Origin of the sequence: Streptomyces malaysiense, assembly GCF_000980885.2 — a bacterium.
GTDB lineage: Bacteria > Actinomycetota > Actinomycetes > Streptomycetales > Streptomycetaceae > Streptomyces > Streptomyces malaysiense.
Window position 1 is genome coordinate 1 of the sequence record NZ_LBDA02000087.1, and the last position, 48863, is coordinate 48863.

Annotated in this window: 45 protein-coding genes and 1 tRNA gene; 27 read left to right on the top strand and 19 right to left on the bottom strand. The window is 70.4% G+C overall.

Features of this window, described 5'->3' with window-relative positions; all coding sequences use genetic code 11:
• Positions 1-318 precede the first annotated feature (318 nt).
• The 3 genes from VT52_RS30270 to VT52_RS30280 all read left to right on the top strand — a co-directional run bounded on the left by VT52_RS30270 (position 319) and on the right by VT52_RS30280 (position 5957).
• The gene (locus tag VT52_RS30270) at positions 319-4392 is read left to right on the top strand and encodes a WD40 repeat domain-containing protein (RefSeq protein ID WP_046418883.1); all 4074 of its coding nucleotides are present in this window, start codon (positions 319-321) and stop codon (positions 4390-4392) included.
• 213 nt (positions 4393-4605) lie between these two features.
• A complete protein-coding gene (locus tag VT52_RS30275; protein ID WP_046418882.1) occupies positions 4606-5145 on the top strand; it encodes a SigE family RNA polymerase sigma factor in 540 nt (179 codons plus the stop codon).
• Positions 5142-5957, top strand: coding sequence for a hypothetical protein (locus VT52_RS30280; RefSeq protein WP_046418879.1), 816 nt, complete (start codon positions 5142-5144; stop codon positions 5955-5957). The genes VT52_RS30275 and VT52_RS30280 overlap by 4 nt, the downstream gene beginning before the upstream one ends.
• Positions 5958-5961: 4 nt before the next feature.
• On the opposite strand, the gene VT52_RS30285 is transcribed toward VT52_RS30280, so the two are convergent.
• Positions 5962-6813: an acyl-CoA thioester hydrolase/BAAT C-terminal domain-containing protein gene (locus VT52_RS30285; protein WP_046418877.1), complete on the bottom strand. Its 852-nt coding sequence runs from the start codon at positions 6811-6813 to the stop codon at positions 5962-5964.
• 344 nt (positions 6814-7157) lie between these two features.
• Positions 7158-7451, bottom strand: coding sequence for a hypothetical protein (locus VT52_RS30290; protein WP_046418876.1), 294 nt, complete (start codon positions 7449-7451; stop codon positions 7158-7160).
• 590 nt (positions 7452-8041) lie between these two features.
• Between VT52_RS30290 and VT52_RS30295 the strand changes: the two genes are divergently transcribed.
• Positions 8042-8611 carry a nuclease-related domain-containing protein gene (locus tag VT52_RS30295; protein WP_240509938.1) on the top strand — a complete coding sequence of 190 codons (570 nt, stop codon included), beginning with the start codon at positions 8042-8044 and terminating at the stop codon, positions 8609-8611.
• Here VT52_RS30295 and VT52_RS30300 read toward each other — a convergent pair whose 3' ends face one another.
• The gene (locus tag VT52_RS30300) at positions 8612-9370 is read right to left on the bottom strand and encodes a GntR family transcriptional regulator (RefSeq protein ID WP_037661634.1); all 759 of its coding nucleotides are present in this window, start codon (positions 9368-9370) and stop codon (positions 8612-8614) included.
• Positions 9371-9560: 190 nt separating this feature from the next.
• Between VT52_RS30300 and VT52_RS30305 the strand changes: the two genes are divergently transcribed.
• From VT52_RS30305 to VT52_RS30360, 13 genes are all read left to right on the top strand, one after another.
• A complete protein-coding gene (locus tag VT52_RS30305; RefSeq protein ID WP_046418872.1) occupies positions 9561-9890 on the top strand; it encodes an SCO3933 family regulatory protein in 330 nt (109 codons plus the stop codon).
• A 2-nt stretch (positions 9891-9892) separates the two neighbouring features.
• Positions 9893-11233 carry an FtsK/SpoIIIE domain-containing protein gene (locus tag VT52_RS30310; RefSeq protein WP_046418870.1) on the top strand — a complete coding sequence of 447 codons (1341 nt, stop codon included), beginning with the start codon at positions 9893-9895 and terminating at the stop codon, positions 11231-11233.
• A 16-nt stretch (positions 11234-11249) separates the two neighbouring features.
• Positions 11250-11429 (top strand): hypothetical protein, encoded by a 180-nt coding sequence (locus VT52_RS30315; RefSeq protein ID WP_046418868.1) that lies wholly within the window; start codon positions 11250-11252, stop codon positions 11427-11429.
• 5 nt (positions 11430-11434) lie between these two features.
• Positions 11435-12103, top strand: a complete 669-nt coding sequence (locus VT52_RS30320) for a DUF2637 domain-containing protein (RefSeq protein WP_046418898.1) — start codon at positions 11435-11437, stop codon at positions 12101-12103.
• A gap of 21 nt (positions 12104-12124) precedes the next feature.
• Positions 12125-12310, top strand: coding sequence for a mobile element transfer protein (locus tag VT52_RS30325; RefSeq protein WP_046418866.1), 186 nt, complete (start codon positions 12125-12127; stop codon positions 12308-12310).
• 17 nt (positions 12311-12327) lie between these two features.
• Positions 12328-12633 carry a hypothetical protein gene (locus VT52_RS30330; RefSeq protein WP_046418863.1) on the top strand — a complete coding sequence of 102 codons (306 nt, stop codon included), beginning with the start codon at positions 12328-12330 and terminating at the stop codon, positions 12631-12633.
• A 1-nt stretch (position 12634) separates the two neighbouring features.
• Entirely contained in the window at positions 12635-12868 is a 234-nt protein-coding gene (locus VT52_RS30335; RefSeq protein WP_046418861.1) for a hypothetical protein, read from the top strand.
• Positions 12869-12963: 95 nt separating this feature from the next.
• Entirely contained in the window at positions 12964-13146 is a 183-nt protein-coding gene (locus VT52_RS30340) for a hypothetical protein (protein ID WP_046418858.1), read from the top strand.
• A 5-nt stretch (positions 13147-13151) separates the two neighbouring features.
• A complete protein-coding gene (locus VT52_RS38245; protein ID WP_167377756.1) occupies positions 13152-13322 on the top strand; it encodes a hypothetical protein in 171 nt (56 codons plus the stop codon).
• Between the two features lie 56 nt (positions 13323-13378).
• Positions 13379-13987 carry a DNA methylase gene (locus VT52_RS30345; RefSeq protein ID WP_206306645.1) on the top strand — a complete coding sequence of 203 codons (609 nt, stop codon included), beginning with the start codon at positions 13379-13381 and terminating at the stop codon, positions 13985-13987.
• Complete coding sequence (gene repSA / locus VT52_RS30350) at positions 13984-15375, top strand: replication initiator protein RepSA (RefSeq protein WP_046418854.1); 1392 nt, start codon at positions 13984-13986, stop codon at positions 15373-15375. Before VT52_RS30345 ends, repSA begins: the two co-directional genes overlap by 4 nt.
• Positions 15372-15560 carry a helix-turn-helix domain-containing protein gene (locus VT52_RS30355; RefSeq protein ID WP_046418851.1) on the top strand — a complete coding sequence of 63 codons (189 nt, stop codon included), beginning with the start codon at positions 15372-15374 and terminating at the stop codon, positions 15558-15560. The genes repSA and VT52_RS30355 overlap by 4 nt, the downstream gene beginning before the upstream one ends.
• Entirely contained in the window at positions 15560-16717 is a 1158-nt protein-coding gene (locus tag VT52_RS30360) for a tyrosine-type recombinase/integrase (protein ID WP_046418849.1), read from the top strand. The genes VT52_RS30355 and VT52_RS30360 overlap by 1 nt, the downstream gene beginning before the upstream one ends.
• A 55-nt stretch (positions 16718-16772) precedes the next feature.
• Here VT52_RS30360 and VT52_RS30365 read toward each other — a convergent pair.
• The 9 genes from VT52_RS30365 to dnaA all read right to left on the bottom strand — a co-directional run bounded on the left by VT52_RS30365 (position 16773) and on the right by dnaA (position 29832).
• Positions 16773-16849 (bottom strand) — tRNA-Ile (locus VT52_RS30365).
• 88 nt (positions 16850-16937) lie between these two features.
• On the bottom strand, positions 16938-17663 hold the full coding sequence (locus tag VT52_RS30370) for a DUF3566 domain-containing protein (RefSeq protein ID WP_046418847.1): 726 nt from the start codon (positions 17661-17663) through the stop codon (positions 16938-16940).
• Positions 17664-17682: 19 nt separating this feature from the next.
• Positions 17683-20277, bottom strand: a complete 2595-nt coding sequence (gene gyrA / locus VT52_RS30375) for a DNA gyrase subunit A (RefSeq protein WP_046418845.1) — start codon at positions 20275-20277, stop codon at positions 17683-17685.
• A gap of 42 nt (positions 20278-20319) precedes the next feature.
• Entirely contained in the window at positions 20320-22368 is a 2049-nt protein-coding gene (gene gyrB / locus VT52_RS30380; protein WP_046418896.1) for a DNA topoisomerase (ATP-hydrolyzing) subunit B, read from the bottom strand.
• Positions 22369-22788: 420 nt separating this feature from the next.
• Positions 22789-23328: a DciA family protein gene (locus tag VT52_RS30385; RefSeq protein ID WP_046418842.1), complete on the bottom strand. Its 540-nt coding sequence runs from the start codon at positions 23326-23328 to the stop codon at positions 22789-22791.
• The gene (gene recF / locus VT52_RS30390) at positions 23325-24446 is read right to left on the bottom strand and encodes a DNA replication/repair protein RecF (RefSeq protein ID WP_046418839.1); all 1122 of its coding nucleotides are present in this window, start codon (positions 24444-24446) and stop codon (positions 23325-23327) included. Before recF ends, VT52_RS30385 begins: the two co-directional genes overlap by 4 nt.
• A 64-nt stretch (positions 24447-24510) precedes the next feature.
• The gene (gnd, locus tag VT52_RS30395) at positions 24511-25386 is read right to left on the bottom strand and encodes a phosphogluconate dehydrogenase (NAD(+)-dependent, decarboxylating) (RefSeq protein ID WP_046418837.1); all 876 of its coding nucleotides are present in this window, start codon (positions 25384-25386) and stop codon (positions 24511-24513) included.
• Between the two features lie 183 nt (positions 25387-25569).
• Positions 25570-26700: a DNA polymerase III subunit beta gene (gene dnaN, locus VT52_RS30400; RefSeq protein ID WP_046418836.1), complete on the bottom strand. Its 1131-nt coding sequence runs from the start codon at positions 26698-26700 to the stop codon at positions 25570-25572.
• A gap of 1134 nt (positions 26701-27834) precedes the next feature.
• Positions 27835-29832 carry a chromosomal replication initiator protein DnaA gene (dnaA, locus tag VT52_RS30405; RefSeq protein WP_079175375.1) on the bottom strand — a complete coding sequence of 666 codons (1998 nt, stop codon included), beginning with the start codon at positions 29830-29832 and terminating at the stop codon, positions 27835-27837.
• 362 nt (positions 29833-30194) lie between these two features.
• On the opposite strand from dnaA, the gene rpmH reads away from it, so the two are divergent.
• From rpmH to VT52_RS30440, 9 genes are all read left to right on the top strand, one after another.
• Positions 30195-30332: a 50S ribosomal protein L34 gene (gene rpmH, locus VT52_RS36275; RefSeq protein WP_003956500.1), complete on the top strand. Its 138-nt coding sequence runs from the start codon at positions 30195-30197 to the stop codon at positions 30330-30332.
• A 21-nt stretch (positions 30333-30353) separates the two neighbouring features.
• A complete protein-coding gene (gene rnpA, locus VT52_RS36280) occupies positions 30354-30725 on the top strand; it encodes a ribonuclease P protein component (protein WP_079175376.1) in 372 nt (123 codons plus the stop codon).
• Positions 30722-31096 carry a membrane protein insertion efficiency factor YidD gene (gene yidD / locus VT52_RS36285; RefSeq protein WP_079175377.1) on the top strand — a complete coding sequence of 125 codons (375 nt, stop codon included), beginning with the start codon at positions 30722-30724 and terminating at the stop codon, positions 31094-31096. Before rnpA ends, yidD begins: the two co-directional genes overlap by 4 nt.
• A gap of 3 nt (positions 31097-31099) precedes the next feature.
• On the top strand, positions 31100-32425 hold the full coding sequence (gene yidC, locus VT52_RS30415) for a membrane protein insertase YidC (protein ID WP_046418830.1): 1326 nt from the start codon (positions 31100-31102) through the stop codon (positions 32423-32425).
• A gap of 15 nt (positions 32426-32440) precedes the next feature.
• On the top strand, positions 32441-32953 hold the full coding sequence (locus VT52_RS30420; protein ID WP_046418827.1) for a Jag family protein: 513 nt from the start codon (positions 32441-32443) through the stop codon (positions 32951-32953).
• A gap of 118 nt (positions 32954-33071) precedes the next feature.
• Complete coding sequence (gene rsmG / locus VT52_RS30425) at positions 33072-33788, top strand: 16S rRNA (guanine(527)-N(7))-methyltransferase RsmG (protein ID WP_046418825.1); 717 nt, start codon at positions 33072-33074, stop codon at positions 33786-33788.
• A gap of 295 nt (positions 33789-34083) precedes the next feature.
• The gene (locus VT52_RS30430) at positions 34084-35157 is read left to right on the top strand and encodes a ParA family protein (RefSeq protein ID WP_079175379.1); all 1074 of its coding nucleotides are present in this window, start codon (positions 34084-34086) and stop codon (positions 35155-35157) included.
• The gene (locus VT52_RS30435) at positions 35154-36254 is read left to right on the top strand and encodes a ParB/RepB/Spo0J family partition protein (protein ID WP_046418820.1); all 1101 of its coding nucleotides are present in this window, start codon (positions 35154-35156) and stop codon (positions 36252-36254) included. The genes VT52_RS30430 and VT52_RS30435 overlap by 4 nt, the downstream gene beginning before the upstream one ends.
• Positions 36255-36451: 197 nt before the next feature.
• Positions 36452-37069, top strand: coding sequence for a GNAT family N-acetyltransferase (locus tag VT52_RS30440; RefSeq protein ID WP_046418818.1), 618 nt, complete (start codon positions 36452-36454; stop codon positions 37067-37069).
• A gap of 114 nt (positions 37070-37183) precedes the next feature.
• Here VT52_RS30440 and trxA read toward each other — a convergent pair whose 3' ends face one another.
• From trxA to VT52_RS30475, 7 genes are all read right to left on the bottom strand, one after another.
• Positions 37184-37513, bottom strand: a complete 330-nt coding sequence (gene trxA, locus VT52_RS30445; RefSeq protein ID WP_037650402.1) for a thioredoxin — start codon at positions 37511-37513, stop codon at positions 37184-37186.
• Positions 37514-37569: 56 nt separating this feature from the next.
• Positions 37570-38541 (bottom strand): thioredoxin-disulfide reductase, encoded by a 972-nt coding sequence (gene trxB / locus VT52_RS30450; RefSeq protein WP_046418817.1) that lies wholly within the window; start codon positions 38539-38541, stop codon positions 37570-37572.
• Between the two features lie 147 nt (positions 38542-38688).
• Positions 38689-39609, bottom strand: a complete 921-nt coding sequence (locus VT52_RS30455; protein ID WP_046418816.1) for a hypothetical protein — start codon at positions 39607-39609, stop codon at positions 38689-38691.
• Positions 39606-40376: an RNA polymerase sigma factor SigM gene (gene sigM / locus VT52_RS30460; RefSeq protein ID WP_046418813.1), complete on the bottom strand. Its 771-nt coding sequence runs from the start codon at positions 40374-40376 to the stop codon at positions 39606-39608. The genes VT52_RS30455 and sigM overlap by 4 nt, the downstream gene beginning before the upstream one ends.
• 87 nt (positions 40377-40463) lie before the next feature.
• Positions 40464-42158 (bottom strand): protein kinase family protein, encoded by a 1695-nt coding sequence (locus VT52_RS30465; protein ID WP_046418811.1) that lies wholly within the window; start codon positions 42156-42158, stop codon positions 40464-40466.
• 118 nt (positions 42159-42276) lie between these two features.
• The gene (gene murJ, locus VT52_RS30470) at positions 42277-44664 is read right to left on the bottom strand and encodes a murein biosynthesis integral membrane protein MurJ (RefSeq protein WP_046418809.1); all 2388 of its coding nucleotides are present in this window, start codon (positions 44662-44664) and stop codon (positions 42277-42279) included.
• Between the two features lie 46 nt (positions 44665-44710).
• Positions 44711-47083 carry a DUF6049 family protein gene (locus VT52_RS30475; RefSeq protein WP_046418806.1) on the bottom strand — a complete coding sequence of 791 codons (2373 nt, stop codon included), beginning with the start codon at positions 47081-47083 and terminating at the stop codon, positions 44711-44713.
• A 276-nt stretch (positions 47084-47359) separates the two neighbouring features.
• Between VT52_RS30475 and VT52_RS30480 the strand changes: the two genes are divergently transcribed.
• On the top strand, positions 47360-48826 hold the full coding sequence (locus VT52_RS30480) for a CCA tRNA nucleotidyltransferase (protein WP_046418804.1): 1467 nt from the start codon (positions 47360-47362) through the stop codon (positions 48824-48826).
• Positions 48827-48863: the final 37 nt, after the last annotated feature.

Here is a 48863-nt window from a genome sequence, read left to right on the forward strand (position 1 = left end):
GTGTGGAGGTGGGGGGGCTGGGGGGTGGGGGGCGCCGGGCGCGGGGCGGATCAGATGCCGGATCTCCGGCCGCTCGCGGCTTTCGATGGAAGTCGACCGAAAATGTGCAACGCCATGGGGGTGTCTCTCCGAGCGCCGGGCCGTTGGCCTGTCCGGACGATGTGTGACGGTTCCGCTACCGGGGTTGCGATCCTGCCATTTGTCGCCACCACGGAGGAGATCCTGGTCTCCGGAGCGGGGCTTATCCGCAGGTCAGCCGTATAGGGTGAGTTTTCCGGTCCGGACGTCCACAGGCGGGGGGAAGTGAGGGGTGGGGCCTTGGGTTCCGACTCAGGGGCACGCACGGCTTTCGCCGAGCGCCTCGCGCTGCTCTACAAGGAGGCCGGAAACCCTCCCCTGAAAAGCGTCGCCGAGGCGGTCGGACGGCTCCAGCGGGTCGACGAACGCGGCCGTCCGGTGCGCGTGTCCGCACAGCGGATCAGCGACTGGCGGCGCGCGAAGAACGTGCCGGCCCAGTTCGCCGTCCTCGCGGCGGTTCTCCAGATCCTGATCCCCGAGGCGCGCCGTGCCCGCCCGCATCCGGTCTCCACGGGCCTGTACGACCTCGCCCACTGGCAGCGTCAGTGGGAGCGGGCGCTGGCCGACCCGGTGGGCGACCGCGCCACGCCGCCCGCCTCGCCCGCGGAGGAGAACGGCCGTCCGCCCGCCCAGGCCCCGCCCGTCACCGGCGGCGTGTGCCCCTACCGGGGTCTCGCGCCGTACCGGCAGGAGGACGCCCGCTGGTTCTTCGGCCGGGAGCGCAGCACCGACGCGATCATCTCCCAGTTGCGCACGGCGGGCCCCGCCGGCGGCCTGGTGATGCTCGTCGGCGCCTCGGGCGCGGGCAAGTCCTCGCTGCTGAACGCCGGGCTGGTGCCGGCGATCGCGGGCGGCGCCCTGGCCGGCCCGGGGCTCGCCCCGCAGCCGGACGGCGAACCCGGGCGGCGCACCCCCGTCGTCCAGCTGGTGCCCGGCGCCGATCCGCTCGCCGAGCTGGTCCGCCGTATCCCCGATCTCGCCCCCGTGGCCGCCGAGGCGCGCGCGGCCGAGCGGGCGGCCGCGGCCCGGCAGGAGGCCGCCGTGACCGCGGGTGCCGAGGCGCCCCGGACCGTGCGGAGCGCACGGGCCGCGGTCACGGCGTGGGCGCGCCGGGAGGCGCCGCCGGGGGTCCGGCCGGTGATCATCGTGGACCAGTTCGAGGAGACGTTCACCCTCTGCCCCGACGAGGCGGAGCGCCGTACCTTCATCCAGTTGCTGCACGCCTCCTGCACCCCGCCCTTCGGCGCGTCCGGACCCGCCCCCGTCCTGGTCGTGCTCGGCATACGAGCCGACTTCTACGAGCAGTGCCTCGGCTACCCGGAACTCGCCGACGCGCTCCAGCACCGGCACATGGTGCTCTCCCCGCTGACCAGCGGGGAGCTGCGCGACGCGGTGACCGGACCGGCCAAGGCGGTGGGCCTGGAGCTGGAGCCGGGCCTCGCCGAGCTGATCGTGCGCGAGGTGAGCGCCGACGGCCCGCGCGGGGCGCACGACGCGGGCGTGCTCCCGCTGCTCTCGCACGCTCTGCTGGCCACCTGGCAGCGCCGCAAGGCCGGGAAGCTGACGCTGGCCGGCTACCGCGCGGCGGGCGGCATCCAGGGCGCCGTCGCCGCGACCGCCGAACGCGCCTGGTCCGGGCTCGATCCCGCCGCCCGCACGGCCGCCCGGCTGCTCCTGCTGCGCCTGGTGCGGCTCGGCGAGGACACCGTGGCCACCCGGCGGCGCGGCACCCGGCGGCAGCTGGCCCAGGAGTCCTCGGACCCCGGCAAGACCGAGGAGTCCCTGGAGGCGCTGGTCCGGGCCCGGCTGGTGACGCTGGACGCGGAGACCGTGGAGATCACCCACGAGGCGCTGCTGCACGCCTGGCCCCGGCTGCGGCACTGGATCGACGACAACCGCAACGACCATCTGCTGCGCCAGCGCCTGGAGGAGGACGGCCGGTCCTGGGAGGACTCGGAACGGGACAGCTCGCTGCTGTACCGGGGCTCGCGGCTCGAACAGGCCCGCGCCTGGGCGCGCTCGGCGGGGGACACCTATCTGACCCGCAGCGCGGTGGAGTTCCTGGCCGCCTCGGTACGGCTGCGCAAGCGCACCGTGTGGCTGAGCCGGGCGGCGGTGGCGGCCCTGGTGGTGCTCGCGCTGGTCGCGGGCGGCTCCGCGGTGATCGCCTGGCAGCAGCGCGACGACGCCGTGTTCGAACAGGTGCTCGCCGAGGCGGACCGGGTCCAGCGCACCGACCCCTCGCTCGCCGCCCAGCTGGACCTGGTCGCCCACCATCTGCGCCCCGGCGACAAGGGCACGTACAGCAGGCTGATCTCCATCGTGAACGCGCCGCTGGCCACCCCCCTGTCCGGCCACACCGGCGCCGTCTACCTGACCTCCTTCAGCCCCGACGGCCACACCCTGGCCACGGCCAGCTACGACCGGACCGTACGGCTGTGGAACGTGTCGGACCCGACCCGGCCCCGCCCCCTCGGCGGGCCCCTGACCGGGCACACCAGCTGGGTGAGCAGCGCGGTGTTCCGACCCGACGGAAAGGTGCTGGCCAGCGCGGGCGACGACGGCACGATCCGGCTGTGGGACGTCGCCGACCCCGCCCGCCCCACCGCCCTCGGCGCACCCCTGGCCGGCCACTCGGGCACCCTCTATCTGATCGCGTTCAGCCCCGACGGGCACACCCTCGCCTCGGCGGGCGAGGACGGCACGGTACGGCTGTGGAACGTCGCCGACCCGGCGCACCCCACCGCCCTCGCCGTGCTGCGCGGGCACACCGCGGCCGTGCGCAGCGTCGCCTTCAGCCCCGACGGGCACACCCTCGCGGCGGGCGGCGACGACCACACGATCCGGCTGTGGAAGGTGACGGACCCGCGCCGGCCCGCCCCGCTGGGCGTGCTGCGCGGCCACACGGACATCGTGCACTCGGTCGCGTTCAGCCCCGACGGACGCACCCTGGCCAGCGGCAGCGCGGACGACACCGTACGGCTGTGGGACGTCACCGACCCCGCCTCGGCGAAGCCGCTCGGCGCGCCCCTGACCGGGCACACCGGGCCCGTCTGGTCGGTGGCGTTCAGCCCCGACGGCGGGCGGCTCGCCGCCGCGAGCGCGGACAGCACGGCCAGCCTGTGGAACGTCGGTGACCGGGCCGCCCCCTCGCAGATCGGCGAGCCCCTCGCGGGCAGCAGCGGCGAGATGTACGCGCTGGGCTTCAGCCCCGACGGGCGCACCCTCGCCACCGGCAGCGGGGACGCCAAGGTGCGCCTGTGGTCGATCCCGACCTCGGACATGATCGGCCGCAGCGGGGCGTTCAGCCCCGACGGGCGCGTCCTGGCCACGACCGCCCGCGACGGGCGGCTGCGGCTGTGGAACGTGGCGCACCCGGGCCGGCCGGTGCGGCTGGGCCTGCCGTTCGTGAGCGGCGACGGCGCCGACACCCTCGTCTTCTCCCCGGACGGCGACACCCTGGCCGTGCTCACGAGCGAGCAGAAGGTGTACCTGTGGAACGTCGCCGACCCTGCCCACCCCTTCCGGCCCGGCCCGCCGCTGCCACTGCGGACCCGCTTCATGGGCCCCAACGCCCTCGCCTTCAGCCCCGACGGGCACACCCTGGCGACGGCCAACGACGACCGGACCATCAGGCTGTGGGACGTGTCCGACCCGGCCGCGGCCAAGCCGCTGGGCGCGCCGCTCACCGGCCACCACGGCTACATCAACGCGCTCGTCTTCAGTCCCGACGGGCACACCCTGGCCAGCGGCAGCGCGGACAGCACCGTACGGCTGTGGGACGTCACCGACCCGGCCGCGGCCAGGCCGCTGGGCGCACCGCTCACCCGGCACACCGGCCCGGTCAACGCGCTGGCCTTCACCCCGGACGGCCGGGCACTGGCCAGCGGCAGCGACGACGACACGGTCCGGCTGTGGGACGTCACCGATCCGGCCGCGGCCGAGCCGCTGGGCGCACCGCTCACCGGCCACACCGAGGCGGTCACCTCGCTGACCTTCGACGCCGACGGCAACACACTGGCCAGCGGCGGGGACGACAACACGGTCCGGCTGTGGAACGTCACCGACCCCACCGCGGCGCGCCCGATCGGCCAGTCCATGACGCCCAACGCCAAGACCGGCACCTTCCTGTCCTTCAGCCCCGGCAGCCGCGTCCTCGGCGTCTCCAGCGGCCAGGACACGGTCCGCCTGTGGGACCTGGACGCCGGCACGGCCATCGACCACATCTGCTCGGTCACCCGGGACGTCCTCACCCCCGCCAAGTGGCAGGAGTACCTCCCACGCCTGTCCTACGACCCTCCGTGTGGCCACTGATCGGCCAACTTCCTTTTTTTCCCTCCGACTTGGCTCCACACAACCGACAACCTTGTTACCCTTGGCCATAGCCCGATCGCTGGTGCATCCCCCGTCGCCAGCGATCGGGTCTTTTCATGCCCCCGTACCCTCGGCGTCCGAGCCCTTCCCTGCGCGACCCGAGGCAACGATCCGCCCGGTCCATGGACTCTCTCAGGTGTTCAGGAGGTGTCCATGAGGGACGGAAAGCAGGACCGGGACGAAGAGTTCGGCAGATTCATGACCGCCCGCTGGCCACGGCTGCTGCGGACGGCCTTCCTCCTCACCGGGGAACGGCACTCCGCCGAGGATCTCGCCCAGTCCACGTTGGAGCGGGCCTACACGGCCTGGCGCAGAGTCGGTACGGCCGACGACCCGGACGCCTATGTCCGGCGCGTGATGATCAACCTGCACGCCCGCCGGCACCGGCGCAGGCTCAAGGAGTTCCTGGCGCCGAAGGACGATTCCGGCCTGGTGCGCGAGGAGGCCGACCACAGCGACCGGATCACCCGGGCCGTCGACCGCGAGGTGCTGCTCCGGGCGCTCGCCCAGTTGCCCGCGCGGCAGCGCCAGGCGGTGGTCCTGCGCTACTGGGAGGACCTGACGGAGACCCAGACCGCACAGGCGATGGGCTGCTCCGTCGGCACGGTCAAGAGCAACACGGCCAAGGGCATAGCGAAGCTGCGCCTCATCCCGGCGCTGGCCGACGCGGTCCCGCAGGGAGGTCGGGCATGACGAACACGGACGGGAACGGGCACGGCATGGCACAGGACAGGATCGCGCTCCTCCTCGCGGACGCGGCGCGGGAGATCGAGACCGGTGCGGCGCCCGTCACGGCGGTCGTGAGGGGCGGACGGCGGCGCCGGGCACGGCGGTTGACGGCGGCGGTGGCCGCGGCCGCCGCGGTGCTGACGTGCGGCACGGTGACAGCGGTGAACGAGCTGCCCGACCGCGGCTCGGCATCGCCCGCGGGCACGGGAGCCGACCGGCCCCTGGTGTACGAGCCGGTGATGTCGACGGTGGGCGAGGGCACCCGGGACGGCGGGACGTGGAGCGTGAACGTCCAGGTGTGGCCGGCGCCCCGCGACCGCGGCGAGGCCGTCCGGCAGATGAAGGCCATGGCGGACTGGGGCTTCACCCCGGTGACGTCGGGCAGCCCCTCCGACCTGATCGGCAAGACGACCTACTTCTTCATCCGCGCCTTCGAGAAGGGCGGCGAAAGCGCCCGGTTCCGGCTGGTGACCTCGGACACTGTCGCCGGCCTGCCCAGCCCGAAAGGCACCGGGATCAACGTCTTCACCAAGCCCCTCACCCCTGACTCCGACGCCCAGAGCCTGGTCGTCGGCATGGTGGCCACGACGGCACGCCAGGTCACCTGCCACTGGAAGGACGGCAGCGCGACCACGGCCGAGCTCGCGCCCGCCAACACCCCGATCCGCCCCTCGGACGCCGTCATCCGGTCCGTCCGCGGCTTCCCCACCGCCAACTGGTTCGTCTGCGCGGCTCCGGGGTCGACCTCCTACAAGTCCGCGGAGGTGACCAAGTAGCCCCTCAGCCCCGCAGCGCGTCCAGGATGTGCGGCCAGGCGGCCGCGCCGAGCAGCCCGTCGGCCTCCGGAGTGCCGCCGTACCGGAAGGCCGAGGACGGCGGCGAGGGAGGTTCGCCGGGGAAGCGGGGCCGGTGGCCGGCGTCGGCGCGGGAGATCAGACGGACGCCGGCCCCGGCCGCGCGGCGACGCCCGGCCAGCCGTTCGGCGTAGGGCCCCGAGGGCCACATCGCGTCGTCGCCGCCCGCGACCAGGATCAGCTCGGCCCGCGCCTCCTCGACCGGGATCTCCGCCGCCGGCAGCAGACCGGCGAAGGTCCGCTCGCTGCGCTCGTACCAGCCCCGGATGGCGACGGGCTCGCCCTGCGGCTCGGCCGGCGTCCAGGAGTCGTCCATCGGCACGAAGGGCAGCGGCCGCCCCCGCCAGGTCCAGCACGAACGGTACGGGCGGTCGGCCCCGTCCCGGCCGGGCCCGACGTTGCACCAGACCAGCGGGCTGGGCGACAGGGCGACCACCAGGTCCACCCGGTCGTCGCGCACGGCCGTGAGCAGGGCCGCCTCCGCCCCCTTGGACACCCCGAGCACACCGACGCGGCGTGCCCCCGCGCCGCGCAGCAGGCCGACGGCGGCGGTGAAGGTCTCCAGCGGGACCTCGCAGATCCCCGGTGGCTGCCCGGTCCCGCCGAACCAGCGGATCGCCAGCGCGGTGATCCCCTGCCGGGCGAGCAGGCGTGCCCGCTCCCGCATGACCCGCCCGCTGGACCCGGCCAGCACCAGCGCCCCGGCCGTGCCGCCGCCCACGGGGGAGGCCAGCAGCCCCTCCCAGGGCTCGGTCAGCTCCCGCTCCACGATCTCCACGAGCCCCCCGAGTGTTCCCGCCGCCGTCGGTACTTCCGGCGGCCCGATGTCCTTGTCCGGGACAGCAGTTGCGGTGTTCGCCTCGACCCGAGGAACCGCGCCGGAACGCCGAAGACCCCCAGCCGTTGATGACTGGAGGTCTTCGTGCTGGTGGGGCTAACAGGATTTGAACCTGTGGCCTCATCCTTATCAGGTCGATCACGGGTCACTGACGGCATCTATCAACTCGCTTGCGGCCTCGAATGATCGTCCGCCTGGAGGCGGGACTGACCGTTGCTGTCCGCGCTTGTTGGTGTCAGCCGTTGGTGTCAGGTGTCAGGGCACCTCTTGACAGATCAGCCCATTCAGCGTTCACCGTGGCCGAGTGCCGTGAGATCCACCCATATCCAAGGCTCGCGGTGCCACGTACGCACTTCGCCTACGACGAGGTCAATGGTCGTCCCCACAGGGGGCAGTTCCTGGGCGAGTCGCTTCACTCCAGGCTCGCTCTTGCGGCGAATCAGGTCCAGTGAGGCACCCACGGGTTCGTAGTCGTTGAGTTCCGCCATGAGGCCCCATGGTTCGTGGCTGGTGATCGTTGCCCGGACGATCTCGCCCTGACGAAGCTCGCTGAGGGAACGCCTCGGCTCATCTGACATGACGGCATCATCCCTCCTCAGCCCACCACTCTCCCCAGCTCCCATCCCGTCCGCCGTCGACCCACACACCGTGGAGCAGGCGTGGTTCAGGGCGTCAAGGTGGAGCGCGCCACTGTACGAACGACCTTGACGCCCTGGGCCGCGTCTGCTCGGCTCTGCCTGGGTCGATGGCGGACGGGATGGGAGCTCCCCGCGCACGCCCCAACGTGCCCGCAGTCGGCGACGGCGCCCCCTCCATCCCGGTGCCGGCCGATCCCCCGCCGGAGGCATCGTCTTTGACCGCGCGCCGCTCTATGCGGTGATCGACTCATGGCTACCGGCCCTATCCACATGTGGGCGCGCGTCGGCGCAGCGTGGGCGGAGCGGGCCGGAGGCAGGAGCGGCGCCCGGAGCGGCGCCGGGAAGCGCGCCCGGCGGAGCGGAGCGCAGCCGGGGCTTGATGAGGTAGAGAAACCTGTAACAGCTCATGGCCGATACGGTTCTTGGCGCTGCTCACTCCTCCGTGGTGGTCTGGGATCAGAGGGCACGCGCGAGGGGGCAGGGTGCAGCCGTTACCGGATGACTTGGCACGGAACAGGCCGGGCGACGCGGTGCGCCGCAAGATCCGGGAGTTACAGCCGAACCCGGTGCTGAGGCTGATCGACCGCCGGCGCCCCGGCTCGGACATCCGTAGTTGGGCGGACGGGCTCACCGGGGAACGCCTCACTGGACGCCAGTTGAGCAAGCTTCGCCGCCGTGGCTGGTTCACCCTCCACGCGATCCAATGGCCGAGCGGTGCGGACATCGACCACCTTGCCATCGGTCCCGCCGGCGTCTTCTCCATCAACTCCAAGCGGCACCGCGGGAAGACCGTCTGGTACGGCGATACCGCCGTCACGGTGAACGGCTCCCCGACCCGTCACATCGCGGCCAGCCAATCCGAGGCCCGGCGTGTCTCGCGGGCCTTGTCCGCGCGCTGTGGAGTCGACGTTCCCGTCCGCCCCGTGATCTCCGTGGTGCACGCGGCGAAACTCACGGTCAAGGGTGCTAACCCGCCGGTGCTCGTCCTGGCGGTCGAACACCTCGGTCGGGTCCTATCTGGACTGTCGCCGACGCTCCCGCCTGACCAGGTTGCGCGTATCTACAGCGTGGCGCGAGATGCCCGGACCTGGGCCGGCTAATCAGGCGTCGAAGTCATACTCCAGTACGTAGGCGGCGGAGTCGAGAGTCATTTCGTTCACCTCGACCGGGCGCCCCTCGTCCGCGAACGCCGTGCGGCAAATCATGATCACAGGCGTCCCCATGGAGAGCTGAAGGCGGCTCGCCTCCTCCTGAGACGGCATCCGGGACCGGATCTCCTCGCGGAAGTGCACGGGCTTGTAGCCAAGCTCGGCCAGCCGGGCATACGTCCCGCCGGGTCCGGTGTCCTCCTGGGTGATCGCCGAACCCGCTACAAGATCAGCAGGCAGGTAGGACGTGGACAGCAGGACGGGCTTGTCATCCAGGACGAAGCGGCGGCTACGCACGCACACGGGTGCGTCGGCCTCGACGCCAAGTACCTGACTGATCCGTTCGGGTGATGCCGCCTCGTAGACCTGCACCTGGTCGACCACCAAGGTGCGGTCCTCGATGTCCGCCGACCAAATGGACCGTCCCGAACCCCACTGATCGCGGGACAGCCGCTGAATGCCTCGCCGTCTGAGCGGCTTGAAGGCGCGGACGAACACGCCAGCGCCCTTGCGGGACTCGGCAAGACCCTCGTTCTGGAGCACACCGAGCGCCTGCCGGGCGGTCATGCGGGCCACCTCGTACGTGGCCATGAGGTCGTTCTCTCCTGGTAGCCGATCACCTGGGCCGTACTCGCCGGCCTGGATCGCTTCCCTCAGTTCGTCCGCGATGCGCTGGTACTTCGGCTGGCGTCCGCTGCCCTGGGTGGCCATGTGATCCCTCCTTTCCTCTCTAGACACCTTAGGGGCGATCGCACGTTCGCCCCAACCGGCGGCTCGCCTCTGTAGCCCATCCGAAACCTCTCTAGAGATGTGTTGACATCTCTAGAGAGGTGAAGTTCTATGGAGTCATCTCTAGAGAGGTTGCTTACAAGGGAGCGGCCTCAAGGATGAGGGGGCAGCTATGCCGTCGTTCAAGATCGACCTTTCGACCGCTGTGGTGTTCGTGGCGACCGCGCCGACGCCGAAGCTGGCCAACGCGAAGACGGGTGAGCGGGCGATGGACCGTGAGACTGGGGCGCCGCTGTCGACGGTGGGCCTGCTGGTCTCGGACGAGGGGGAGGGGAACCTCTACCAGGTCACGATCCCGGAGACCGGGTTCTCGGAGGGTCTGGCGCCGGGCATGCCGGTCAAGGTGGTGGGCCTGAAGGCGCGGGACTGGGAGAACGAGTTCAACGGGCAGAAGCGGCACGGCATCTCGTTCCGCGCGGTCGCGATCACTTCGGCGGCCTGACCATGACGGATCTGTCCATGGTGCTGGAGGCCACGGGTGCCCTCGCGGGGGCCGGCGGTCTCGGGGTCGCGAAGGTCCGCGCGCCGCGCGTGTACTGGTCGCTGGTCGGCCTGCCGGTGGCCTGGGGCCGGTTCACGGTCACCTACCGCTCCACGATGGACGTGTGCGGGCTGACGGTCCAGCCCTCCCGTCTGCGGGCGTTCCTCACCCGGAACGTGGCCCGGCGTGAGGTGCTGCCGGTGCCGCCGAAGGTGCGCGGGGTGCGGGGTACGTCGACGGGGATGCGGGTGACGCTGCGGCTTCCTGCCGGCCTGGAACCGGCCGACCTGGTGGCCGCCTCGGAGCGGCTGCGGCACGCCTGGGGTGTCCACTCGGTGACCATCGCCGAGACCAAGCCCGGCTTCGTGCAGCTCCGCATGACCGGCTATGACGTGCTGCGTCGCGTCCGGATGCCCCGCACGGCCCGCCCCGACGGTCTGGCCGTTCCGGTGGCGCTGCGCGAGGACGGCACCGCGTTCGTGCGGGACTTCCGCAAGGTGCCTATGGCCCTGACGCTCGGGGCGAACAACTCGGGCAAGTCCGTCTACCAGCGCAACCTGATCAAGGGCCTGGCCAAGCTGCCGGTGGCCCTGGTCGGGGTCGACTGCAAGCGCGGTGTCGAACAGTCGGCGTACGCGCGTCGCCTGTCGGCCCTGGTCACCACGCCGGATGAGGCGGCCTCGCTGCTGGACGTGCTGGTGTCGGAGATGGAAGCCCGCTTCGACCTGCTGAGCCAGCACGGCGTCTCGGACATGTGGGACCTGGCCGAGGAGTTACGGCCGGTGCCGGTCGTCGTCCTGGTGGACGAGGTGGCGGAACTGTTCCTGATCTCCTCCCGGAAGGACGAGGAGCGGCGGGAGCGGATCGTCACCGCGTTGATCCGGCTCGCGCAGATGGCCCGCGCGGTCGGGATCTACCTGGAGGTGTGCGGGCAGCGATTCGGCTCCGAGCTGGGCAAGGGCGCGACCATGCTCCGCGCGCAGCTCACCGGCCGTGTGGTGCACCGGGTCAACGACAAGCAGACCGCCGAGATGGGTCTTGCCGACGTGGCGCCGGATGCGGTCGTGGCCGCCGGTCTGATCCCGGCGGAGCGTCCCGGTACGGCGGTTGCCGCCGACTCCTCCGGGGGTTGGTCGAAGATCCGCACCCCGCATACCTCCCGCGATGAAGTCGTGGCGGTCTGCCGGCAGTTCGCCCACCTCGTCCCCGACCTGCCCGCCCTCGACCCGTACCGCCCGCACGTGCCCGCCGATGCCCCGGTGTCGGGTCCGTCGCTGGTCAAGCCGCGCCCGGTCACGGACTGAGAAGGGGGAATCCGTCATGGCCACGCGCAAGAACGCCAAGCGCAAGCCGGTGCCCTGCCCGGACTGCGGCGGCAAGGGCGAGACCAGCGAAACCGTCCGCGTCGGCGCTCGCAAGGGCCGCGCCACCGACAACCGGCAGGCCGCCTTGTGCCTGACCTGCCTGGGAACCGGCGAAGCCCTCGCAGGCGGGGAGTGATCACCGTGCCGCGTTCGATCCGCCCTGATGCCGTCCTCGTCCAAGCCGTGATCGCCGGGGCGTTGTCCTTCGCGCACCTGCACGACTTGGCTGCGGCGGCTGGGCAGTCCGGATGGAAGGCGTGGGCGTATCCGGTCTCGGTCGACCTGCTGTTGGTCGCCGCCTGGCGTCGGCTGCGCGCCGGCCGGGACCGCTCGTCCTGGACCTGGTTCGCCATCGCCCTTGCCGCCTCGCTCGGCGCCAACGTCGCCACCGCCGGCCTCCTCGATCTCGGTCATGTGCCCGCCTGGCTGCGCATCCTCGTCGCCGGCTGGCCTGCTCTCGCGTTCCTCGGCGGCACCCTCCTCGTCCACGCCCCCACCCCGGCCACCTCGGAGCAGGAGCCGGGCGAGGAAGACGAGGAGCCGGCGGCGCCGGAAGTCGAGATGCACCGCACCGACATCCCCGACCCGGAACCCGCCTCGGAGACGGTGCCAGAGCTGACCCCGGCACTGCCCAAGCCGCCCGTGGACACCCCGGCCGTGCCCCCGGCGCTGCTCAACCACGCCCGTTCGATCGCTGACGCACACCGCAACTCGACGGGCGAGCAGATCACCGCCGAAACGCTGACCGCCCGGCTCGGCCTGCCCGCCCCGACCTGCCAAGCCATCGCCGCGCAACTCCAACTCACCTGACCTGGAAGGGAGGTGAACCCTGTGCGCCCGAACCGCTTCTACAACGTGATCCGCATCGGCCCGGTCGAGGTCGGCACCTTCAACAACGGCCGTGGCCAGACCCGACACACCGCCGCCTGCACCGCCCCCGGCTGCGGCTTCTCCACCGAACACCGCGACCGCTCCGCCGCCGAACTCTCCGCCCGCACCCACCGCTGCACCGCCTGAGAGAAGGAGAAGACCCCGTGTTCACCCCGAAATACCCGCCCCCGGACACCGCCCCCGTCTCCGTCCCGGCCCCGGCGCCCACGCCCGACCACACCCCGGCCAGCACCACGCCGACGCCGGCCCCGGCTCCGGCCTCGAACCGGCCCACGATCCAGCTCACCCCCGGCACCACGCTCGCCCTCGTCGGCGGCGGCACCGCCGTCGTCCTGGTCGTCGGCACGGTCCTGGTCTCCATGCTCCTCGCGGTCGCCATCACCGGCATGTCCGTCGCGGTAACCGCCGTCGTCCTTCGCTCGCTCGTCAACAACCAGAAGGGCCGCTGACATGGGCATCTTCAGCCGCAAGTCGAACTCCGAGCCCGCCCGCGATGAGGAGATGGTCGAGCTCGGCCGCGAGTACGCCATCGCCCGACGCCACCGCGACACCAGGGCCATGAACCGGATCATGCGGCAGGTCGGCAACGACAAGGACGTCAAGGACCTCAGCGACTTCCGCGCTGGCCAGGAGTCCTACGACTCCATCCCGCCCATCCCGCGCGGTCGCAACCGCCGTCGCTGAACGGCCCCCGGAGCGGCCTCGGTCGCCAAACTTCCGCCGCTCCGGGCGCCTGCACCCCATTCCAGAACCAACGGACCCGAAAGGGAGACCCCATCATGCCCCAGCGCGCCCGGAACACGCCCGTCTGCCGCGACTGCGACGGCTTCGCCACCGCCGCCATCACCACCGGTACCCGCCACACCGACGGCACCCGCGCCACCCTCACCGTCACCTGCCCCACCTGCAAGGGCACCGGCCACACCCTCCCCGCCGCCGGCCTCGCCCGCGCCGGGAGGTGACCGCCATGGCTCTCCTCGACTGGCGCTCTGCCGACCACTTCGACTCCTCCGGTGACAAGCCGTGCGTGCTCTGCACCAAGCCCACCCCGCTGCGCTCCGACAACGGCAAGCCCGTCCACAAGGTGTGCGCCGAGGAGTGGATCGACTGCCACACCCCGAAGGAGGAGAACGCGTGACCACCACGGCCCGGCCCCGCGTGCTCGATCTGTTCTCCTGCTCCGGTGGCGCCGCCATGGGCTACCACTTCGCCGGCTTCCAGGTCGACGGCTGCGACATCGCCGACCGTCCCCGCTACCCCTTCGCCTATCACCAGGGTGACGCCCTCGAATACCTCGCCCACCTGATCACCACGGGCGACATCGAGCGCTACACCCTCGCGCACGCCTCCCCGCCCTGCCAGGCCGGTTGCGCCCTCACCGTGGGCACCAACGCCTCCCAGGGCTGGGGTGGCACCCACACCGATCTCGTCGCCGCCACCCGCGAACTCCTCGACGCGACCGGACTGCCGTACGTGATCGAGCAGCCCAACGGCCGGGCCCGGATCCGCAAGGACCTGGCCTTGTGCGGGGAGATGTTCGGGCTCGGTGTGCTGCGTCATCGCAACTTCGAACTCGGCCGCTGGGCCACCGCACAGCCCGCCCACCCCCGCCACCGCGGCTACGTACGCGGACACCGCCACGGCGTCCGCCGCGACGGACCCTACGTCGCGCCGGAGATGCAGCACGCCATGGGCATCACCTGGACCGATGTCCGCGAAGAACTGACCGAGGCCATCCCGCCCGCCTACACCCGCTTCATCGGCCACGCCTTCCTGACCGCCCGCCAGGAGGTCTTCGCGTGACCGACACCGCCACCATGGCGGGCCTGGACCCGGCCACCCTCAACGACCTGCTGAGGCTGGCCGGGTCCACCGGCTTCGACCGCATCCAGGACCAGATCCGCCGCACCGGCGGCTGCACCGACCCGATCCGCCTCCAGGGCACCACCGTCACCCGCGACTGCGCCACCGGGCACGTCCTGCACTCCTACTCCACCAACACCGAACCCGGCGGCGTCCTCCGCGTCGCCTGCGGCAACCGGCGGGCCTCCCGCTGCCCCTCCTGCGCCTGGACCTACGCCGGGGACACCTACCACCTCATCCGCGCCGGCCTCGTCGGCGACCCCGTCAAAGGCACCCCCGACACGATCCGCGACCACCCGCGCGTGTTCGCCACCCTCACCGCCCCGTCGTTCGGCCCGGTCCACAACCGGCCCGGCAACCGGCCCTGCCGCTGCGGCACCCACCACCCCGAGGACGCCCCCGAGCTGGGCACCCCGCTCGACCCGGACACCTACGACTACGCGGGCGCCGTGCTGTGGAACAACCACGCCTCCGACCTGTGGCGCTACTTCACGATCTACCTGCGCCGTGAGATCGCCAAGCGCGCCGGCCTCACTCAGAAGGCCGCTCGCGAAGCCTCCCGCGTCTCCTTCGGCAAGGTCGCCGAGTACCAAAAGCGCGGGGCCGTGCACTTCCACGCCGTGATCCGCTTTGACGGCCCCGACGGACCCGACACCCCGCCGCCGGCCTGGGCCACCCTCGACCTGCTCACCGACGCCATCCGGGCCGCTGCCACCCGCGTCGCCGTCGACGTGCCCCCGTCCGGTGACGAACCCGCGCGCACGCTGCGCTGGGGTGACCAGCTCGACGTCCGGCCGATCCGCGCCTTCGGCGATGGTCAGGAGATCACCGAACAGGCCGTGGCGTCCTACGTCGCCAAGTACGCGACCAAGGCAGCCGAGACCACCGGCACCGTCGACCGGCGCATCGGCAACAAGGAGGCCCTGGCCCTGCTCGGCGTCCCCGACCACCCGGCCCGGCTCATCTCCGCCTGCCTTGACCTGCACGCGCTCTACCCGGACCGCAAGCTCCGCGACTGGGCCCACATGCTCGGCTTCCGCGGCCACTTCTCCACCAAGTCCCGCCGCTACTCCACCACCCTCGGCGCCCTGCGCCAGACCCGCGCCGACTACCGCGCCGCCCAGCAACGCGAAGCCCTCGGCCTGCCCGACCCCGATGACGAGGAAGCAACCACCCTCACCCTCGCTCACTGGGTCTACGCCGGCCACGGCCACACCCCCGGCGAATCCTGGCTCGCCGCCAACATCCGCCGCGACATCCAGCACAACCGCGAGATCGCCCGCGAGGAACTACCCACCCTGCTCGTCTTGGAAGGAGTCACCGAGTGACCACCGCCACGCCCGAACTGCTGACCGTGCCCGAGGTCATGGAACGGCTCAACGTCGGCCGGACCAAGGTCTATGACCTGATCCGCACGCGCCGGCTGGTATCCATCAAGGTCGACGGCTGCCGCCGCATCCCCGCCGATGCGGTGCGCGCCTTCATCACGGGGCAGATCAGTGAGGCCGCCTGATGGCCAAGCGTCGCCCCAACGGTGGGGGCACCATCGCCAAGCGCAAGGACGCTCGCTATCAGGGCGCCGCGTACGTCACCGACACGGACGGCAACCGCATCCGAAAATACGTCTACGGCTCGACCTGGGACGAAGCCAACGAGAAGCTCGGCAAGCTCCAGGAGCAGGAGCGGAACGGCATCCCGGTGCCCTCGCGGGCCTGGACGCTCGGTGAGTGGCTGGCCTACTGGCTGGAGCACATCGTCAAGCCGGAACGGGAGCACAACACCTACGTCAAGTACGAGTCCAAGATCAGGCTGTACCTGCTGCCGCACCTGGCCAAGAAGCCGTTGACCAAGCTCACGCCGGCGCAGGTCCGTGCGTTCATGGCCACGCTGAAGCGTGAGGAGGTCGGGGCCGCCACCCGATTCGAGGTGCTGCGGGTGCTGCGCAACGCCCTCAACCGGGCCATCCGTGAGGAGATCCTGACGCGGAACGTCGCCCTCCTGGTGGACATGCCCAAGGTGAGCAAGGACAAGGGCAAGGCGTGGAGCGCGCGTGAGGCTGTCGCCTTCCTGCGGGCGTCCCGCGCCCACCGCCTCTACGCGGCCTGTGTCCTGGTCCTCGTGCTGGGGCTCCGCCGCAGTGAGGTGCTGGGCCTGCGCTGGCAGGACATCGACTTCGAGGCTCGCCACTTCACCCCGGTCAAGCAGGTGCAGCGCGTCAAGGGAGTCGGCCTGGTCCTCAAGGACCTCAAGACCGAGTCCTCACAGGCGGTGCTGCCTCTTCCCGAGTTCTGCGCCCGCGCCTTGGAGGAGCGGCGGGAGCTGCAAGAGCTGGAACGGAAGATCGCCGGTGAGCACTGGTCGCAGGAGCCTGACCATGACCTGATCTTCTCCTCGGAGCACGGCGGCATGATCGACCCGGTGGGCTTCTCGCGGACCTTCGACCGCCTCGTGAAGCGCGCCGGCGTCCGCCGCATCACGGTCCGGCTTGCCCGGCACACCTGCGGCACCCTGCTCGCCTTCCTGAAGGTGCACCCCAAGGTCGCCCAAGCCATCCTGCGGCACAGCCAGATCAGCATGACCATGGACGTCTACACCCACGTGGTGGGCGACGACGAGCGGGAAGCGGTCGCGCTCCTCGCGGAACTTCTGGAAGACCCGCTCATCGGCTGATGTCAGCCATGGATGTCAAAGACCCCCAGCCGGTATCGACTGGGGGTCTTTTCGCTGGTGGGGCTAACAGGATTTGAACCTGTGGCCTCATCCTTATCAGGGATGCGCTCTAACCAACTGAGCTATAGCCCCGCCGCGCTCTGCGGTGTGTGTCCCGCGCGCTGACTCCTGAAGATTAGCGCACGACCACGTCAGTCCCAAAATCGGTCGCCGGGGAGGGTCACTCGTCCTCGGCGAGGGTCAGTTCGACACCGCCGACGAAACCCGCGGAGAGGTTGTAGATGAAGGCGGCGAGCGTGGCCAGCGCGGTGGCCAGGACGACGTCGATGGCCGCGATGACCGTCGCGAACATCAGGACGTGCGGGAGCGAGAGGAAGGACTGGAGGTCGAAGCCGTTCGCCTCGTTCGAGCCGGTCGCCTCCGAGATCGTCCCGCCGACCGTGGAGAACACGCCCATCGCGTCCATGACCATCCACAGCACCGCCGAGGCGACGATCGTGCAGATGCCGAGCGCGATGGAGAGCAGGAAGCTGACCTTCATCACCGACCACGGGTCGGCCTTGGCCACCCGCAGCCGCGCCTTACGGGTGCGCGGCGCGGTGCGCACCCCGGTGCGGGGGCGCCGTACCCCGCCGGCCGCCTGCTGCGCAGGGTAGGCCTGCGGCGGGTGGTACGGGCCGCCGGGCTGCTCGGGGCGCCGCTCCCCGGGGAGCGGAGACGACGACTGCGCCTCGTCGGCCGCGGCCGGGTCTCGGGTGTCCGTCACAGTTCCCCCCTGGGGTGCAGACGTGCCGGAGGCGTCCGCCGCGGACGCCCGTACCGGCTTCAGGTCGGTCGTATGCGGGTCGGTGGCCGTCCCCGCACCCGCGGCGGAGCCACGGCCGCCGCCGTCCGTCTCCGTACCCGTGGAGGTACCGGCCGATCCGGCGCCCGTGGCTCCGCTCACGATGACTCACTCCTCGTGCCTACTCGGCCGAGGGCGCCTCACCCTCGTCCGTGCCGGTGGCCTGGGCCTCCTCGGCGGTGATGTCGTCGGCGTCCTCGCCGTCGACCTCCTCCGCCTCGCGCCCCGCCTCGGCGTTACGTGCGATACCCACGACGGCATCGCGCTTGCCCAGGTTGATCAGTTGGACGCCCATGGTGTCACGGCCCGTCTCCCTGACCTCGTTGACTCGCGTGCGAATCACACCACCGGACAAGGTGATCGCGAGGATCTCGTCGGTCTCCTCCACGACCAGCGCTCCGACGAGCGAACCGCGGTCCTCCACGATCTTGGCGGCCTTGATACCGAGGCCGCCGCGGCCCTGGACGCGGTACTCGTCGACGAGGGTCCGCTTCGCGTACCCGCCGTCGGTGGCAGTGAACACGAACGTACCGGGTCGCACCACATTCATCGAGAGCAGCTCGTCGCCCTCGCGGAAACTCATTCCCTTGACGCCGGAGGTGGCGCGGCCCATCGGGCGAAGGGACTCGTCCGTGGCGGTGAACCGGATCGACTGCGCCTTCTTGCTGATCAGCAGCAGGTCGTCGTCGGCCGAGACCAGCTCGGCGCCGATCAGCTCGTCGTCGCCGCCGTCCTCGCGCTCGCGCAGATTGATCGCGATCACACCGCCGGAGCGGGGCGAATCGTAATCCTTCAGAGGCGTCTTCTTGACCAGGCCGGACTTCGTGGCCAGCACCAGGTACGGCGCCGCCTCGTAGTCCCGGATGGCGAGGATCTCCGCGATCGCCTCGTCCGGCTGGAAGGCGAGCAGGTTCGCCACGTGCTGGCCGCGCGCCTCCCGGCCCGCCTCGGGCAGCTCGTACGCCTTGGCCCGGTACACCCGGCCCTTGTTGGTGAAGAACAGCAGCCAGTGGTGCGTGGTGGAGACGAAGAAGTGGTCGACGATGTCGTCTTCCTTCAGCTTCGTGCCCCGCACGCCCTTGCCGCCGCGCTTCTGCGCCCGGTAGTCGTCCGTCTTGGTCCGCTTGACGTAACCGCCGCGCGAGACGGTGACGACGATGTCCTCCTCGGCGATCAGGTCCTCGATGGACATGTCGCCCTCGTACGGGATCAGCTTGGTCTTGCGGTCGTCGCCGTACTTCTCGACGATCGCGGCCAGCTCCTCGCTGACGATGCCGCGCTGGCGCACCGGGGAGGCCAGGATCTGGTTGTACTCGTTGATCTTCGCCTGGAGCTCGTCGTGCTCCTGGACGATCTTCTGGCGCTCCAGGGCCGCCAGACGCCGCAGCTGCATCTCCAGGATCGCGTTGGCCTGGATCTCGTCGATCTCCAGGAGGCCCATCAGGCCGGTGCGCGCGACGTCGACGGTCTCGCTGCGCCGGATCAGCGCGATGACCTCGTCGATGGCGTCCAGCGCCTTCAGCAGACCGCGCAGGATGTGCGCGCGCTCCTCGGCCTTGCGCAGCCGGAAGCGGGTACGCCGGACGATGACCTCGATCTGGTGCGTCACCCAGTGCCGGATGAACGCGTCCAGGGACAGCGTGCGCGGCACGCCGTCGACCAGCGCCAGCATGTTGGCGCCGAAGTTCGTCTGGAGGTCGGTGTGCTTGTACAGGTTGTTCAGCACGACCTTGGCGACCGCGTCCCGCTTCAGGACGATCACCAGACGCTGGCCGGTGCGCGAGGACGTCTCGTCGCGGACGTCCGCGATGCCGCCGATCTTGCCGTCCTTCACCAGGTCGGCGATCTTCTGCGCCAGGTTGTCCGGGTTCACCTGGTACGGCAGCTCGGTCACCACCAGGCACTGCCGGCCCTGGATCTCCTCGACCTCGACCACCGCGCGCATCGTGATCGAGCCGCGCCCGGTGCGGTACGCCTCCTCGATGCCCTTGCGGCCCACCACCAGGGCGCCGGTCGGGAAGTCGGGGCCCTTGATGCGCTCCATGAGCGCGTCGAGCAGCTCCTCGTGCGAGGCCTCGGGGTTCTCCAGGTACCACTGGGCGCCGGCCGCGACCTCGCGCAGGTTGTGCGGCGGGATGTTGGTCGCCATGCCGACCGCGATCCCGGCCGAGCCGTTGATCAGCAGGTTCGGGAAGCGGGACGGCAGGACGGTCGGCTCCTGGGAGCGGCCGTCGTAGTTGTCCGTGAAGTCGACGGTCTCCTCGTCGATGTCGCGGACCATCTCCATCGACAGCTGCGCCAGCTTGCACTCGGTGTAGCGCATCGCCGCGGCCGGGTCGTTGCCCGGGGAGCCGAAGTTGCCGTTGGAGTCCACCAGCGGCATCCGCATCGACCACGGCTGGGCGAGGCGCACCAGGGCGTCGTAGATGGAGGAGTCGCCGTGCGGGTGGTAGTTGCCCATGACGTCACCGACGACACGGGCGCACTTGTAGAAGCCGCGCTCGGGGCGGTAGCCGCCGTCGTACATCGCGTACAGCACGCGCCGGTGGACGGGCTTGAGGCCGTCCCGGACGTCGGGCAGCGCACGGGACACGATGACGGACATCGCGTAGTCCAGGTACGAGCGCTGCATCTCGGTCTCGAGCCCGACGGGCTCGACGCGCATGGCGAGTTCGCCGCCCTCTTCGGGGGTGACTGGAGTGTTCTCGTCGGCCATTGCTGGTGAAGATCCTTCCCTGTGCGGTCAGCTGAGACCGACTCAGATGTCGAGGAAGCGGACGTCCTTGGCGTTGCGCTGGATGAACTGGCGGCGCGCCTCGACGTCCTCGCCCATCAGCACCGAGAACAGGTCGTCGGCCTGGGCGGCGTCGTCCAGGGTGACCTGGCCGAGCACACGGTGCTCCTGGTCCATCGTGGTCACGCGCAGTTCCTCGGCGTTCATCTCGCCGAGACCCTTGAAGCGCTGGATCGAGTCCTCACGGACCCGCTTGCCGCGCTGGCGCCCCATCTCGAGCAGCGCGTCGCGCTCGCGGTCCGAGTAGGCGTACTCGGTGTCGTCCCGGCCCCACTTGATCTTGAAGAGCGGCGGGCGGGAGAGGTACACGTGCCCGGCCTCGACCAGCGGACGCATGAAGCGGAACAGGAAGGTCAGCAGCAGGGTGCTGATGTGCTGGCCGTCGACGTCGGCGTCCGCCATCAGGATGATCTTGTGATAGCGGAGCTTCTCGATGTCGAAGTCCTCGTGCACACCCGTGCCGAAGGCGGAGATGAGCGCCTGGATCTCCTGGTTCTGCAGGATCTTGTCGATCCTGGCCTTCTCCACGTTGAGGATCTTGCCGCGGATCGGGAGGATCGCCTGGTACTGCGGGTTGCGGCCGGACTTGGCCGAGCCGCCGGCGGAGTCACCCTCGACGATGAAGATCTCGCACTTGGTGGGGTCGTTCGACTGGCAGTCGGACAGCTTGCCCGGCAGGGACGCCGACTCCAGCAGGCCCTTGCGGCGGGTGAGGTCTCGGGCCTTGCGGGCCGCGACACGCGCGGTGGCCGCCTGGATGCCCTTGCGGATGATGTCCGCGGCCTCGTTCGGGTTGCGGTCCAGCCAGTCGTTCAGGTGCTCGTAGACCGCCTTCTGCACGAAGGTCTTGGCCTCCGTGTTGCCCAGCTTGGTCTTGGTCTGGCCCTCGAACTGCGGCTCGCTCAGCTTGACCGAGATGATCGCGGTCAGACCCTCGCGGATGTCGTCACCGGTGAGGTTGTCGTCCTTCTCCCGGAGCAGCTTCTTGTCGCGCGCGTACTTGTTGATCAGCGACGTCAGCGCGGCGCGGAAGCCCTCCTCGTGGGTGCCGCCCTCATGCGTGTGGATGATGTTGGCGAACGAGTACACGCCCTCGCTGTAGCCGCTGTTCCACTGCATCGCGACCTCGAGGGACAGGCTCTTGTCCTTGTCCTCCGCCTCCAGGTCGATGATGGTGGGGTGCACCGCCTCCCCCTTGCGGGAGTTGAGGTACTTCACGAAGTCGACGATGCCGCCCTCGTAGTGGTACGTGACCGACTTGACCTCGGCCTTCTCGTCCGCGCCCGCCTCGTCCGCGCCGCTGGTGGCCTTCGCCGACTCGCGCTCGTCGGTGAGCCTGATGTTCAGGCCCTTGTTGAGGAAGGCCATCTCCTGGAAGCGCCGGGACAGCGTCTCGAAGGAGTACTCGGTGGTCTCGAAGATCTCCGGGTCGGCCCAGAAGGTGACCGACGTACCGGTCTCCTCGGTGGCCTCGTGCTGGGCCAGCGGGGCGGTGGGCACGCCCATCTTGTAGTCCTGCGTCCACCGGTACCCGTCGGTCTTGACCTCGACGGAGACCTTGCCGGACAGGGCGTTCACGACGGACACGCCGACACCGTGCAGACCGCCGGAGACGGCGTAGCCGCCGCCGCCGAACTTGCCGCCCGCGTGCAGCACGGTCAGCACGACCTCCAGGGCCGGCTTGCCCTCGGACGGCACGATGCCGACCGGGATGCCGCGGCCGTTGTCGACGACGCGCACGCCGCCGTCGGCGAGGATCGTCACGTCGATGAGGGTCGCGTAACCCGCCAGCGCCTCGTCGACCGAGTTGTCGACGACCTCGTACACCAGGTGGTGCAGTCCGCGCTCGCCCGTGGAGCCGATGTACATGCCGGGCCGCTTGCGGACCGCGTCCAGCCCTTCGAGCACGGTGATGGCGCTGGCGTCGTACGAGGCCGTCGAGGCGCTGGCCTCGGCGTTCACGCCTGCGTCGGTGGACGGGATGTTCTCGTTGGGGTTGCCGGAATCGGCCACGAAGCGCCCTTTCTGGCACTGGCACAGCACGAGCCGGGCTCCTGGGGCATCCCCTCTGGGGGAAGGTCGCCGGAGCGGCTGCGGCATGTTGCGTTGGTAAGCCTTGATCAGCGTTGCTCAGCTTTTCCCGGGCGGTCCCCACGTTGGGGCGGGATTGGCTTCCAGTCTACCGGTAGCGCTGACATCGATGGGGGTTTGCCGGTACCTGAGTCCCCATGTGCCGCCCTGAACCGGTCTCGGCCGGGTACCGATATGCGGAAGGGGGCTCCAAGAGCCTCACAGCGGCACTCAGAGCTTCGAGCCGTCAACCCTTGGCTACTCCGGGGTCAGTGCGCGTCCCGCACCCCCGCGCACCGGGCCGTGCGCAGGGCGAACCCGCAGGCCAGAGGGGTGTGGGGAGACGCCGCGGCGTGAGGTACGTCACCCGTAGGTGTCGCCCGGACCCGTGCTTCCCGGGGCCCGCAGCGGGCCGTAGCGGCGGGCCGGGCCGCCGGGGCCGTGCACCTTGATCAGCCGGACCGTGCCATGGCCGAGATCCTCGTTGAGCCGCCGCACCAGCTCCGGCGCCAGCAGCCGCAGCTGGGTCGCCCAGGCCGTGGAGTCGCAGGCCACCACGAGCACCCGCTCGTCCTCGTCGTAGCGCTGCGGCACGCAGTGCTTGGCCAGGTCCTCGCCGACGATCTGCGGCCAGCGGCCCATCACCCCGCCCACGGCGGCCGGGGTCTCCCAGCCGCGCTCGGTGATCAGCCGGTTGATCGCCGAGCCGAGCGCCATCGGGTCGCGGCCGTCGGCCCGCGCCCCGGACCGCAGGCCGCCGCCCCGCCGGGCCTGCTTCTTCTGCCGGGCCGCGTCGCCGCGCGCGCGGGCCTGCTCCTTCGCCGCGCGCAACGCCACACGCGCGAGGTCCACCCCGGAGGGCTCGGCGCCCTTCTCGGCGCGGCCGTCCCGCTCGCCGCTCATACGCGTTCCACCGTCCCGCCCGAGACGGAGTACCGCGCCCCGGCCAGCACGTGCGGGACGTCGTCGTCCACGGCGGCGGTGACCAGCACCTGCTCGCCGGGCGCCACCAGCTCGGCCAGCCGCTCGCGGCGGCGGGTGTCCAGCTCGGCGAAGACGTCGTCCAGGACGAGGACGGGCTCGTTGCCCTCGGCGCGCAGCAGCTCGTACGAGGCGAGGCGCAGGGCGAGGGCGTACGACCAGGACTCGCCGTGCGAGGCGTAGCCCTTGGCCGGCAACTGGCCGAGTCTCAGGACCAGGTCGTCCCGGTGGGGGCCGACGAGGGTGACGCCCCGCTCGATCTCCTGCTTGCGCGTCTCGGCCAGGGCGGCGAGCAGCTGCGCGTACAGGTCGTCGCGGGTGTGGGCCTCGCCGGGCGCGGACGGCTTGTAGTCCAGCGCGAGCGGGCCGCCGCCGGGAGCCAGCTGCTCGTATGCCTTGTCGGCCAGCGGCCGCAGCGCGGCGATCAGGTCGAGCCGCTGGGCCAGCAGCTCGGCTCCGGCGCGCGCGAGGTGCTGGTCCCACACGTCGAGGGTGGACAGGTCCATGTTCCTGCCGCCGTGCCTGCGTGCGAGCGCCGCGGTCTTCAGGAGCGTGTTGCGCTGCTTGAGCACCCGCTCGTAGTCGGAGCGCACTCCGGCCATCCGCGGGGACCGCGCGGTGATCAGCTCGTCCAGGAACCTGCGCCGCTCCCCCGGGTCCCCCTTCACCAGGGCGAGGTCCTCGGGCGCGAACAGCACGGTCCGTACGATGCCCAGCACGTCGCGGGGCCGGCCCTGCGAGGACCGGTTGACGCGGGCGCGGTTGGCACGGCCGGGGTTCAGCTCCAGCTCGATCAGCTGCTGGCGGTCGCCCTGGCGGACCTGAGCCCTGATGACGGCGCGCTCGGCGCCCATGCGCACCAGCGGCGCGTCGGAGGCTACGCGGTGGCTGCCGAGGGTCGCCAGGTAGCCGACCGCCTCGACCAGGTTGGTCTTGCCCTGGCCGTTGGGCCCGACGAAGGCCGTGACGCCCCGGTCGAGCGGGACCTCGGCCCGCGCGTACGAGCGGAAGTCGGCCAGCGAGAGATGCGTGACGTGCATGGTCTGTGCGCCGACCTCCTTCCGCGCGACGAACGGGCTGTGGATCGCCGGGCGACCCGCTGGGCTACTTCTTCTCCACGGCGTGACCGCCGAACTGGTTGCGCAGCGCGGCGATCATCTTCATCTGCGGCGAGTCCTCCTGGCGGGAGGCGAACCGCGCGAACAGCGACGCGGTGATCGCCGGCAGCGGCACCGCGTTGTCGATCGCGGCCTCCACGGTCCAGCGTCCCTCACCGGAGTCCTGTGCGTAACCGCGCAGGCCGTCCAGGTGCTCGTCCTCGTCCAGGGCGTTCACCGCGAGGTCGAGCAGCCAGGAGCGGATGACGGTGCCCTCCTGCCAGGAGCGGAAGACCTCACGGACGTCCGTGACGGAGTCGGCCTTCTCCAGCAGCTCCCAGCCCTCGGCGTAGGCCTGCATCATGGCGTACTCGATGCCGTTGTGGACCATCTTCGCGAAATGGCCCGCGCCGGCCTTGCCGGCGTGCACCGAGCCGAAGTCGCCCTCCGGCTTGAGCGCGTCGAAGACCGGCTGCACCCGGGCGACGTGCTCGGCGTCGCCGCCGTACATCAGCGCGTACCCGTTCTCCAGGCCCCAGACGCCGCCGGAGACGCCGCAGTCCACGAAGCCTATGCCCTTGGCGGCCAGCTCCCCGGCGTGCTTCTCGTCGTCCGTCCAGCGGGAGTTGCCGCCGTCCACGACCACGTCGCCCGGCTCCAGCAGCTCGGCGAGCTGATCGACGGTCGACTGGGTGGGCTCGCCGGCCGGGACCATCACCCACACCACGCGCGGAGCGCTGAGTTTGCCCACAAGCTCTTCCAGGCTGTGGACATCCGCGACCTCGGGGTTGCGGTCGTATCCGACGACGGTGTGGCCGGCGCGGCGGATCCGCTCGCGCATGTTGCCACCCATTTTGCCGAGGCCGACGAGACCGAGCTCCATCAGTTGTGTTCCTTAGGGTCGCTGCTGGCGTCTGGGGCACGAGAGTGCCGCCCCGAGCCTAGACGGCCCCGCTCACGCACAGTTGTGGGCTTCGGCGCTCATCCGACGCCGTCCGGCGGCGGTGCCGGACGTCCTCGCGGACGCCCGGCACCGTGCACACCTGTGGACGACGGTCGGCCGCGGTCAGCCGCTGAGCCGCACCGGCATGATCAGGTACTTGTAGGCCTCGTCGGCCTCCGCGTCCAGCGCCGGCTTGCCGCTGAGCAGCGCGGGCTTCGTGGACGTCGTGAACGACAGCTGCGCCACCGGCGAGTCGATCGCGCTGAGACCGTCCAGCAGGAACGTGGGGTTGAAGGCGATCGAGATGTCGTCGCCCTCCAGCTGCGCGTCGACGCGCTCCACAGCCTGTGCGTCGTCGCTGGAACCGGCCTCCAGGATCAGCACACCCTGCTCGAAGCTCAGCCGCACCGGGGTGTTCCGCTCGGCCACCAGCGCGACACGCTTGACGGCCTCCACGAACGGCGCCGTCTCGATCACCGCGACCGAGTTGAACTCCGTCGGGAAGAGCGTCCGGTACTTGGGCAGGTCGCCTTCGAGGAGCCGGGTGGTCGTACGCCGGCCCGCGCCCTCGAAACCGATGAGGCCCTCGCCCGCGCCGGAGCCGGACAGGGCCAGCGTCACGCTGTCCCCGGCCCCGAGCGACTTCGCGGTGTCCAGCAGCGTCTTGGCGGGCACCAGGGCGACCGCGGACGCCTCCGGGTTCTCCGGCTTCCACAGGAACTCGCGGACCGCGAACCGGTAGCGGTCGGTGGACGCCAGCGTGACCGTGTCGCCCTCGATCTCGATGCGCACGCCGGTGAGCACGGGCAGCGTGTCGTCGCGGCCCGCGGCGATGGCCACCTGGGACACGGCGGCGGCGAAGACCTCGCCGGGCACGGTGCCGGTCGCGTTCGGCATCTGTGGCAGCGCCGGGTACTCCTCCACGGGGAGGGTGTGCAGCGTGAACCGGGACGATCCACAGACCACGGTCGCCCGTACACCGTCTGTGGAAATCTCCACCGGCCGGTTGGGCAGCGCACGCGAGATGTCGGCGAGCAGCCGGCCGGAGACCAGGACGGTGCCCTCCTCGTCGACCTCGGCGTCGACGCTCACCCGGGCGGACACCTCGTAGTCGAAGCTCGACAGGCTCAGCTGGCCGTCCTCGGCCTTCAGCAGCAGGCCGGCGAGCACAGGCGCCGGCGGACGGGCAGGCAGGCTGCGTGCCGCCCAGGCCACTGCCTCCGCCAGTACGTCGCGTTCCACCCGGATCTTCACCGTAAGCCGCCTCCTGCTGTTGCTTCTGAGTCCTCCGACTCGGTGTCACCGCCCATTGCGAAGGGAAGGACACCGGGGACCAGTCTGACGCACCGCACTGACAGTAGGTGCCCGTCGGGGTCAAGTCGGTCCGAGCGGCAGTCGGGCTCGAGACGGCGAGTTGTGCACAGCCCCCGCTTCAAAGCGATTGCCGAGCTCTCTCTAGTTGGGAGTAGTAGTAGGGCCTGTGGATACCGTGGATAACCACGTTTGCCCAGCTCAGCGCACGTTTTTTGTCCACCGGTCCTGTGGGTGGAGCCGGTGGACAACCCGGGGTGTCTGTGGAGAACAGAAAGTTCTGCACACCTCGCCCACAGGACGAGGGCAGTTCTCCCCAGCTGTGTCCCCAGGATTACCCAGGTTTCCCACACCCCAACCCGGCACCTTTGTGTGACGCCTTTCACTCGACGCGGTGAGAGGGTGCGCCGCGTTGCCGAACAGTGGACAGCCATGTGGAGAAGCCGCGTCACACTGGGGACAACCGCCCTCAGCCTGTGAGTTGTCGGTGGACAACTTCATGCACACCCTGTGGATCCTCTCGTTGTCCACAGCCTGTGGATCACCGTCATCCACGATTCCACAGCCACCTGAGCTGCATCGACGCGATCTCCCGGCGTTCCCTGTGGACACGCCTCGGGACAACTTCACCATCCCCACCATGTGGAAGGAAGAAAGTCCCCAAATCTGTGGAGGGCACCCGTAACCCAGCCGGAAATCGAACAGCCGGGGACGGCCGCGGTGGGAACGGGCCGTCCCCACCGCGGGCGGCCGCGCCATCAGATCGCCCCGGCGGTGGGCGGCGCCGGGCCGTCGAGGCGGCAGGGGTGGGCACGGGGGCACCGGGGCAGGCCTTCCGAGGAGGCTCCGGGTGGCGCCGGGGAGCGTCCCGAGCGGTGCCGGGTACGTCCCGACCGGGGGCAGGGAGCGTCCCGACCGGCCGCCCGCCCCAGGCCACACCCCGCGCCCCTTCGGAAGCCCGCACGTACGGCCCGCACGTACGAAAAAGCCCGCGCACGCGAAAGGGCGCCCCCGGGACCCTAGGTCCCGAAGACGCCCTCAGCGGCCGACATCCGGCCGGCCGGGCCCAGCGGCCGACTACCCGTTCTTGATCCGGTTCGTCAGCTCCGTCACCTGGTTGTAGATCGACCGCCGCTCCGCCATCAACGCCCGGATCTTGCGGTCGGCGTGCATGACCGTCGTGTGGTCCCGCCCGCCGAACTGCGCGCCGATCTTCGGCAGCGACAGATCCGTCAGCTCCCGGCACAGGTACATGGCGATCTGCCGGGCGGTGACCAGCGCCCGCCCCCGGGACGTCCCGCACAGGTCCTCGACGGTCAGCCCGAAGTAGTCCGCGGTCGCCGCCATGATCGCCGTGGCCGTGATCTCCGGCGCGGAGTCCTCGCCGCCCGGGATCAGGTCCTTGAGCACGATCTCGGTGAGCCCCAGGTCCACCGGCTGCCGGTTGAGCGAGGCGAACGCCGTCACCCGGATCAGCGCGCCCTCCAGCTCGCGGATGTTCCGCGAGATCCGCGACGCGATGAACTCCAGGACCTCCGGCGGCGCGTTGAGCTGCTCCTGGACCGCCTTCTTGCGCAGGATCGCGATCCGCGTCTCCAGCTCGGGCGGCTGCACGTCGGTGATCAGGCCCCACTCGAAGCGGTTGCGCAGCCGGTCCTCCAGCGTGACCAGCTGCTTGGGCGGCCGGTCGCTGGAGAGCACGATCTGCTTGTTGGCGTTGTGGAGCGTGTTGAAGGTGTGGAAGAACTCCTCCTGCGTCGACTCCTTGTCCGCGAGGAACTGGATGTCGTCGACGAGCAGGATGTCCATCTCGCGGTACCGCTTGCGGAAGCTGTCGCCCTTGCCGTCGCGGATCGAGTTGATGAACTCGTTGGTGAACTCCTCCGAGCTGACGTACCGCACCCGCGTGCCCGGGTAGAGACTGCGCGCGTAGTGCCCGATGGCATGCAGCAGATGGGTCTTGCCGAGACCCGACTCCCCGTAGATGAACAGGGGGTTGTACGCCTTCGCCGGCGCCTCCGCGACCGCCACCGCGGCCGCGTGCGCGAACCGGTTGGACGCGCCGATGACGAACGTGTCGAAGAGGTACTTCGGGTTCAGCCGCGCCGTCGGTTCACCGGGACCGCTCGGGGGCCCGGGTTTGGCGGCCGACGGCCCGGACGTGCCCGCCGGGGAGCCGTCCGGCCGGCCGGTGCCGCCGCGGTGCGCGGGGCCGCCGCCCATCGGCTGCTCGGGCAGCTCACGGCGGACCGGGTCGCGCTGGTCGTACTCGGTGCGCGAGGTCTCGTAGTCGGAGCGGCCGTAGTCGGGGCGCTCGTACTCGGAGCGCGGCTTGTCGTAGTCAGGGCGCGACGGCTCGTACTCCCCGTGCTCGCCCCGTTCCCCGCGGTCGGCGCGCTCGCGCGGGCCGTCGTACTCACCGCGCTGCTGCTCGTACGACGGCCGGTCCATGCCCTGCTGGCGGTAGTCGTGGACCGGCGGCCCGTAGGGGTCCTGGGGGCGCGGGTGGGAGGACGGCGAGGCGTACGGGTCGCGCTCGGGGAAGCCGAGCCGCTGCTGCTGCCAGCCGTAGTCGTCCTGTCCGCCGCGCGGCCAGGCGCCGGGCTCCGGACGCTGGTACTCGGCGGGGTAGGCCGGGCGCACGGTGGGCAACTGGTCGCCGCGCGAGGCCGGTTCGCCGCCCGGGTGCTGGTCCGCGCGGTGGCGGCCGTAGCCCTCGTACGACGGACCGGAGGGCAGCTCGGGCTCCTCGTAGCGCGAGGGAGCCGGCTGCGGCGCGCTCGAGGCCGGGGGCTCGCCCGCGGAGTCGTCGACGGTGATCGCGATGCGGATGGGGCGGCCGCACTCGCGGCTCAGCGTCTCGCTGACGATCGGTGCGAGACGGCCCTCCAGCACGTTCTTCGCGAATTCGTTCGGCACGGCGAGCAGAGCGGTGTCCGCGACCAGCGCGAGCGGCTGGCAGCGGCGGATCCAGTGTTCGTCCTTGACCTCGACACCCTGACCGCGGCCCTCCCCGAGGAGCTGCTCCAGTACGCGTGGCCACACTGCGGCAAGATCGGCAGGTACGTCAGCCACAGGGCACGCTCTCTCACGGGATGAATTTCGGTTGGTCGGCGGGGCAAACCCGCCGGGGCGGGGGACAAAAGAACGAATCGGAGTCCAGCCACGGTAGTCAGCGCGGCCGGTAGGGTTCAAGTTGTTGTCCCCAGCCTGTGGACAGTGTCTCCCAGCGGCACTCGGTTTGACCGGATGGCGTAGCCCCGCGTACCGTAACCAGGTCGAGTTGTCGATGGCTGCTGCCGCCTGCCTCCGATGGGCACAGATCGCGTCAGGTGATCGGGAAGCGGTGCAATCGGGCGTGACGCGAGCTACTCGTGGGCGCACGGTGACAGCCAGGACGGCACCCCGCCACTACCGATTCTTTCTGGAGCCCCCGAGTGAGCAAGCGCACCTTCCAGCCGAACAACCGTCGTCGCGCGAAGACCCACGGCTTCCGGCTGCGTATGCGTACCCGTGCCGGCCGCGCGATTCTCGCGTCCCGCCGTAGCAAGGGTCGCGCCCGTCTGTCCGCCTGATCCCGGTCAGGTCATGACATCGTGCTGCCCACCGAGAACCGGCTGAGGCGGCGCGAGGACTTCGCGACCGCTGTACGACGAGGTCGCCGGGCTGGTCGCCCGAGCCTCGTCGTCCACCTTCGTAGCGGTGCCACGGACCCGCACGCGCCTGGGGAGAGCGCTCCTCCGACGCGTGCGGGTTTCGTCGTGAGCAAGGCCGTGGGTGGCGCGGTCGTGCGCAACAAAGTGAAGCGCAGACTGCGTCATCTGATGCGTGACCGAGTCGCACTTTTTCCCCCCGGTAGCCTGGTAGTGGTACGAGCGCTGCCCGGGGCGGGCGACGCCGACCATGCACAGCTGGCCCAAGACCTGGATGCCGCCCTACGGCGGCTACTGGGAGGGGGCACGCGATGAAGTACCCGCTACTGGCTCTGATCAAGCTGTACCAGTGGACGATCAGTCCATTGCTCGGGCCGGTGTGCAAGTACTACCCGTCGTGCTCCCATTACGGCTACACGGCCATCGACCGGCATGGTGCGATCAAGGGCACGGCACTCACCGCCTGGCGCATCCTCCGGTGCAATCCGTGGTCGCTGGGCGGTGTGGACCATGTTCCGCCGCGCAAGCGTCCGCGGTGGCACGAAATGCTGCGTGACGCCTGGCGCGCACGCCGGGGCGGGCCCTCCGCCGCCGAACCGGCCACCGAAGCGAAGCCCGGGGACCCAGTCCCCGAACTTCCTCCGGGCCCGGCCGCAGAGACCTCGTCCCATGCCCAAGGAGCATGATTAGTGGACACGATTGCCAGCCTCTTCAGTTTCATCACCTGGCCCGTCTCCTGGGTCATCGTCCAGTTCCATACGGTGTACGGGGCGATCTTCGGACCTGACACCGGGTGGGCCTGGGGCCTGTCCATCGTGTCCCTGGTGATCCTGATCCGTATCTGCCTGATCCCGCTCTTCGTGAAGCAGATCAAGGCGACGCGCGCGATGCAGACGCTCCAGCCTGAGATGAAGAAGATCCAGGAGCGCTACAAGAACGACAAGCAGCGTCAGTCCGAAGAGATGATGAAGCTGTACAAGGACGCGGGTACCAACCCGCTCTCCTCGTGCCTTCCCATCCTGGCGCAGTCGCCCTTCTTCTTCGCCCTGTACCACGTGCTCAACGGCATCGCCTCGGGCACCAAGATCGGCTACATCAACTCCGATCTGCTCGCCAGCGCCCGCCAGGCGCACATCTTCGGGGCCCCGCTGGCCGCGAAGTTCCTGGACGGCGCCGACACGGTGCAGAAGCTCGGGGCCTCGCTGACCGACGTCCGCGTCGTCACCGCGATCATGATCGTCCTGATGTCGGCGTCGCAGTTCTACACGCAGCGCCAGCTGATGACGAAGAACGTCGACACCACCGTGAAGACGCCGTTCATGCAGCAGCAGAAGATGCTGATGTACGTCTTCCCGATCATGTTCGCCTTCTTCGGTATCCGCTTCCCCGTCGGTGTTCTCATCTACTGGCTGACCACCAACGTGTGGACCATGGGCCAGCAGATGTACGTCATCCGGAACAACCCGACCCCGGGCTCCAAGGCCCAGGCCGCGTACCTGGAGCGCCTGACCAAGCACGTCACGCACCACGGCAAGGTCGGCCGCCGCAGCGAGAAGGCGATCATCAAGGCGATCGTCACCAAGGGCCGCGAGCGCAACGAGTTCGAGCGCAAGTTCATCAACTCCCTGAACAAGGCCGGCCTCGCCGCCCAGGCGGACGGCACCGTGGTGAAGAGCGTGGCGACCGAGACCGAGGCGCAGACCGAGGACAGTGCGGCCACCACCGCTGGTACCGCCCCGCGGCGCCAGCAGCCCAAGCGCCAGAGCAAGGCCCAGCGTCAGTCCGGCGGGAGCAAGCAGACGGGCGACTCTCCTTCCCTGGAGAAGTCCGACTCCTCAGAGACGGCCGACTCCTCCGAGCAGTCCGGCTCCTCGGAGAAGACCGACCAGCCGCAGGACAGCAAGCCCACCGCTGCCCAGCAGGGCTCGAAGCCCGGCACGGGCGCCCGCAGCAAGGCCCAGAGCGGCCAGCGCAAGGGCGGTTCGCAGCGGCCCAAGTCCCCGTCCAAGAAGTAAGAAGGAGCCCAGCCCGTGACGGAAGGCACCACCTCCGCCGCTGCCGAGGGTGCAGACACCCTCTCCCGCCTGGAGCAGGAGGGTGAGATCGCGGCGGACTACCTGGAGGGTCTGCTGGACATCGCCGACCTCGACGGCGACATCGACATGGATGTCGAGGCTGATCGGGCCTCCGTGTCGATCATCAGCGACAGCAGCGGCCGGGATCTGCAGAAGCTGGTCGGCCGTGACGGCGAGGTGCTGGAGGCGCTTCAGGAGCTGACGCGTCTGGCCGTGCACCGGGAGACCGGTGACCGCAGCCGGCTGATGCTGGACATCGCCGGGTACCGGGCCAAGAAGCGGGCCGAGCTGTCCGAGCTGGGCGCCCAGGCCGCCGCCGATGTGAAGAGCTCCGGTGAGCCCGTGAAGCTGCGGGCGATGACCCCCTTCGAGCGCAAGGTCGTACACGACGCGGTCAAGGCCGCCGGGCTGCGCAGCGAGTCCGAGGGCGAGGAGCCGCAGCGGTTCGTCGTCGTGCTGCCCGCCTGATCGGCCCCCCTTGTTACACCGGCCCCGTCTGTTGAGCAGGCGGGGCCGAACTTTGTCAGCCTGGTAGTTCTGGTGGCCGGTGCGCGAAGCGCCGGCGCTGTACGGAAGGACGGTCCCCGTGACGGAGGCAGCGGAGCTTCCCCCCGCGCCCGAGCAGGCGCGCGAAGTGTTCGGTGATCGCTTCGCCGATGCGGTGCGCTACGCGGAGCTGCTCGCGGAGGCGGGCGTTCAGCGTGGTCTGATCGGCCCGCGGGAAGTGCCCCGCCTGTGGGAGCGGCACATCCTGAACTGCGCAGTGCTCTCCGAGGCCGTTCCCGAGGGAGTGACGGTCTGCGATGTGGGCTCCGGCGCGGGACTGCCGGGTATCCCGCTGGCCCTGGTCCGCGAGGACCTCAACATCACCCTGCTGGAGCCGCTGCTGCGGCGCACCAACTTCCTCACCGAGGTCGTCGAGCTGCTCGGTCTTGACCATGTCACCGTGGTGCGGGGGCGCGCCGAGGAGGTCCTGGGCAAGCTGGCGCCCGTCCATGTGGTGACCGCCCGTGCCGTGGCCCCGCTGGACCGCCTGGCCACCTGGGGTATCCCGCTGCTGCGCCCGTACGGTGAGATGCTGGCCCTCAAGGGTGACACCGCCGAGGAAGAGCTGAAGGCCTCGGCCACCGCGCTGAGCAAGCTCGGCGCGGTGGAGACCTCGATCCTCCATGTTGGCGAGGGCATCGTGGATCCGCTCTCGACGGTGGTCCGGGTCGAGGTCGGGGAGAGCCCCGGCGGTGTGCGCTTCGCCGCCAAGCGGGCGAAGGCCGCGCGCGCGGGTCGCGTCCGCCGACGCCGCTGAGCCGACTGGCCGTACTCCCACAAGCTGCCCGCCCACGCACGACGGAGTGTCGCGAGGATCCGGTCGCCGGTGCTGTGCATCGTTGTTTCACGTGAAACGTCGCTCACTGTTGCACGGCATCATCAGTCGCGGCCGCGCGGCCGAACCCCGCGACCGGAAGCCCCTCGGTTCTCTCGGAGGAGGCTCGGGCTCTTCTGCCAGGTCGGCTCCGTCCCCCGCAGGGGGCACGGAGTTGTCCACAGAGGTGGATTTCTCCACAGAAGACCCGGCCTCACTGGTTCACGACCCCGAAGGCATGGGAGGCTCTGTTCATTGCGAGCCTGAAGTCGAGGAGAGTGAATCCTTGCGGTCCGACGCCAACATCGCGGGACCGATGACCGATCCGGTCCCCGGTCCCCGAACCGAGTCGATGGGGGCGGATGTTTCACGTGAAACACCGCCCCCGATGGACGACACCCCCATCGGGCGTGCGGCCCAACTGGCCGTGGAGGCTCTCGGCCGTGCCGGCGAAGGTCTGCCGCGACCGGAGCAGACCCGCGTCATGGTGGTCGCCAACCAGAAGGGTGGCGTGGGCAAGACGACGACGACCGTCAACCTTGCCGCCTCGCTGGCTCTGCATGGTGCCCGTGTGCTGGTGATCGACCTGGACCCGCAGGGCAATGCGTCCACGGCCCTGGGGATCGACCATCACGCCGAAGTTCCGTCGATCTATGACGTGTTGGTGGAGAGCAAGCCGCTCGCCGAGGTCGTCCAGCCTGTACCGGACGTCGAAGGACTCTTCTGCGCCCCGGCCACCATCGATCTGGCCGGTGCGGAGATCGAGCTGGTGTCCCTGGTGGCCCGTGAAAGCCGCCTGGACCGCGCGATCCAGGCGTATGAGCAGCCGTTGGACTACATCCTCATCGACTGCCCGCCCTCGCTCGGCCTGTTGACGGTCAATGCGCTGGTCGCGGGCCAAGAGGTCCTCATCCCGATCCAGTGCGAGTACTACGCGCTGGAGGGCCTGGGGCAACTGCTGCGCAATGTCGATCTGGTGCGGGGGCACCTCAACCCCGCCCTGCATGTATCGACCATCCTGCTCACCATGTACGACGGCCGGACGCGTCTCGCCTCCCAGGTCGCGGAAGAGGTGCGCAGCCACTTCGGCGAAGAGGTGCTGCGGACGAGCATTCCCCGCTCGGTCCGTATCTCCGAGGCGCCGAGCTACGGGCAGACGGTGCTGACCTACGATCCTGGATCGAGCGGCGCCCTCTCGTATCTTGAGGCGGCCCGAGAAATCGCGCTGAGGGGCGTTGGCATCAGCTATGACGCGAGCCAGGCTCACCTCGGCGCCCAGAGCGACCCGAGCATGGTGGAGGGGATCCAGTGAGTGAGCGACGGAGGGGGTTGGGCCGAGGACTGGGCGCGTTGATCCCTCCTGCCCCGGTCGAGAAGAACCCGGTGCCGGCCGCGTTGGGTGGCGGTGCGTCCGCCTCTCCCGCGGCAGCTCCGGTCCTGACGGCGGAGCGCGGAGTGGCCGCGGCGAAGGTGGCCACGCTGCCGTCGCCCTCCCCGGAAGCCGAGGAGCGTTCGGCGGCCCCGGTCGCGGAGACGCCGGCCCCTCCGCTGGGTGCCCACTTCGCCGAGATCCCCCTGGACGCGATCACGCCGAACCCGCGCCAGCCGCGCGAGGTCTTCGACGAGGACGCCCTGCACGAGCTGATCACCTCCATCCAGGAGGTCGGTCTGCTTCAGCCGGTCGTCGTACGGCAGCTGGGTCCCGGCCGCTACGAGCTGATCATGGGCGAGCGCCGCTGGCGCGCCTGCCGCGAGGCCGGTCTGGAGGCCATCCCGGCGATCGTCCGGGCAACGGACGACGAGAAGCTCCTCCTGGACGCGCTGCTGGAGAACCTGCACCGCGCGCAGCTGAACCCGCTGGAAGAGGCCGCCGCCTACGACCAGCTGCTGAAGGACTTCAACTGCACGCATGACCAGCTGGCCGACCGGATCGGCCGCTCCCGCCCCCAGGTCTCCAACACCCTGCGGCTGCTGAAGCTCTCGCCGACGGTACAGAAGAGGGTCGCCGCCGGTGTGCTCTCCGCCGGGCATGCACGGGCGCTGCTGTCCGTGGCGGACTCCGAGGAGCAGGACCGGCTGGCCCATCGCATCGTGGCCGAGGGGCTGTCGGTGCGGGCTGTCGAGGAGATCGTGACCCTCATGGGCTCACGGCCGCAGAAGGCGCAGCGACCCAAGGGGCCTCGGGCCGGGTCCCGGCTCTCCCCGGCGCTGAACGAGCTGGCGACCCGGCTGTCGGACCGCTTCGAGACCCGGGTGAAGGTCGACCTCGGGCAGAAGAAGGGCAAGATCACCGTGGAGTTCGCCTCCATGGACGACCTCCAGCGGATCCTGGGCACTCTCGCCCCGGGCGAGGGCCGGGTCCTGCCGAGTGACCTTCAGGAGGGCGCCGAAGAGGACCAGGACGACTGATCTCCGGGCGTCTCGATCCCCTGGGATCATGCGACGAGCGGGCGTGTCCGGTGAGTACCGGAACACAGCCCGCTCTTTGCTTTGCGGCGGTATCGAGCGAATCGCATGGTGGATACGATGCGATTGCTCAGGGAGCGCAGTGCTCGAACGGCCGCTCGCGCCGCGGCGGCCGGTGAGGGAAGCGAGGAAGGGCCTTCATGGGGCGTCGGCTGGTGCCGCTCACGCTGGACAACCTCCAGGACCTTCCCCAGCGCTGTCGCTCATGTGTCTTCTGGGAGCTCGACCCCGTCAGTGGTGAGGCGGCGGTCAAAGGCGGCACGTCCGCCGTGGAGAAGGAGTCCTGGATCTCCGCCGTCCTGCTCGACTGGGGCTCCTGCGGCCGTGTGGTCTACGTCGATGACGCACCAGTGGGCTATGTGCTCTACGCCCCTCCCGCCTATGTCCCGCGCTCGGCGGCCTTCCCCACGAGCCCGGTCTCTCCGGATGCCGTCCAGTTGATCACGGCCTTCATCAAGCCCGGCTACCAGGGACAGGGGCTCGGCCGGGTGCTGGTGCAGACGGTGGCCAAGGATCTGCTGCGGCGGGGCTTCAAGGCCATAGAGGCATTCGGGGACGCCCGCTGGAAGGAGCCCGCCTGTCTGCTGCCGGCGGACCATCTTCTGGCCGTGGGCTTCAAGACGGTACGGCAGCATCCCGTGCATCCCCGGCTGCGACTGGAGTTGCGATCGACGCTCTCCTGGAAGGAAGACGTCGAGATGGCGATCGACCGGCTCCTGGGCGCGGTCCAGAAGGAACCGGCGCTGAGGCCGCTGTAGCAGCAGCCGAAGCGTCCGTGTGGTGGCGCTTCCGCGGACGGATACATCAGCAGACGGATACAGGCGAAGGGGCCGACCCGTGGAGGTCGGCCCCTTCATGTTTCACGTGAAACATCACTCGGCGATGAAGTCCTCGAGGTCGCGCACGATCGCGGCCTTGGGCTTGGCGCCGACGATGGTCTTGGCGACCTCGCCGCCCTGGTAGACGTTCAGGGTCGGGATGGACATGACGCCGTACTTGGCGGCCGTGGCCGGGTTCTCGTCGATGTTGAGCTTGACGATCTCGATCTTGTCGCCGTGCTCGGCCGCGATCGCCTCCAGCGAGGGGGCGATCTGGCGGCACGGACCGCACCAGGCGGCCCAGAAGTCCACCAGTACGGGCTTGTCGTTCTTGAGGACGTCCTCGTCGAAGGAGGCGTCGGTCACGTTCTTCAGGGCGGCCACGCTGGGCTCCTTAACTTGATCGTGGGGTGGGGAGGGGGAGGAAGCTGGGAGGAGCGTCAGACCGTGGCGGTCTTCTCGGGCTCGGCCTGGTCCTCGTCCGAGAGGGAGGCGAGGTAGCGCTCGGCGTCCAGGGCGGCGGAGCAGCCCGTGCCGGCCGCGGTGATCGCCTGACGGTAGGTGTGGTCGACCACGTCACCGGCGGCGAAGACACCGGTCACATTGGTGCGGGTGGAGGGGGAGGCGACCTTCAGGTAGCCCTCCTCGTCGAGGTCCAGCTGGCCCTTGAACAGCTCGGTGCGCGGGTCGTGGCCGATCGCGATGAACAGACCCGTCACGGGCAGGTCGGACAGCTCGCCGGTCTTGAGGTTGCGCAGCTTCAGGCCGGAGAGCTTCTGCTCGCCCTGGATCTCGGCGACCTCGCTGTCCCACACGAACTTGATTTTCGGGTCGCCGAAGGCGCGCTCCTGCATCGCCTTGGAGGCGCGCAGCGTGTCCCGGCGGTGGACGATCGTCACGGACTTGGCGAAGCGCGAGAGGAAGGTGGCCTCCTCCATCGCGGTGTCGCCGCCGCCGATCACGGCGATGTCCTGGTCCTTGAAGAAGAACCCGTCACAGGTGGCGCACCAGGAGACACCGCGGCCGGACAGCGCGTCCTCGTTCGGGAGCCCGAGCTTGCGGTGCTGGGATCCGGTGGTGACGATGACGGCCTTGGCCTTGTGGACCGTGCCCGCGGTGTCGGTGACGGTCTTGATCTCCCCGGTGAGGTCGACCGAGACGATGTCGTCCGGGATCAGCTCGGCACCAAAGCGCTCGGCCTGTGCCCGCATGTTGTCCATGAGGTCGGGGCCCATGATGCCGTCACGGAAGCCCGGGAAGTTCTCCACCTCGGTGGTGTTCATCAGCGCGCCACCGGCGGTGACGGCGCCCTCGAACACCAGGGGCTTCAGCGATGCGCGGGCGGTGTACAGCGCCGACGTATAGCCTGCGGGCCCGGAGCCGATGATGATCACGTTACGGACATCGCTCACGGCTAGATTCCTCGTCTCTGGTCTGCGTCAGTCGACCGGTGGAAGTCCCTCTCGGGGCTCTCACCCCACCCAACGGATCCTACGGGGCGCGCATTCCCGCTGTGTCCGGGCACACGCGTGCGGGGAGGGACTGGCCAGGACTCGGGCTCAGGGACGGGCGACGGGCTGCTTCAGCAGAACCTTGCCGGCGGCGACCGACTGCTGTCCTACACACGCGGCGTCGATCACATAGGCCGTGACGCGCGTGCTGTCCTGGGGGTCGGGGAGGACGACGAGGTAGGCGCTCTTCCCGGCGTAGGTGCCGGTCTTCGCGGCCAGGGCCTGGTCGCCTCGGGGGACCGCCCGCCGGACGCAGTCCGGGACCGCTACCTGGGGCTGGAGGAGTGTGTTCGCGCTCTCGCCCGTCTGCGGGGTGTTCTTCCCGGAACCCTCACCGGATCGCGGACGCTGACCGTTTTCCCGCTGGGGGCTCTTCTTCGTGGCCAGCAGATCCCGCACCTGGTTCTGGACGCTGCCGCCGGAGAACGCGCCGGCGGAGGCGCTCGGCTCGCCCTTGGCCGTCGTGGAGGAGGTGCCGCCGCCGAGCGACTGGAAGATCAGCGCACCGGCGCCCAGAACCGCGGCGGTCAGCACTCCGCTCAGCAGGACGGCCCTGCGGCGGCGGCCGGGTCCGTTCTTCTTCCGGCCCGGCCCGGTCGCGGCCTGCGGATGGCCAGTGGGGCGATCGGCGCGACGGCCGCCCGGAGCGGGCGCCGCGGCATCGCCGATGGGCGATGTTTCACGTGAAACATGAGCAGCGGGGTCCGGAGCGGGAGCGTCGAGCAGCGCCTCGGCGGCCAGGGCGGCATCGATGCGCTGTGCCACGTCGACCGGCATGGGCTCCGGCGCCTGTGCGGATCCCAGCAGGCCCCGGATCTCCTCCAGGGAGGCGTAGACGTCCGCACACGGCTCGCAGGCGCCCAGATGGCGTCGTACGTCGGTGCCGCGCTCGGATGGGAGCAGCCCCTCGGCGAGGTCGGAGATCTCGGTGACGTCCGGGTGCCCGGCCGTGTCCGTCGTCGAGGTCACGCTCGCCCACCTCCGCCCTTCGCTATGGCTGAATCGGTCGGTCCCGTTTCCCGGAGGCTTGTGTCGGGAGCCTCCGTTGCCGATGGGACGGATGTCCCTTCCATCCGGTTCCGGCCAGAGCTGTTTTCCTCCGCCCCATGGCCCTCGTCCGCATCCGGGTCCCCTCTTCCGCCGCGGTCTTCTTCCGTGCCGCGGCCGGGGCGCAGATGGGTGAGCAACGGCAGTAGCCGGGCTCTGCCCCGGGCGCACCGGCTCTTCACCGTGCCCGTCGGCACATCGAGGATCCGGGCCGCCTCGGCGACCGGGTAGCCCTGCATGTCCACGAGGACCAGCGCGGCCCGTTGCTCCGGCGCCAGGGTGCCCATCGCCTCGATGAGCTGGCGGTGCAGATCATTGCGCTCGGCCGGGGCGGACGCGGACTCGTGCGGCTCCAGCAACTGTTCCAGCCGCTCGGCGTCGTCCACCGGGGCGGTCTTGCGTGACGCCGCCTTGCGGGCGCGGTCCAGGCAGGCGTTCACCGTGATCCGGTGCAGCCAGGTCGTCACCGCCGACTGGCCCCGGAAGGTGTGGGCGGCCCGGTAGGCCGACACCAGGGCGTCCTGCACCGCGTCGGCGGCTTCCTCGCGGTCCCCCAGCGTGCGCAGCGCGACCGCCCAGAGCCGGTCCCGGTGCCGCCGCACGATCTCTCCGAAGGCATCCGGGTCGCCCTGCACATGGCGGGCGAGCAGCTCCTGATCGCTGATGGAACCGCATGTCGGCTCGCGCAACGGGTCTCCTCCCTCCCACCTGGCCCCTGAGAGTAATGCCTACCGGGCCGGGCCGTCCGTGCTGTCCGGCCCTTCCGGGCGGAGGCCTCAGCTGGTCACCTTGACGTCCGCGACCCTGCCCCGCCAGTGGCCCCCGCCGTCCGGGGGCAGCTTGGTCAGCCACACCAGGAGGTATCGCGTGCTGAGGGTCTTGCCGGGCTTGAGCACCACGGTCGTGCCCGAGCCGTCGGCCACCTTGCTGTAGGCGTCGAAGGACATCGGTTCCGATCCCGCGTCCGATCCCGCGGAACGGAGCTCGACCGAGGTCTCCCCGAGGAAGGTGACGGTCACCTTTCCGACCTGCTGGACCTTGCCGAGGTCGAGGATGACCCCGACACCGGGCTTCAGATTGCCGAACTCCGGGCTCAGATAGAAGTCCGTCTGCCAGTAGGTGGACGGGTCGTTGTCGAAGACCTTCCCGACGTCAGCGGGCTTCTCGGAGTGGTCCTCGCTGAACGGGTCGAAATCGCGGGCACCCTTGATGGGGACGGGGTGGCCGGCCGTCACCGGGGCGGACTTGTCGCCGTCGTCCGTGGTCTGGCTCTTGTTGGTGTCGTTCGACTTGCCGCCCTGGTCCATCAGGGCATCCGCCAGCTGCCAGCTGCCCAGACCGAGAGCGGCGATGAGAAGGGCGGAGACCGCCCACTTCAGCGCCTTGCCGGTGCGGCTCTGCAACGGGGGAGGCGGAGCCGCGATCGGCTGGGCGGCGCCGGTGTGCGGCGCCGGGCGGCCGTACGTGCCCTGCTGGTAGGTCGTGCGCTGGTACTCCGGTGGCGCGGTGAACGCCGGCTCCGGCGGGCGGATGCGCGGCATCTCGCCGATCGCCTTCACCAGCTCCTCCGGCGTGGTGCACGGCGCCTCGTGCCGGGACGCGGTGGCCCCGTCGTTGGCGAGCGCCCGCATGGCCAGCTCGGACAGGCCGCGGTGGACGCCGGCCCGCACCTGGTCCGGTGCGACGAGGCCGACATCCTTGGGGAGGCCGGACAGACCGTAGGCGTCGTCCTCGTAGGGCCAGCGCTGGGTCAGTGCCGCGTACAGCAGGGCGCCGATCGCCTCGGTGTCGGTGCGCTGCGGGGTGTCGGAACTGATGCCGCGCAGCGCGGCGTTCACCGCGAGGCCGCGGATGCGCCACTGGCCGGTCGAGGCGCGCAGTACGGCGTTGGGGTTCAGCCGCAGATGGGCGAGGCCCTCACGGTGTGCGGCGGCCATGGCGGAGGCCACCTGACTGACCATCTGGTACGCGTCGTGCGGCTCCAGCGGGCCGGCCGTGAGCAGTGTCGTCAGCTCGGTGGCATCGGGCAGCCACTCGTGGACGACGTAGACGAGGTCGTTCTCCTCGACGGCGTCGAGGACCTGGACGAAGCGTGGATCGCCGAGCAGCGCGGAGGACCGGGCCGCGGCGAGCACCGAACGGGCCCGTGCGTGGTCCGCCGGCAGCACATGGACGCCGACCGCGCGGCGCAGTTTCTCGTCGACCGCACGCCAGCTGCTGAATCCGTCCAGTCGGGTGACGCACTCCTCCAGCCGGTAGCGTCTGGCGAGCTTGTGACCGCTGTGCAGTTCGGGCGGCGAGGCCTGCTTGAGAGAACCTTCCGCGTCGTTCCCCTGCCCCTCGCTGCCGTCCGTGTCCCGCTCCGGGTTCTTGGCCACCCCGTCGGCCGTGGACTGGTCCGCCTTCGCGGTCAGCGGCTGCTCGCCGCTGGTGTCTGCCACGTCGACGGCAGCCGTGCTCCGTTCCGCCACCGTCGTCCCTGCCTCCCCATCCGTTGCACGCTGTCCGACGCCGAAACCAATTGTGCCCACAGTCTGCCGCTATGCACGACACACGGCGGCGGACGATGGTTGTGCGCGTACCCCCGCCTCAGCGGCCCAGACGCCCTCGCACCATTCCCACGAGCGAGTTGAGTTCGTCGATCCGCATCCGGCGGGCGGCGACGAAGAAGACACCGAACAGTACGGCCCCGCCGACGACCAGCGCCGCGAAGGAACCGATGACGCCCTGGCCGAGGGTGTGTCCGATGCCGTAGCAGGCCGCGCCGCTGAGCAGGGCCGCCGGTACCGAGGCGATGCACAGCCGGGCGTACGTCCGCAGCACCCGGGCGCCGTCCAGGTCGCCGCCGAGGCGCTTGCGCAGCCGCCGCCAGGCGACGATGACACCGATGGCGTAGGCGAGGCCGTACGCGGCCGCCATGCCGGCGACCGCCCAGCGGGTCGGTAGCAGGAAGAAGCACAGGGCCGAGGCGCCCGCGTTGACCGCGGCGACGATGACCGTGTTGTAGAAGGGGGTCCGGGTGTCTTCGTAGGCGTAGAAGGCGCGCAGGACGACGTACTGCACCGAGAACGGGATCAGGCCGAGGCCGAAGGCCATCAGCATGTAGCCCATGTTGGTGGCCGCGCTGGTGCCCGAGCTGCCGAAGATCAGGGTGCACATCGGGATGCCCAGCGCCACGAAGCCGAAGGCGACCGGCACGATCGCGACCGCGGTGGTCCGCAGGCCCTGCGAGATGTCGTCGCGCACGGCGCCGCTGTCGCCCTCGGAGGCGGAGCGGGAGATGCGCGGCAGCAGGGCGGCCATCAGGGAGACCGTGATGATCGCCTGCGGCAGGCCCCAGATCAGCTGGGCGTTGGCGTAGGCGGCGAAGCCGGTGCCGGAGACGCCGGAGTCCTTGCCGGCCGCGGTGGACAGCTGGGTGACGATCATGGCGCCGGCCTGGTTGGCGAGGACGAACAGGAACGTCCACTTGGCGAGCGCCGCCGCCTTGCCCAGACCGTGGCCGCGCCAGTCGAACCGCGGCCGGATCCGGAACCCGGTCTCACGCAGGTAGGGGATCATCGCCAGGGCCTGTACGGCCAGGCCGAGCAGCACACCGACGCCGAGCAGGCGCTGCCCCTGCGGCGGGATGTTCGTGACCGCCATGTGGGAGTGGGCGGCGGTGCCGTAGACCCAGATGAACATGCCCAGCGTCACGATGATGACGATGTTGTTCAGGACCGGGGTCCACATCATCGCGCCGAACTTGCCGCGCGCGTTGAGGACCTGACCCATCACCACATGGATGCCCATGAAGAAGATCGAGGGCAGGAAGTAGCGGGTGAAGGTGACCGCGACCTCGTTGGCCGCCGGGTTGCTGGCGACCGGGTTGGAGATTACGCGCACAAGCAGCGGCGCCGCGAGCATCGCGAGCGCGGTCAGCGCGGCCAGTGCCACCATCACGAGGGTCAGCAGGCGGTTGGCGAAGGCCTCGCCGCCGTCCTCGTCCTCCTTCATCGAGCGGACCAGCTGCGGCACGAAGACCGAGTTGAGACCGCCGCCGACGGTGAGGATGTAGATCATGGTCGGCAGCTGGTAGGCGACCATGAAGGAGTCGCCGAGGAAGCCGAGGCCGAGCGCGGAGACGATCAGCGCGGAGCGGACGAAGCCGGTGAGCCGGGAGACCAGGGTGCCGGCCGCCATGACGGCGCTGGACTTCATCAGCCCGCCGACCTTGCCGCCCTTCTTGGCGGGCGCGGTGGTCGCCACGGAGGCCATGGGCGCCATGACCGTCTCGGCCGGGCCCGAGCCGCCGCCGGGAACCGGAGCCCCGACCGGTGCGGGCACCGGGGGCTGCATCGGGTTCTGCGCGGAGGCGTAGGGCGTGGTGGGCGCGGCCGGGTATCCCTGCCCGGCGTACGGATTCTGCTGCTGCGGCTGTCGGCCGTAAGCCGGCGGGTACTGGCCGCCGGGCACCGCTCCCATGCCCGGCGCCGCGGCCGGTCCCGGGACGCCCGGGGAGTGCATGGGCGTGTGACCGCCGCCCTGCTGCTGGTCCTTGAAGAGATGCGCGAACGCGTCCGGCTCGTGGTACTCCTCGCCGGAGTTCGAGACCAGGTCGTCCACGCCCACGAACTGGGTGGTGCGCGGGTCGTCACCGTAGGGCATGTAGGGCGCCGTACCATCCGGCTCGGGCGCCGGGGTCTGCGCCCACACTCGTGGGTCGGGCGCGTGCGGCGACTGGGCGGGCTGCGCGTACAGCGGCTGCTCGTAGGTGCCCGGGGGCGGCGGGGGGTGCGCGGCACGGTCGTAGAGCGCCTCGGCGACCGGGTCCTGGGCGGTCAGATCGTGTGCCCGGTAGGGATCCTGGTCGTAGGCGTCCTGGAGGTACATGTCCGCCGCTTGCTGCGGCGGCACCTGGCCGGGCTCGGGCGGCGTCTCGGGGTAGCCCGAGCCGGCCGCGCCCTGGCCGCGGTCACCGTCGTACGGCGCGTTCATGCCTTACCCCACCTCATCGTCCCGGGCCCACCGGCCACGACATCGCTCAACGGTCCACTCTCTCACCCGTCCCGGACGGGTCGGCGCTTTCCGGTGCGGTGTCCGGCGCAGGGTCACTCGGCTGCTCCGGGTCGTCTGCCCCGGCGGCGGAGTCGGACTCTTCCGGGAGACGATCCCCGGGCGCGCCGGGGTTCCCCGGCTCGTCGGAGTGCTCCCCCGCCGCGCCCTCGCCGCCTTCCCCGGCCTGGCGGGCGGCCGCGCGCTTGCGCTGGGTGTACATCCGGAAGCCGGCGAGGACGAGGAGCAGCACACCGCCGCCGATGACCAGCATCACCGTGGGGGTGACCTCGGTGACCTTCACATCGAAGCTGACGGGGGCGCCGTACTCCTGGCCGTCCTCGGTGTACAGCTGGGCGATCACCGTGGCCCGGCCGTTGGCGTTGGCCGAGGTGGTGAACTTCACTGACTGGGCGTGGCCGCCGGCGATGTCGACGGGCTGCTCCGCGTACGCCTTGCCGCCGATCTTGAGCCGGGTCGGCTGGGTCGAGGTGAGGCGCAGCACCAGGTGGCCGACGGGCTGGACGAGGTTGTTCTGGACGGTCACCGGGATGGTGGCACTGCGTCCGGAGAGCTTGGTCTCGGACTTGTCGATCAGCCTGACCTGCCCGGCCAGATCGTCCAGCCACGCCTCGACGCCGCTGCGGAAGGCGTCCCCGTCCTCGCTCTGGCCCCGCCACGACGTGGACATCCCGCGGTTTATGGCCCGCCCGAACGGGGTGACCACACGGGACTGGTCGGAGAGGACCACCTGGAAGTCGTCGAGCTTGTCCTGGGTCCGGGCGATCTGCTGGAAGGCCGAGGCGGGCAGCTCCTGCCGGCGCAGGGACGAGGGATAGGCGGAGGTCGACGGGATGCGCGTGGTGGCGTTCGGGTCGGGCTTGGCCTTGGCCGCCGCCGTCAGGTCCTGCGCCTGGGACCAGGTACCGCTCTGGAGCGCCCGCACGGCCGCGGCCATCGTCTGCGCCTGGGCCGCCGTGGGCATGCGCTGCGGGGCGACGACGATGCTGCGCTGCTGGTCCGTCTGCGCGTCGATCTCAAGACTCTGAGCCAGGAACTCCTGCACGGCGAGCGTGGCGGAGTTCGCCTTCGTCAGGTCGCCCTCGAAGGCCGTGGACAGCTTGGCGTCGGCCACGACCGCCGTGGTGCCGCCGCCGACCGGACGGGCGGCCGAGGGCGTGTACGACAGCCCGGCCGTCTCCCGGAGGCTGTCGCTGCGGGCGATCACCCGGTCCGCGCCGGCGGAGGTCGCGACCCTCATGATCGACGGGTCCACGGCGCCGTCGACCGGCCACGCGTAATCCGTGCTCGGTGTGACGTGGAGCACGGTCTTCACGGTGGTGGCGGCGACGTCGGTGGCGTCCTTGAGGTGGCTGAGGGAGCCGGTGACGCTGGTGCCGCGGTGCGCGAGGGAGGCCAGGTCGGGATCGGCGAAGGGCAGCGCGACGACCTCCTTGCCCACCACCGCCTTCTGCAGGTTCGCCAGCCACTGCTTGGCGAGCGCCTGGTGCTCCTTGGGGCCCGCGACGGTGGTGTCGCCATCCCCCTGGAGCCGGTAGTTGCCCGACGCCATGGCGTCCACGGAGGCCAGCAGGTCCGGGTCGATCACCCAGGTGACGTCCAGGTCCTTGCCGAGGCTGACCATCTGGTCGAGCCGGCCGCCCGGCGCGAGCTCTTTGGCCAGGTCGTCGTTGAGGAACACCGGCGTCTGGAGCTCGCCGGCGCCCGTCTTGGCGGTCATGTGGACGGTGGACAGCAGCGGCCACATGACCGTCGTCCTGGTCTTGGTGTCGGCGTCGGACGGCTGCCACGGCAGGAACGTCCGCTGCACCCCGAGCACCTGCTGCCAGGGCTGTGCGGAGATCTGCCCGGACAGGGCGACCCCGAACTCGTAGACCCCGTTCGCGCCCAGGTCGAGCTTGTCCACCGGCACGGAGATACTGAAGTGCTCGGCGATGCCCGGGGCCAGCTTGGCGAACTTCTGCGCGTACTTGTCACCGACCTCGGAGCCGCCGACGCCCTGGATCTCGTCCGGGTGCCGGGCCACGTCGCTGATCCCGGAGCGGGTGTTCAGCAGTGGGCCGACCCTCAGGCCCACATGGGCGCCGGTGACGGCCTGCTTGCCGTTGTTGGTCACCGTGCCGGAGACCGTGAGGGTGTCGCCGTCCGTGGGGGCGTTGGGGCTCAGCGAGTCCAGGGAGACGGACACCGGGTCCGCGGACGCGGCGGCGGCCGGCGTGGCGACGGGCAGCTGGAGCAGCCCGGCCAGCAGGGGCGCCCCGGCGAGCAGGGCTCCGGCGCGCCGAAGCCATCGGCGCGCGGGTGAGGCACTGGTCCCCTGGAAGTCAGCCGCCTCGGCCACGCGCTCGCCCGTCCCTCGTCGTCTCAGTGGTCGTCGGAATGTGCGTCCCCGCATGGTAACGATGTGCGCCGAGCGGAAGTGCCGCGGTCTAGGTCACAAGATCGCCGGACGGAGACGACCCGTCCTCTATATCCAGTATCGAGGGGAGAGGGGTCGTACGCCGCAAGGGGTGTGCTTGCGCGGGTATGCCGGAAGTCGTCCACGGGCCGCTGCTGCCCGGGTCCCGGGCCGAATGGGGGCGCCCCGGAACGCCTGGGGCACGTACCCTCTTCTGTTGTGCCGAATCCCAACGAAGACACTCCCTCCGCCCTGAGCCAGGCCCAGCAGCGCGCGGTCACCGAGCTGCTGCGGGTGGCGCCGGTCGCCGACGATCTCGCCCGCCGATTCCGGGAGGCGGGGTTCTCCCTCGCCCTGGTCGGTGGGTCGGTGCGCGACGCACTGCTCGGCCGGCTCGGCAATGATCTGGACTTCACCACCGATGCCCGTCCCGAGGACGTGCTGAAGATCGTCCGGCCCTGGGCCGACGCGGTCTGGGAGGTGGGGATCGCCTTCGGTACCGTCGGCGCGCACAAGGGCGCCCGGGTCGGGGACACCGACATGACCTTCCAGATCGAGATCACGACCTACCGGTCGGAGGCGTACGACCGGACCTCGCGCAAGCCCGAGGTCTCCTACGGCGACTCCATCGAGCAGGACCTGGTCCGTCGGGACTTCACCGTCAACGCGATGGCCGTGGCCCTGCCGGAGAAGGAGTTCATCGATCCGTACGGCGGTCTGGTGGACCTCGCGGCCCGCGTGCTGCGGACCCCGGGCACACCGGAGGAGTCCTTCTCCGACGATCCGCTGCGGATGATGCGGGCCGCCCGGTTCGCCGCCCAGCTGGACTTCGAGGTCGCCCCCGAGGTCGTCGCAGCCATGACGGACATGGCCGGGCGTATCGAGATCGTCTCCGCGGAGCGGGTCCGGGACGAGCTGAACAAGCTGGTCCTCTCGGACCATCCGCGCAAGGGACTGACCCTGCTCGTCGACAGCGGGCTCGCCGCCCATGTGCTGCCCGAGCTGCCGGCCCTGCGCCTGGAGAGCGACGAGCACCACCGGCACAAGGACGTCTACGAGCACACACTGATCGTTCTGGAGCAGGCGATCGCGCTGGAGGAGAACGGCCCCGACCTCGTGCTGCGGCTGTCCGCGTTGCTGCACGACATCGGTAAGCCGCGCACGCGCCGCTTCGAGAAGGACGGCCGGGTCTCCTTCCACCACCACGAGGTGGTCGGCGCCAAGATGACCAAGAAGCGCATGACCGCCCTGAAGTACTCCAACGAGCTGGTGAAGGACGTCTCGCGGCTGGTCGAACTTCATCTGCGCTTCCACGGTTACGGCACCGGGGAATGGACGGATTCGGCGGTCCGCCGCTACGTCCGTGATGCGGGCCCGCTGCTGGACCGCCTGCACAAGCTGACCCGCTCCGACTGCACCACCCGCAACAAGCGGAAGGCGGCCATGCTGTCCCGGGCCTACGACGGCCTGGAGGAGCGTATCGCTCAGCTTCAGGAGCAGGAGGAACTGGACTCGATCCGCCCGGACCTCGACGGCAACCAGATCATGGAGATCCTGGGCGTCACTCCCGGCCCGGTGATCGGCAAGGCGTACAAGCACCTGCTGGAGCTGCGACTGGAGAACGGCCCGATGGAGCACGAGGTCGCGGTGGCCGCACTCAAGGAGTGGTGGGCCGGACAGGAGTGAGGGTTCGGTCCGACCGGTGTTTCACGTGAAACATCGA

Bases quoted from the DNA above. Each gene is read 5' to 3' on its own strand.
- VT52_RS30275 (WP_046418882.1), top strand. From the start codon at position 4,606: ATGAGGGACGGAAAGCAGGACCGGGACGAAGAGTTCGGCAGATTCATG.
- VT52_RS30430 (WP_079175379.1), top strand. From the start codon at position 34,084: ATGGGAGGCTCTGTTCATTGCGAGCCTGAAGTCGAGGAGAGTGAATCC.
- murJ (WP_046418809.1), bottom strand. From the start codon at position 44,664: ATGAACGCGCCGTACGACGGTGACCGCGGCCAGGGCGCGGCCGGCTCG.
- gyrA (WP_046418845.1), bottom strand. From the start codon at position 20,277: ATGGCCGACGAGAACACTCCAGTCACCCCCGAAGAGGGCGGCGAACTC.
- VT52_RS30290 (WP_046418876.1), bottom strand. From the start codon at position 7,451: ATGTCAGATGAGCCGAGGCGTTCCCTCAGCGAGCTTCGTCAGGGCGAG.
- VT52_RS30305 (WP_046418872.1), top strand. From the start codon at position 9,561: ATGCCGTCGTTCAAGATCGACCTTTCGACCGCTGTGGTGTTCGTGGCG.
- VT52_RS30385 (WP_046418842.1), bottom strand. From the start codon at position 23,328: ATGAGCGGCGAGCGGGACGGCCGCGCCGAGAAGGGCGCCGAGCCCTCC.
- VT52_RS30310 (WP_046418870.1), top strand. From the start codon at position 9,893: ATGACGGATCTGTCCATGGTGCTGGAGGCCACGGGTGCCCTCGCGGGG.
- gnd (WP_046418837.1), bottom strand. From the start codon at position 25,386: ATGGAGCTCGGTCTCGTCGGCCTCGGCAAAATGGGTGGCAACATGCGC.
- VT52_RS30315 (WP_046418868.1), top strand. From the start codon at position 11,250: ATGGCCACGCGCAAGAACGCCAAGCGCAAGCCGGTGCCCTGCCCGGAC.
- VT52_RS30360 (WP_046418849.1), top strand. From the start codon at position 15,560: ATGGCCAAGCGTCGCCCCAACGGTGGGGGCACCATCGCCAAGCGCAAG.
- VT52_RS30440 (WP_046418818.1), top strand. From the start codon at position 36,452: ATGGGGCGTCGGCTGGTGCCGCTCACGCTGGACAACCTCCAGGACCTT.
- VT52_RS30345 (WP_206306645.1), top strand. From the start codon at position 13,379: ATGGGCTACCACTTCGCCGGCTTCCAGGTCGACGGCTGCGACATCGCC.
- VT52_RS30340 (WP_046418858.1), top strand. From the start codon at position 12,964: ATGCCCCAGCGCGCCCGGAACACGCCCGTCTGCCGCGACTGCGACGGC.
- recF (WP_046418839.1), bottom strand. From the start codon at position 24,446: ATGCACGTCACGCATCTCTCGCTGGCCGACTTCCGCTCGTACGCGCGG.
- VT52_RS30280 (WP_046418879.1), top strand. From the start codon at position 5,142: ATGACGAACACGGACGGGAACGGGCACGGCATGGCACAGGACAGGATC.
- VT52_RS38245 (WP_167377756.1), top strand. From the start codon at position 13,152: ATGGCTCTCCTCGACTGGCGCTCTGCCGACCACTTCGACTCCTCCGGT.
- VT52_RS30300 (WP_037661634.1), bottom strand. From the start codon at position 9,370: ATGGCCACCCAGGGCAGCGGACGCCAGCCGAAGTACCAGCGCATCGCG.
- yidD (WP_079175377.1), top strand. From the start codon at position 30,722: ATGAAGTACCCGCTACTGGCTCTGATCAAGCTGTACCAGTGGACGATC.
- VT52_RS30335 (WP_046418861.1), top strand. From the start codon at position 12,635: ATGGGCATCTTCAGCCGCAAGTCGAACTCCGAGCCCGCCCGCGATGAG.